63 protein-coding genes, 3 tRNA genes and 1 other RNA gene (2 of these 67 cut by a window edge) are annotated in these 53,565 nt (G+C 62.3%); 30 read left to right on the top strand and 37 right to left on the bottom strand.

The window, feature by feature from the left end; genetic code table 11:
• Nucleotides 1-857, top strand: partial view of an NAD(P)-dependent oxidoreductase gene (locus B9A11_RS01030; protein WP_058246189.1) — the 3' portion only. It extends 472 nt beyond the left edge of the window; only the last 857 of its 1,329 coding nucleotides appear in the window; the start codon falls outside the window, past its left edge; it ends in the stop codon at nucleotides 855-857.
• Between the two features lie 72 nt (nucleotides 858-929).
• Entirely contained in the window at nucleotides 930-2,234 is a 1,305-nt protein-coding gene (preA, locus tag B9A11_RS01035; protein ID WP_058246188.1) for an NAD-dependent dihydropyrimidine dehydrogenase subunit PreA, read from the top strand.
• 152 nt (nucleotides 2,235-2,386) lie between these two features.
• Here preA and B9A11_RS01040 read toward each other — a convergent pair whose 3' ends face one another.
• Nucleotides 2,387-2,998, bottom strand: a complete 612-nt coding sequence (locus B9A11_RS01040) for a TetR family transcriptional regulator C-terminal domain-containing protein (protein ID WP_058246432.1) — start codon at nucleotides 2,996-2,998, stop codon at nucleotides 2,387-2,389.
• Between the two features lie 205 nt (nucleotides 2,999-3,203).
• Here B9A11_RS01040 and B9A11_RS01045 point away from each other — a divergent pair, with 205 nt between their 5' ends.
• From B9A11_RS01045 to B9A11_RS01080, 8 genes are all read left to right on the top strand, one after another.
• Nucleotides 3,204-4,454, top strand: coding sequence for a Zn-dependent hydrolase (locus B9A11_RS01045; RefSeq protein WP_058246187.1), 1,251 nt, complete (start codon nucleotides 3,204-3,206; stop codon nucleotides 4,452-4,454).
• Nucleotides 4,455-4,568: 114 nt separating this feature from the next.
• Nucleotides 4,569-6,023, top strand: a complete 1,455-nt coding sequence (hydA, locus tag B9A11_RS01050) for a dihydropyrimidinase (RefSeq protein WP_058246186.1) — start codon at nucleotides 4,569-4,571, stop codon at nucleotides 6,021-6,023.
• Nucleotides 6,024-6,086: 63 nt separating this feature from the next.
• The gene (locus B9A11_RS01055; protein ID WP_058246185.1) at nucleotides 6,087-6,425 is read left to right on the top strand and encodes a hypothetical protein; all 339 of its coding nucleotides are present in this window, start codon (nucleotides 6,087-6,089) and stop codon (nucleotides 6,423-6,425) included.
• Nucleotides 6,422-7,216 carry an ABC transporter ATP-binding protein gene (locus B9A11_RS01060; protein WP_058246184.1) on the top strand — a complete coding sequence of 265 codons (795 nt, stop codon included), beginning with the start codon at nucleotides 6,422-6,424 and terminating at the stop codon, nucleotides 7,214-7,216. Before B9A11_RS01055 ends, B9A11_RS01060 begins: the two co-directional genes overlap by 4 nt.
• A complete protein-coding gene (locus tag B9A11_RS01065) occupies nucleotides 7,213-7,644 on the top strand; it encodes a GNAT family N-acetyltransferase (RefSeq protein WP_058246183.1) in 432 nt (143 codons plus the stop codon). The genes B9A11_RS01060 and B9A11_RS01065 overlap by 4 nt, the downstream gene beginning before the upstream one ends.
• The gene (locus tag B9A11_RS01070) at nucleotides 7,641-8,588 is read left to right on the top strand and encodes an ABC transporter permease (RefSeq protein ID WP_058246182.1); all 948 of its coding nucleotides are present in this window, start codon (nucleotides 7,641-7,643) and stop codon (nucleotides 8,586-8,588) included. The genes B9A11_RS01065 and B9A11_RS01070 overlap by 4 nt, the downstream gene beginning before the upstream one ends.
• Nucleotides 8,589-8,691: 103 nt before the next feature.
• Nucleotides 8,692-9,537, top strand: coding sequence for an ABC transporter permease (locus tag B9A11_RS01075; protein ID WP_058246181.1), 846 nt, complete (start codon nucleotides 8,692-8,694; stop codon nucleotides 9,535-9,537).
• A gap of 51 nt (nucleotides 9,538-9,588) precedes the next feature.
• Nucleotides 9,589-10,578: an ABC transporter substrate-binding protein gene (locus B9A11_RS01080; RefSeq protein ID WP_058246180.1), complete on the top strand. Its 990-nt coding sequence runs from the start codon at nucleotides 9,589-9,591 to the stop codon at nucleotides 10,576-10,578.
• A gap of 56 nt (nucleotides 10,579-10,634) precedes the next feature.
• Here B9A11_RS01080 and B9A11_RS01085 read toward each other — a convergent pair whose 3' ends face one another.
• The 4 genes from B9A11_RS01085 to B9A11_RS01100 form a co-directional block, all read right to left on the bottom strand.
• Nucleotides 10,635-11,678, bottom strand: coding sequence for an L-idonate 5-dehydrogenase (locus tag B9A11_RS01085; RefSeq protein WP_058246179.1), 1,044 nt, complete (start codon nucleotides 11,676-11,678; stop codon nucleotides 10,635-10,637).
• Nucleotides 11,679-11,747: 69 nt separating this feature from the next.
• Nucleotides 11,748-12,722 carry an Lnb N-terminal periplasmic domain-containing protein gene (locus tag B9A11_RS01090; protein WP_058246178.1) on the bottom strand — a complete coding sequence of 325 codons (975 nt, stop codon included), beginning with the start codon at nucleotides 12,720-12,722 and terminating at the stop codon, nucleotides 11,748-11,750.
• Nucleotides 12,723-12,775: 53 nt separating this feature from the next.
• A complete protein-coding gene (locus tag B9A11_RS01095; protein ID WP_058246177.1) occupies nucleotides 12,776-13,054 on the bottom strand; it encodes a YiaA/YiaB family inner membrane protein in 279 nt (92 codons plus the stop codon).
• Nucleotides 13,055-13,160: 106 nt separating this feature from the next.
• A complete protein-coding gene (locus B9A11_RS01100; RefSeq protein ID WP_058246176.1) occupies nucleotides 13,161-13,838 on the bottom strand; it encodes a PspA/IM30 family protein in 678 nt (225 codons plus the stop codon).
• 107 nt (nucleotides 13,839-13,945) lie between these two features.
• On the opposite strand from B9A11_RS01100, the gene B9A11_RS01105 reads away from it, so the two are divergent.
• The 3 genes from B9A11_RS01105 to B9A11_RS01115 all read left to right on the top strand — a co-directional run bounded on the left by B9A11_RS01105 (nucleotide 13,946) and on the right by B9A11_RS01115 (nucleotide 15,858).
• Entirely contained in the window at nucleotides 13,946-14,554 is a 609-nt protein-coding gene (locus B9A11_RS01105) for a TetR/AcrR family transcriptional regulator (RefSeq protein ID WP_058246431.1), read from the top strand.
• 140 nt (nucleotides 14,555-14,694) lie between these two features.
• Nucleotides 14,695-15,405 carry a hypothetical protein gene (locus B9A11_RS01110; protein ID WP_058246175.1) on the top strand — a complete coding sequence of 237 codons (711 nt, stop codon included), beginning with the start codon at nucleotides 14,695-14,697 and terminating at the stop codon, nucleotides 15,403-15,405.
• A 114-nt stretch (nucleotides 15,406-15,519) separates the two neighbouring features.
• The gene (locus B9A11_RS01115; protein WP_058246174.1) at nucleotides 15,520-15,858 is read left to right on the top strand and encodes a hypothetical protein; all 339 of its coding nucleotides are present in this window, start codon (nucleotides 15,520-15,522) and stop codon (nucleotides 15,856-15,858) included.
• 48 nt (nucleotides 15,859-15,906) lie between these two features.
• Here the strand turns inward: B9A11_RS01115 and B9A11_RS01120 are convergent.
• A tRNA-His gene (locus B9A11_RS01120) sits at nucleotides 15,907-15,983 on the bottom strand.
• 148 nt (nucleotides 15,984-16,131) lie between these two features.
• On the opposite strand from B9A11_RS01120, the gene B9A11_RS01125 reads away from it, so the two are divergent.
• The gene (locus tag B9A11_RS01125; RefSeq protein WP_058246430.1) at nucleotides 16,132-16,320 is read left to right on the top strand and encodes a DUF6324 family protein; all 189 of its coding nucleotides are present in this window, start codon (nucleotides 16,132-16,134) and stop codon (nucleotides 16,318-16,320) included.
• Nucleotides 16,321-16,329: 9 nt separating this feature from the next.
• Here B9A11_RS01125 and B9A11_RS01130 read toward each other — a convergent pair whose 3' ends face one another.
• Nucleotides 16,330-16,758 (bottom strand): MmcB family DNA repair protein, encoded by a 429-nt coding sequence (locus tag B9A11_RS01130; protein ID WP_083499759.1) that lies wholly within the window; start codon nucleotides 16,756-16,758, stop codon nucleotides 16,330-16,332.
• Between the two features lie 130 nt (nucleotides 16,759-16,888).
• Between B9A11_RS01130 and B9A11_RS01135 the strand changes: the two genes are divergently transcribed.
• From B9A11_RS01135 to ssrS, 3 genes are all read left to right on the top strand, one after another.
• The gene (locus B9A11_RS01135) at nucleotides 16,889-18,178 is read left to right on the top strand and encodes a hypothetical protein (protein WP_058246173.1); all 1,290 of its coding nucleotides are present in this window, start codon (nucleotides 16,889-16,891) and stop codon (nucleotides 18,176-18,178) included.
• A 70-nt stretch (nucleotides 18,179-18,248) separates the two neighbouring features.
• Nucleotides 18,249-18,992, top strand: a complete 744-nt coding sequence (locus tag B9A11_RS01140) for a COG3904 family protein (protein WP_058246172.1) — start codon at nucleotides 18,249-18,251, stop codon at nucleotides 18,990-18,992.
• A 42-nt stretch (nucleotides 18,993-19,034) separates the two neighbouring features.
• Nucleotides 19,035-19,190: non-coding RNA, 6S RNA (gene ssrS, locus B9A11_RS22660), on the top strand.
• A 451-nt stretch (nucleotides 19,191-19,641) separates the two neighbouring features.
• Here ssrS and B9A11_RS01145 read toward each other — a convergent pair.
• The 6 genes from B9A11_RS01145 to rlmB all read right to left on the bottom strand — a co-directional run bounded on the left by B9A11_RS01145 (nucleotide 19,642) and on the right by rlmB (nucleotide 23,399).
• The gene (locus tag B9A11_RS01145) at nucleotides 19,642-19,962 is read right to left on the bottom strand and encodes a hypothetical protein (protein WP_058246171.1); all 321 of its coding nucleotides are present in this window, start codon (nucleotides 19,960-19,962) and stop codon (nucleotides 19,642-19,644) included.
• A 144-nt stretch (nucleotides 19,963-20,106) separates the two neighbouring features.
• Nucleotides 20,107-20,580, bottom strand: a complete 474-nt coding sequence (nusB, locus tag B9A11_RS01150; RefSeq protein ID WP_058246170.1) for a transcription antitermination factor NusB — start codon at nucleotides 20,578-20,580, stop codon at nucleotides 20,107-20,109.
• A complete protein-coding gene (locus B9A11_RS01155; RefSeq protein ID WP_058246169.1) occupies nucleotides 20,577-21,128 on the bottom strand; it encodes a 6,7-dimethyl-8-ribityllumazine synthase in 552 nt (183 codons plus the stop codon). Before B9A11_RS01155 ends, nusB begins: the two co-directional genes overlap by 4 nt.
• Complete coding sequence (ribB, locus tag B9A11_RS01160) at nucleotides 21,128-22,252, bottom strand: 3,4-dihydroxy-2-butanone-4-phosphate synthase (protein ID WP_058246168.1); 1,125 nt, start codon at nucleotides 22,250-22,252, stop codon at nucleotides 21,128-21,130. Before ribB ends, B9A11_RS01155 begins: the two co-directional genes overlap by 1 nt.
• Before the next feature lie 64 nt (nucleotides 22,253-22,316).
• Nucleotides 22,317-22,586: a hypothetical protein gene (locus B9A11_RS01165; RefSeq protein WP_058246167.1), complete on the bottom strand. Its 270-nt coding sequence runs from the start codon at nucleotides 22,584-22,586 to the stop codon at nucleotides 22,317-22,319.
• A gap of 36 nt (nucleotides 22,587-22,622) precedes the next feature.
• A complete protein-coding gene (gene rlmB / locus B9A11_RS01170) occupies nucleotides 22,623-23,399 on the bottom strand; it encodes a 23S rRNA (guanosine(2251)-2'-O)-methyltransferase RlmB (RefSeq protein WP_058246166.1) in 777 nt (258 codons plus the stop codon).
• Nucleotides 23,400-23,527: 128 nt separating this feature from the next.
• Between rlmB and B9A11_RS21315 the strand changes: the two genes are divergently transcribed.
• Nucleotides 23,528-23,611, top strand: a tRNA-Tyr gene (locus B9A11_RS21315).
• Between the two features lie 91 nt (nucleotides 23,612-23,702).
• Here B9A11_RS21315 and B9A11_RS01175 read toward each other — a convergent pair.
• Genes B9A11_RS01175 through B9A11_RS01185 form a run of 3 tightly spaced genes read right to left on the bottom strand, consistent with a single transcriptional unit; the run spans nucleotide 23,703 to nucleotide 25,694 of the window.
• Nucleotides 23,703-24,494 (bottom strand): metal ABC transporter permease, encoded by a 792-nt coding sequence (locus tag B9A11_RS01175; RefSeq protein WP_058246165.1) that lies wholly within the window; start codon nucleotides 24,492-24,494, stop codon nucleotides 23,703-23,705.
• On the bottom strand, nucleotides 24,484-25,221 hold the full coding sequence (locus tag B9A11_RS01180) for an ATP-binding cassette domain-containing protein (RefSeq protein ID WP_058246164.1): 738 nt from the start codon (nucleotides 25,219-25,221) through the stop codon (nucleotides 24,484-24,486). Before B9A11_RS01180 ends, B9A11_RS01175 begins: the two co-directional genes overlap by 11 nt.
• On the bottom strand, nucleotides 25,218-25,694 hold the full coding sequence (locus tag B9A11_RS01185) for a transcriptional repressor (protein WP_058246163.1): 477 nt from the start codon (nucleotides 25,692-25,694) through the stop codon (nucleotides 25,218-25,220). Before B9A11_RS01185 ends, B9A11_RS01180 begins: the two co-directional genes overlap by 4 nt.
• Nucleotides 25,695-25,788: 94 nt before the next feature.
• Between B9A11_RS01185 and B9A11_RS01190 the strand changes: the two genes are divergently transcribed.
• Nucleotides 25,789-26,736, top strand: coding sequence for a zinc ABC transporter substrate-binding protein (locus B9A11_RS01190; RefSeq protein WP_058246162.1), 948 nt, complete (start codon nucleotides 25,789-25,791; stop codon nucleotides 26,734-26,736).
• Nucleotides 26,737-26,740: 4 nt separating this feature from the next.
• Here B9A11_RS01190 and B9A11_RS01195 read toward each other — a convergent pair whose 3' ends face one another.
• The 13 genes from B9A11_RS01195 to B9A11_RS01255 all read right to left on the bottom strand — a co-directional run bounded on the left by B9A11_RS01195 (nucleotide 26,741) and on the right by B9A11_RS01255 (nucleotide 35,775).
• On the bottom strand, nucleotides 26,741-27,520 hold the full coding sequence (locus tag B9A11_RS01195; RefSeq protein ID WP_058246161.1) for a LamB/YcsF family protein: 780 nt from the start codon (nucleotides 27,518-27,520) through the stop codon (nucleotides 26,741-26,743).
• Nucleotides 27,517-28,515 carry a 5-oxoprolinase subunit C family protein gene (locus B9A11_RS01200; protein WP_058246160.1) on the bottom strand — a complete coding sequence of 333 codons (999 nt, stop codon included), beginning with the start codon at nucleotides 28,513-28,515 and terminating at the stop codon, nucleotides 27,517-27,519. Before B9A11_RS01200 ends, B9A11_RS01195 begins: the two co-directional genes overlap by 4 nt.
• Complete coding sequence (locus tag B9A11_RS01205; protein ID WP_058246159.1) at nucleotides 28,512-29,243, bottom strand: 5-oxoprolinase subunit B family protein; 732 nt, start codon at nucleotides 29,241-29,243, stop codon at nucleotides 28,512-28,514. The genes B9A11_RS01200 and B9A11_RS01205 overlap by 4 nt, the downstream gene beginning before the upstream one ends.
• Nucleotides 29,244-29,344: 101 nt before the next feature.
• A complete protein-coding gene (locus B9A11_RS01210) occupies nucleotides 29,345-30,592 on the bottom strand; it encodes an aminotransferase class V-fold PLP-dependent enzyme (RefSeq protein ID WP_058246158.1) in 1,248 nt (415 codons plus the stop codon).
• The gene (locus B9A11_RS01215; RefSeq protein ID WP_058246157.1) at nucleotides 30,593-30,790 is read right to left on the bottom strand and encodes a DNA gyrase inhibitor YacG; all 198 of its coding nucleotides are present in this window, start codon (nucleotides 30,788-30,790) and stop codon (nucleotides 30,593-30,595) included.
• Nucleotides 30,787-31,818 carry a ribonuclease E/G gene (locus B9A11_RS01220; protein ID WP_058246156.1) on the bottom strand — a complete coding sequence of 344 codons (1,032 nt, stop codon included), beginning with the start codon at nucleotides 31,816-31,818 and terminating at the stop codon, nucleotides 30,787-30,789. The genes B9A11_RS01215 and B9A11_RS01220 overlap by 4 nt, the downstream gene beginning before the upstream one ends.
• Nucleotides 31,815-32,405: a Maf family protein gene (locus B9A11_RS01225; protein ID WP_058246155.1), complete on the bottom strand. Its 591-nt coding sequence runs from the start codon at nucleotides 32,403-32,405 to the stop codon at nucleotides 31,815-31,817. Before B9A11_RS01225 ends, B9A11_RS01220 begins: the two co-directional genes overlap by 4 nt.
• A 177-nt stretch (nucleotides 32,406-32,582) precedes the next feature.
• Nucleotides 32,583-32,801, bottom strand: a complete 219-nt coding sequence (gene infA, locus B9A11_RS01230) for a translation initiation factor IF-1 (RefSeq protein WP_005978431.1) — start codon at nucleotides 32,799-32,801, stop codon at nucleotides 32,583-32,585.
• Between the two features lie 94 nt (nucleotides 32,802-32,895).
• The gene (locus B9A11_RS01235; protein ID WP_058246154.1) at nucleotides 32,896-33,780 is read right to left on the bottom strand and encodes a carbon-nitrogen hydrolase family protein; all 885 of its coding nucleotides are present in this window, start codon (nucleotides 33,778-33,780) and stop codon (nucleotides 32,896-32,898) included.
• Nucleotides 33,781-33,794: 14 nt separating this feature from the next.
• A complete protein-coding gene (locus B9A11_RS01240; protein WP_058246153.1) occupies nucleotides 33,795-34,379 on the bottom strand; it encodes a GNAT family N-acetyltransferase in 585 nt (194 codons plus the stop codon).
• Complete coding sequence (locus B9A11_RS01245; RefSeq protein ID WP_058246152.1) at nucleotides 34,379-34,780, bottom strand: ketosteroid isomerase-related protein; 402 nt, start codon at nucleotides 34,778-34,780, stop codon at nucleotides 34,379-34,381. Before B9A11_RS01245 ends, B9A11_RS01240 begins: the two co-directional genes overlap by 1 nt.
• Nucleotides 34,781-34,846: 66 nt before the next feature.
• Entirely contained in the window at nucleotides 34,847-35,293 is a 447-nt protein-coding gene (locus B9A11_RS01250) for an arsenate-mycothiol transferase ArsC (protein WP_058246151.1), read from the bottom strand.
• 2 nt (nucleotides 35,294-35,295) lie between these two features.
• Nucleotides 35,296-35,775, bottom strand: a complete 480-nt coding sequence (locus B9A11_RS01255; RefSeq protein WP_058246150.1) for a UPF0262 family protein — start codon at nucleotides 35,773-35,775, stop codon at nucleotides 35,296-35,298.
• 245 nt (nucleotides 35,776-36,020) lie between these two features.
• On the opposite strand from B9A11_RS01255, the gene B9A11_RS01260 reads away from it, so the two are divergent.
• Nucleotides 36,021-36,602 carry a TetR/AcrR family transcriptional regulator gene (locus tag B9A11_RS01260; RefSeq protein ID WP_083499741.1) on the top strand — a complete coding sequence of 194 codons (582 nt, stop codon included), beginning with the start codon at nucleotides 36,021-36,023 and terminating at the stop codon, nucleotides 36,600-36,602.
• On the opposite strand, the gene hisD is transcribed toward B9A11_RS01260, so the two are convergent.
• From hisD to B9A11_RS21550, 5 genes are all read right to left on the bottom strand, one after another.
• Nucleotides 36,592-37,893: a histidinol dehydrogenase gene (hisD, locus tag B9A11_RS01265; RefSeq protein WP_058246149.1), complete on the bottom strand. Its 1,302-nt coding sequence runs from the start codon at nucleotides 37,891-37,893 to the stop codon at nucleotides 36,592-36,594. The genes B9A11_RS01260 and hisD overlap by 11 nt on opposite strands.
• Before the next feature lie 84 nt (nucleotides 37,894-37,977).
• Nucleotides 37,978-38,502, bottom strand: a complete 525-nt coding sequence (locus tag B9A11_RS01270; RefSeq protein WP_058246148.1) for a hypothetical protein — start codon at nucleotides 38,500-38,502, stop codon at nucleotides 37,978-37,980.
• Nucleotides 38,503-38,580: 78 nt separating this feature from the next.
• The gene (locus tag B9A11_RS01275) at nucleotides 38,581-39,057 is read right to left on the bottom strand and encodes a DUF2948 family protein (RefSeq protein ID WP_058246147.1); all 477 of its coding nucleotides are present in this window, start codon (nucleotides 39,055-39,057) and stop codon (nucleotides 38,581-38,583) included.
• Nucleotides 39,054-40,325 carry a UDP-N-acetylglucosamine 1-carboxyvinyltransferase gene (gene murA, locus B9A11_RS01280; RefSeq protein ID WP_058246146.1) on the bottom strand — a complete coding sequence of 424 codons (1,272 nt, stop codon included), beginning with the start codon at nucleotides 40,323-40,325 and terminating at the stop codon, nucleotides 39,054-39,056. The genes B9A11_RS01275 and murA overlap by 4 nt, the downstream gene beginning before the upstream one ends.
• 5 nt (nucleotides 40,326-40,330) lie before the next feature.
• Nucleotides 40,331-40,486, bottom strand: a complete 156-nt coding sequence (locus tag B9A11_RS21550; protein ID WP_186009173.1) for a hypothetical protein — start codon at nucleotides 40,484-40,486, stop codon at nucleotides 40,331-40,333.
• A 169-nt stretch (nucleotides 40,487-40,655) separates the two neighbouring features.
• Between B9A11_RS21550 and B9A11_RS01285 the strand changes: the two genes are divergently transcribed.
• The 6 genes from B9A11_RS01285 (at nucleotide 40,656) to ptsP (ending at nucleotide 47,117) form a co-directional block, all read left to right on the top strand.
• Nucleotides 40,656-40,730: transfer RNA gene (locus B9A11_RS01285), tRNA-Thr, on the top strand.
• Nucleotides 40,731-41,210: 480 nt separating this feature from the next.
• Entirely contained in the window at nucleotides 41,211-42,425 is a 1,215-nt protein-coding gene (locus B9A11_RS01290) for a 3-deoxy-D-manno-octulosonic acid transferase (RefSeq protein WP_058246145.1), read from the top strand.
• Nucleotides 42,426-42,484: 59 nt separating this feature from the next.
• Nucleotides 42,485-42,901, top strand: a complete 417-nt coding sequence (locus tag B9A11_RS01295) for a DUF1178 family protein (protein WP_058246144.1) — start codon at nucleotides 42,485-42,487, stop codon at nucleotides 42,899-42,901.
• On the top strand, nucleotides 42,902-43,345 hold the full coding sequence (locus tag B9A11_RS01300) for a YybH family protein (protein ID WP_058246143.1): 444 nt from the start codon (nucleotides 42,902-42,904) through the stop codon (nucleotides 43,343-43,345). It abuts the gene before it with no gap.
• Between the two features lie 82 nt (nucleotides 43,346-43,427).
• Nucleotides 43,428-44,666: an aspartate kinase gene (locus B9A11_RS01305; RefSeq protein WP_058246142.1), complete on the top strand. Its 1,239-nt coding sequence runs from the start codon at nucleotides 43,428-43,430 to the stop codon at nucleotides 44,664-44,666.
• Between the two features lie 192 nt (nucleotides 44,667-44,858).
• Nucleotides 44,859-47,117, top strand: a complete 2,259-nt coding sequence (gene ptsP, locus B9A11_RS01310) for a phosphoenolpyruvate--protein phosphotransferase (protein ID WP_058246141.1) — start codon at nucleotides 44,859-44,861, stop codon at nucleotides 47,115-47,117.
• A 305-nt stretch (nucleotides 47,118-47,422) separates the two neighbouring features.
• Here ptsP and B9A11_RS01315 read toward each other — a convergent pair whose 3' ends face one another.
• Nucleotides 47,423-48,190, bottom strand: a complete 768-nt coding sequence (locus tag B9A11_RS01315) for an EcsC family protein (protein WP_058246140.1) — start codon at nucleotides 48,188-48,190, stop codon at nucleotides 47,423-47,425.
• 42 nt (nucleotides 48,191-48,232) lie between these two features.
• Entirely contained in the window at nucleotides 48,233-48,718 is a 486-nt protein-coding gene (locus tag B9A11_RS01320) for a GNAT family N-acetyltransferase (RefSeq protein WP_058246427.1), read from the bottom strand.
• A 72-nt stretch (nucleotides 48,719-48,790) separates the two neighbouring features.
• On the opposite strand from B9A11_RS01320, the gene B9A11_RS01325 reads away from it, so the two are divergent.
• Together B9A11_RS01325 and B9A11_RS01330 are read left to right on the top strand one after the other, a co-directional pair.
• Complete coding sequence (locus B9A11_RS01325; protein ID WP_058246139.1) at nucleotides 48,791-49,396, top strand: flavin reductase family protein; 606 nt, start codon at nucleotides 48,791-48,793, stop codon at nucleotides 49,394-49,396.
• A gap of 186 nt (nucleotides 49,397-49,582) precedes the next feature.
• Entirely contained in the window at nucleotides 49,583-50,200 is a 618-nt protein-coding gene (locus tag B9A11_RS01330; protein ID WP_234988702.1) for a CatB-related O-acetyltransferase, read from the top strand.
• A 45-nt stretch (nucleotides 50,201-50,245) separates the two neighbouring features.
• Here the strand turns inward: B9A11_RS01330 and B9A11_RS01335 are convergent, their stop codons facing one another.
• Nucleotides 50,246-51,874 carry a SulP family inorganic anion transporter gene (locus tag B9A11_RS01335; RefSeq protein ID WP_058246138.1) on the bottom strand — a complete coding sequence of 543 codons (1,629 nt, stop codon included), beginning with the start codon at nucleotides 51,872-51,874 and terminating at the stop codon, nucleotides 50,246-50,248.
• 238 nt (nucleotides 51,875-52,112) lie between these two features.
• On the opposite strand from B9A11_RS01335, the gene B9A11_RS01340 reads away from it, so the two are divergent.
• Nucleotides 52,113-52,991, top strand: coding sequence for an S-methyl-5'-thioadenosine phosphorylase (locus B9A11_RS01340; protein WP_058246137.1), 879 nt, complete (start codon nucleotides 52,113-52,115; stop codon nucleotides 52,989-52,991).
• Between the two features lie 22 nt (nucleotides 52,992-53,013).
• Nucleotides 53,014-53,565: the 5' portion of a DUF2927 domain-containing protein gene (locus B9A11_RS01345; RefSeq protein ID WP_159452461.1), read on the top strand. The gene runs 93 nt beyond the window's last position; the window shows 552 of its 645 coding nt (coding positions 1-552); it begins with the start codon at nucleotides 53,014-53,016; its stop codon lies off the right edge, out of view.

Below are 53,565 nucleotides of genomic sequence, written 5' to 3' on the forward strand. Positions count from 1 at the left end.
ACCGCCTCGCGCTCAAGGGCCACGCGGTCGATGTCTTTGATGCCAAGGAGAAACCCGGCGGCCTCAACGAATACGGCATCGCGTCCTACAAATCGACCGATGACTTCGCCGCCCGCGAGATCGACTGGCTGCTGCAAATCGGCGGCATCACGCTTCATACCGGCCAGACCCTTGGCCAAACCCTAGAGCTTAACCAACTGGCCCAAGACTATGATGCGGTATTCCTCGGGATCGGCCTCGGCGCGGTGAACGCGCTGACCTGCGACGGCAATGACCGCGCAGGCGTCATGGACGCGGTCGATTTCATCGCTGACCTGCGCCAGACCCGCGACCTGACGACCCTCCCCGTCGGGCGCAACGTGGTGGTGATCGGCGGCGGCATGACCGCCGTCGACGCTGCCGTGCAGGCCAAGCTGCTGGGCGCGCAAAACGTCACCCTCGCCTACCGCCGGGGGCGCGAGCAGATGGGGGCCTCGCGCTTCGAACAGGACCTCGCCGCCTCCAAAGGGGTCACGATCCTCACCAACGTCATGCCCGTCGCCATCCACGGCAACGGCAGCGCCGCGCAGATCGAACTGGAGTACACCACCGCCGAAAGCGGCACCCTCACCGGCACCGGCGAGACGATCCGCCTGCCCGCCGATCAGGTCTTTCGCGCCATCGGCCAGACCTTCGCCGGGATCGACGGCCCCGAACTTGACCGCGGCAAGATCAAAACCACCGGCGCAGGCCGCACCACCATGCCCGGCGTCTGGGCGGGCGGCGACTGCACCGCGGGCGAAGACCTGACGGTGGTCGCCGTCTCCGAAGGCCGCGACGCCGCCGAAGACATTCACGCCGCGCTCACGCAGGCATGACCCCCATGTCTTCTTCTCTTTCCAAATATCCAATTCCCCGGCCCGCCACAGGCGCCCCGCAGGAGACCACACATGGCTGATCTCACAACAAATTTCCTCGGCATCTCTTCGCCAAACCCGTTCTGGCTGGCGTCCGCGCCGCCCACCGACAAGGAATACAACGTCCGCCGCGCCTTCGAGGCAGGCTGGGGCGGCGTGGTCTGGAAAACCCTCGGTGCCGAAGGGCCACCGGTCGTCAACGTCAACGGCCCCCGCTACGGCGCGATCTACGGCGCGGACCGCCGCCTTTTGGGCCTCAACAACATCGAACTCATCACCGACCGGCCGCTGGAAACCAACCTCGAAGAGATGGCCCGCGTCAAAGCCGACTACCCCGACCGCGCGCTGATCGCCTCGATCATGGTGCCCTGCGACGAGGCGTCGTGGAAAGCCATCCTGCCGCGCGTCGCCGAAACCGGGGCCGACGGGATTGAGCTGAACTTTGGCTGCCCGCATGGCATGGCCGAACGCGGCATGGGCAGCGCCGTCGGCCAAGTCCCTGAATACATTGAGATGGTCACCCGCTGGTGCAAGCAATACTACGACAAGCCGGTGATCGTGAAGCTGACCCCCAACATCACCGACATCCGGATGCCCGCCGAGGCCGCCAAGAACGGCGGCGCGGATGCGGTCAGCCTGATTAATACCATCAATTCAATCACTTCGGTGGACTTGGACATGATGGCCCCGCAGCCGACCATCGACGGCAAGGGCACCCACGGCGGCTATTGCGGCCCGGCGGTCAAGCCCATCGCCATGAACATGGTCGCCGAAATCGCCCGCAACCCCGCCACCCACGGCCTGCCGATCAGCGGCATCGGCGGGATCACCACTTGGCGCGATGCCGCCGAGTTCATGGCGCTTGGCGCGGGCAACGTGCAGGTCTGCACCGCCGCCATGACCTATGGCTTTAAAATCGTTGAGGAAATGAAGCGCGGCCTGTCCCAGTGGATGGACGACAAAGGCTATACCAAGACCTCGGATTTCATCGGCATGGCGGTGCCGAACGTCACCGATTGGCAGTATCTGAACCTCAATTACATCACCAAGGCGCGGATTTCGCAGGACGATTGCATCAAATGCGGGCGCTGCTTTGCCGCCTGCGAGGACACCAGCCACCAGGCGATCACCATGTCCGAAGACCGCGTCTTTGAGGTGCAGGACGACGAATGTGTGGCCTGCAACCTATGTGTCGACGTCTGCCCGGTGGACAATTGCATCACCATGGAGCGCGTCGCCCCCGGCGAGGTCGACCAGCGCACCGGTCAGGTTGTCCCGGCAGAGTACGGCAACTGGACGACCCACCCCAACAATCCCATGGCCAAAGCGGCCGAATAATCCCCCTGAGGTCCAAACTGGGGCGCGCTTCTGGCGCGCCCTTTTTCATGCGGATACGCAAACCTGTGACATTTATACAATTGTCAGACAATTAAATGTCAGACAATTAAAGCCTCGCGTGAACGCAGTTCAGAACGCTGTTCACGCCAAAATCAAGCGGGCGTCAGCAGCCGTTTGAACAGCACCTCCAGATGCGCCGCCGCCCCCGGATAGGGGTCGTCATGGCCCAGCACCGCGCGCACCTGCACATCGAAATCCGAATAATGCTGCGTCAGCGACCAAATCGAAAAGATCAGGTGCACCGCGTCCACTTCGGCGATTTTCCCGGCGGCGATCCAATCGCGAATACAGCCTGATTTTTCATCAACGAGGCTCTTTAGGTCGGTCTCGAGGATACCTTGGATGTTCGGCGCGCCGCGCAGGATCTCATTGGCGAACAGGCGGCTTTCGCGCGGATAATCGCGGGCCATTTCCAGCTTGCGCCGGACGTAGGCCATGATCTCTTCGAGCGGCTCACCGCTCGGGTCCATCGCCGCCAGCGGATCAAGCCAGGTTTCCAGCAAACCGGACAGAAGCTCTTGGAAAACCGCCTCTTTTGACGGGTAGTAATACAGCAGGTTGGGCTTGGACAGGCCTGCCTCGGCGGCAATCCGGTCCAGCGTGGCGCCGCGGAATCCTTCGGCAGAAAACACGTCCAAGGCCGCCTCCAGGATCGTTTGCCGCTTGGCCTTTTGGATGCGCGTCAGGGGGCGCTTTTCCGGTATCTTTTTATCTTCCGCCAGTTTTCGAGCCATACGTCCGGTCTTTCCGCCTAAATAATCAGCACCTGTTCATTTGCATAGCGCGCTTCTTGACTGATGCCGGACCTCTGGTAACGTACCTTTGACCATATGGTCAAAAGACGCATGAGCGACACCGCTTAACGACAAATGAGCCTTGATTCTAAGGCCAAGCGACAGGGGATACAACATGGCAGCGCCCAGCGCGAACCTGAGTGTGAATGGCGACCGGCTGTGGGACAGCCTGATGGAGATGGCCAAGATCGGCCCCGGCGTGGCGGGCGGCAACAACCGCCAGACCCTGACCGACGCCGACGCCGAAGGGCGCGCGCTGTTCCAAAAATGGTGTGAGGACGCGGGCTGCACCATGGGGCTGGACACCATGGGCAATATGTTTGCGATGCGCGAAGGCAGCGATCCGGACGCCCTGCCCGTCTATATGGGCAGCCATCTGGACACCCAGCCCACGGGCGGGAAATACGACGGCGTGCTGGGGGTTTTGGGCGCGCTGGAGGTGATCCGCACGCTTAACGACCTGAATATCAAGACAAAACACCCCATCGTCGTGACCAATTGGACCAACGAGGAAGGCACGCGCTTTGCCCCGGCGATGCTGTCATCGGGCGTTTTTGCGGGGGTACACACCCAAGATTGGGCCTATGCGCGCGAGGATGCCGAGGGCAAGAGCTTTGGCGCGGAACTGGAGCGCATCGGCTGGAAGGGCGACGAAGAGGTCGGCGCACGCAAGATGCACGCCATGTTCGAATTGCACATCGAGCAAGGCCCGATCCTGGAGGCCGAGGGCAAGGATATTGGCGTGGTCACCCATGGGCAGGGCTTGTCCTGGACCCAAGTGACGGTGACCGGCAAGGACGCGCACACCGGATCGACCCCGATGCCCATGCGCAAGAATGCAGGCCTTGGGATGGCGCGCATTCTGGAAAAAGTCGATGAGATCGCGTGGTCGCACAAACCGCACGCGGTGGGCGCGGCGGGGCATATCGACGTCTACCCGAACTCGCGCAATGTGATCCCCGGAAAGGTGGTGTTTACGGTCGACTTCCGCTCGCCCGAACTGGCGGTGATCGAAGATATGGAGGCGCGGCTGAAGGTCGAGGCGCAGGCGATCTGCGATGAGATGGGCCTTGAGGTGGCTTTTGAAAAGGTTGGCGGCTTTGACCCCGTGGCCTTTGACGAGGGCTGCGTGGGCGCGGTGCGCGCGGCGGCAGAGCGTCTGGGCTATTCGCATTTGGACATCATTTCCGGCGCGGGGCATGATGCCTGCTGGATCAACCAGGTGGCGCCGACGGCGATGATCATGTGCCCGTGTGTGGACGGGCTGAGCCACAACGAGGCCGAGGAGATTTCCAAGGAGTGGGCCAAGGCGGGCGCGGATGTGCTGTGTCACGCGGTGGTCGAGACGGCGGGGATTGTGGAGTGATTTGAGGGTTTTGGGGGCGCTGCCCCCCTGCCCGTTGGGCATTCCCCCCGGGATATTTGAAAAGAGAAGAAGCATAGGGCCGCGATCATCTGGTTGGGCCGCAGGGAGTACGCCATGAGCACTGTCATCAAGAACGGCACCATCGTCACGCACGACCGCACCTATAAGGCGGATGTATTGGTCGAGGGCGGGGTGATCACCGAGATCGCGCCGGACCTGACCGGGGACGAGGTTTTGGACGCCACCGGCTGTTACGTCATGCCGGGCGGGATTGATCCGCACACGCACCTTGAGATGCCCTTTATGGGGACCTACTCCAGCGATGATTTTGACAGTGGGACGCAGGCGGCGCTGGCGGGGGGGACCACGATGGTGGTGGACTTTGCCTTGCCCTCGCCGGGTCAGGGTCTGCTGGATGCGCTGAAGATGTGGGACAACAAGTCGACGCGGGCCCATTGCGATTATTCGTTCCACATGGCGGTGACTTGGTGGGGCGAGCAGGTCTTTAACGAGATGGAGACCGTGGTGCGCGAGCGCGGGATCAACACGTTCAAGCATTTCATGGCCTACAAGGGCGCTCTTATGGTCAATGACGACGAGATGTACGCGAGCTTTGGCCGCTTGGCTGAGCTGGGCGGGATCGCCATGGTCCATGCCGAGAACGGCGATGTGGTGGCCGAGCTGTCTGCCAAGCTGCTCGCCGAGGGCAACACCGGCCCCGAGGCGCATGCCTACAGCCGTCCGACGCAGGTCGAGGGTGAGGCGACGAACCGCGCCATCATGATCGCCGACATGGCGGGGGTGCCGTTGTACGTGGTGCATACGTCCTGCGAGGAGAGCCACGAGGCCATTCGCCGGGCGCGCCAGCAGGGCAAGCGGGTCTGGGGCGAGCCGTTGATCCAGCATTTGACCTTGGACGAGAGCGAGTATTTCAACCCCGATTGGGACCACGCCGCGCGGCGGGTGATGTCGCCGCCGTTTAGGAACAAGCAGCATCAGGACAGTCTTTGGGCAGGCTTGCAGTCGGGGTCGCTCAGCGTGGTGGCCACGGATCACTGCGCCTTTACCACCGAGCAAAAGCGCTATGGCGTGGGCGACTTTACCAAGATCCCCAACGGCACCGGCGGGCTGGAGGACCGGATGCCGATGCTGTGGACCTATGGGGTCGGCACGGGCCGTCTGACGCCCGAAGAGTTCGTGGCCGTGACCTCGACCAATATTGCCAAGATCCTCAACTGCTATCCGAAAAAGGGCGCGGTTCTGCCGGGCGCGGATGCCGATCTGGTGGTGTGGGACCCCGAGAAGACCAAGACGATCACCGCGGACAAACAGGTTTCTGCCATTGATTACAACGTCTTCGAGGGCAAAGAGGTCAAGGGCCTGCCACGTTTCACCCTGACGCGCGGCCATGTAGCGGTGCATGACGGCGAGCTGCGCTCTCGCGAGGGCCACGGCGAATTCGTCAAGCGCGCGCCCAATACAGCGACGAACAAGGCGCTGTCCACGTGGAAGGAGCTGACCGCGCCGCGCCCGGTGGAACGGTCGGGTATTCCGGCAACGGGGGTTTAAGGGCTTGAACCACGGCGCGGCCTGTCAGAGGCTGCGCCCATCCCAAGTTCCAAGAGGTTTCCCATGCGTTTGTCCTGTCTCGCGCTGATCGCGCTTGTCCTTCCCGCTGCCGCTTTGGCGGATGGTCCCTATGGCAATGCGCCGGGCTGTGCGGATGGGCCAGCGCAGGACGGTGCGGTGCTGTTCCACCCCGGCGAGCGCATCGAGTTCGCCGAAACAAGTTGCCCGATCACCGGCGTCTTGCAGGTCGGCGCGGGGGCCATGGTCTTGACGCTGGCGTGCTCTGGCGAGGGCGAGACCTGGGAAGCCTATTACATGATCGAAACGACGGCGGAGGGCGGCTTTGCCGTCTACCCGGAAGACCGCCCCGAGGACCGAACCGAGCTATCACAGTGCAAATGACGCCCCAAACCACGACCGACGCGCCTGTCATTCAGGCCAAACACCTTGACCTGACCTTTCAGACGAACGACGGGCCGGTGCACGCGCTCAAAGACGTGAGCCTTGATATCCCCAAGGGCAGTTTCGTCAGCTTTATCGGCCCGTCCGGCTGCGGCAAGACCACCTTTTTGCGCTGCATCGCGGGCCTTGAAACGCCCACGGGCGGCACGCTAACCGTCAACGGCATGACCCCGGACGAGGCGCGGCGCGCCCGCGCCTATGGCTATGTCTTTCAGGCGGCAGGGCTGTACCCGTGGCGCACCATTGGCCGCAACGTCGCCCTGCCCTTGGAAATCATGGGCTATTCCAAGACCGAACAGGCCGAGCGTGTGGCCAAGGTGCTGGACCTCGTGGAGCTGTCCGGCTTTGACAAGAAATTCCCGTGGCAGCTGTCGGGGGGGATGCAGCAGCGGGCCTCGATCGCACGGGCGCTGGCCTTTGACGCCGACATCCTGCTTATGGACGAACCCTTTGGCGCGCTTGACGAAATTGTCCGCGACCGCCTGAACGAAGAGGTGCTGCGGCTCTGGGCGCGCACCGAAAAAACCATCGGCTTTGTCACCCATTCGATCCCCGAGGCGGTGTACTTGTCGACCCATATCGTGGTCATGTCGCCGCGCCCGGGCCGCATCACCGACGTGATCCACAGCCCGCTCCCCAAGGAGCGCCCCTTGGACATTCGCGACACACCCGAGTTCATCGAAATCGCCCACCGCGTCCGCGAAGGGCTGCGCGCCGGGTACCTCGAATGACCGCGCCAGAGCCCATCCGCCGCGCCACCCGCGCCGACATCCCGGCCATGACCCGGATCGTCTGCGATTGGGAGGTCGAGGTGCCCTTCGTGGCCACTCCGGCCCAGCCTGAGGTCATCGAACCGATCATCCAAGACACCTTTGACGCGCGCCAGATGTACGTCGTGGGCGAACCGGTGGACGGCTACATGTCGCTCGACCCGGTCGAGAACAAGATCGGCGCGATCTACCTGACCCGCCGAGGCACCGGCATGGGCAAACGCCTGATCGATCTGGCCAAAGAGGGGCGCGATACGCTCTGGCTGACGGTCTTCACCGAAAACACGCGGGCGCAGGCCTTTTACCGGCGCGAAGGTTTCGTGGTCACCGGCACCATCCCGGCGACCGACGCCATGGCCGAGACCCTGAAAATGGAGTGGACCCGATGAAAAAGGTGCTCCCCGTCCTGACCTTGGTTCTTGGGCTGATCGCCCTATGGTACGTGGCCGCGATCCCCATGAACATCAAAGAGGTCCTGACCCAGGCCGAACGCGACGGCGCAACGATCACCCCCGCCAGCGCCCAAGAGCGGCGCGATCTGTCGAACCTGTCGCTGGTTCTGCAAAACCCCGGCCAGATCGGCCAAAGCTGGTCGACCAAGCGCCCGATCCTGCCCGCCCCGCACCGCGTGGTGGCCGAACTGTACGACAGCACCATCCATGAGGAACTCACCGGCCGCCGCGGCATCGTCCGCTCTGGCACCCTGTCCAACCGCTCGCTGATCTACCACGGCCTCGTCACGCTCAGCGCCACGGCGCTCGGCTTTGCCATCGGCGCGACGCTCGGCATCGCGCTGGCCATCGGCATCGTGCACAGCCGCGTCATGGACATGTCAGTCATGCCCTGGGCCATCATCAGCCAAACCATCCCCATCGTCGCCCTCGCCCCGATGATCATCGTGGTGCTCTACTCCATCGGCGTCCAGGGCCTGCTGCCCAAGGCCATCATCAGCGCTTACCTCTCCTTCTTCCCCGTGGTCGTCGGCATGGTCAAAGGGCTGCGCAGCCCCGATCACATGCAAATGGACCTGATGCGCACCTACAATGCCGGGCAAACCACTGTCCTCAGCAAACTGCGCCTGCCCTCCTCGGTCCCCTACCTCTTTGCCAGCCTCAAGATCGCCATCGCCGCCAGCCTCGTCGGCGCCATCGTCGGCGAACTCCCGGTGCAAAAAGGCGGCCTCGGCGCGCGGATGCTGGCCGGCAGCTACTACGGTCAGATGGAGCAAATCTGGGCCGCGCTCTTCATGGCCGCCGCCCTCGCCGCAACGCTGGTCTGGGCCATCTCGGCCGCCGAACGCGCAACCCTCAAGAAAATGGGCATGGCACAATGACCCACCCCAAGGCCCAAACGCCCCCCGTCTTCTTCTCTTTCCAAATATCCCCGCCGGAGGCTCCCGCCCGCACGGCCCCAACCCAACGCAGCGAGGGCGCACAATGACCCAAGTCCTCTCCGCCCTGCTGATCTGGGCCGCAGGCTTTGCGCTCAACGTGAAACTGGCGAACGGCCCGGCCCATGACACCGCCGCCACCCGCACGGCGATCCCGGTGATCTTCGGCATCACCATCCTGCTGATGTGGGAGCTCCTGGTGCGCGGCCTCGGCGTGCCCACCGTCATCCTGCCGCCGCCGTCGCTGATCGCCGAGACCTTCGCCGCCAATCTCGGCACCCTCTGGCAAGACTTCACCCAAACCATCCTCAAAGGCGCGCTGTCCGGCTATCTCATTGGCATTCTGGCCGCTTTTGGCACCGCCCTCTTGGTGGACCGCTACGACTTTCTCAAGCGCGGCCTGCTGCCCATCGGCAACTTCATGGCCGCCCTGCCCATCGTCGGCACCGCCCCGATCCTCGTGATGTGGTTCGGCTTTGGCTGGCAGAGCAAAGCCGCCGTCGTGGTCCTGATGGTCTATTTCCCCATGCTGGTGAACACCGTCGCGGGGCTGCAAGACACCACCGCCATGCAGCGCGACCTGATGCACACCTACGCCGCCACGTGGTGGCAAAGCATGGTCAAACTGCGCCTGCCCGCCGCCCTGCCGTTCATCTTCAACGGGCTGAAAATCAGCACCACCCTCGCGCTCATCGGTGCCATCGTTGCCGAGTTTTTCGGCAGCCCGACCCAGGGTCTGGGCTTTCGCATCTCGACCAGCATCGGCGCGCTTGACCTTGGCATGGTCTGGGCTGCCATCCTCGTCTCAGCCCTCGCAGGCACGGCCTTTTACGGCCTGATGACCGCGCTGGAACGGCGCATGACCTTTTGGCACGCGTCCCACAGAAAATGACCCCGAATGGGGCAAGACATTAACCACAAAACACCAACAAGGAGTGACTTCATGAAAACGACCCTCTTTACCGCCGCTGCCGCCAGCCTCGCGCTGATGTCCCCGGCCTATGCCGCCGATGACGTCACCCTTCAGCTCAAGTGGGTGACGCAGGCGCAATTCGCCGGCTATTACGTGGCGCTGGAAAACGGCTTTTACGAAGAAGAAGATCTGAACGTCACCATCCTGCCCGGCGGCCCCGACGTGGCCCCGACCCAAGTCATCGCGGGCGGCGGCGCGGATGTGGTCATCGACTGGATGCCCGCCGCCTTGGCTGCGCGCGAAAACGGCCTGCCGCTGGTGAACATCGCCCAGCCGTTCAAGTCCTCTGGCATGATGCTGACCTGCTGGGGCGACGTCGGCATCGACAAACCCGAAAGCCTCGCTGACCGCACCTTGGGCGTCTGGTTCTTTGGCAACGAATACCCCTTCCTGTCGTGGATGTCCTCGCTGGGGATCGAAACCCATGGCAAGGCCGAAGGCTCGGTTGAGGTTTTGAAACAAGGGTTTAACGTTGATCCGCTGCTGCAGCGTCAGGCCGATTGCATCTCGACCATGACCTATAACGAATACTGGCAGGTGCTGGACAGCGGCGTGTCCGCCGACGAGCTTGTGACCTTCAAATACGAAGACCAAGGCGTCGCCACGCTCGAAGACGGGCTCTATGTGCTCGAGGAAAACCTGTCCGACGAGGCCTTCAAGGACAAGATGACCCGCTTTGTCAGAGCCTCGATGAAGGGCTGGAAATGGGCCGAGAAAAACCCCGAAGAGGCGGCGATGATCGTGCTGGATTATGATGAAACCGGCGCGCAAACCGAAGAGCACCAGATCCGCATGATGGGCGAAGTGGCCAAGCTGACCGCCGGGTCCAACGGCGCGCTGGACGTGGCGGATTATGAACGCACGGTGGCGACCCTGTTGGCGGGCGGCTCTGACCCGGTGATCACCAAGGCCCCCGAGGGCGCCTACACCATGGAAATCACCGACGCGGCGCTGAAGTAAGCCCCTGTCTTTAAACGGAAAACGGCCCCGCTTTGATCTGCGGGGCCGTTTTTCGTTCAGCCTTCGAAGGTCAGGTGCACCTTGACCGCCTGCGTGCGATCCCCGGCCAGATCAAAGGCCGCGACCGCATCGGCCAAGGGCATGGTCTGCGTGATGATCGGGCGCACGTCGATGCGCCGTTCGGCAATGGCCTCTACCGCGTCAAAGAACTCTGCTTGGAAACGCTGGGTGCCCTGATAGGTGATCTCTTTGCCCACCAACATATTGATCGGCAGAGCCAAATCCCCGGTGACGCCAACCTGCACGATCTTGCCCTGCGGGCGCACCGCCGCAATCGCCGTGCGGATCGCAGGCCCTGCCGCCGAGCACTCGAACACCGTGTCAAAGTGGCCTTTGTCCGCCGTGTAGCGCTCCATCTCGGCGCTGTGCAGGCCCACGTTGATGACCCGCGTTGCGCCCATTTTCTCTGCTGCGCCAAGGGCATAGTCCTGAAGATCGGTCACCACGATTTCCGATGCGCCGCCATCGCGGGCCACCGCAGCACAAAGCGCGCCAATCGGCCCCGCGCCGGTCACCAGCACACGTTTGCCTTGCAGATCGCCCGCCATGGTGCGCGCGTGCAGACAAACCGACAGCGGCTCGGAGCAGGCCAGTTCGCCTAAATCCACCTCGGGCGCGACCTTGACGCATTGCTTGGCGGGGATCACCAGACGGTCGCGGAACAGGCCTTGTTCGTGCGGCATCCGCATGGCCGATCCGCGAAAACGCATGTTCAAACAATGGGTTGGCAATCCTTCGGCGCAATAGGAACATTCTCCGCAAGGCATCGACGGGTTCAGCGCAACCCGGTCGCCAACCGCCAGATCGGTGACGCCAGCGCCCACGGCGCGGATCACGCCAGAGGCTTCGTGCCCGAGGATCATCGGCTGCTGCACCCGGATCGGGCCAAAGCCGCCGTCGTGGTAGTAGTGCAGGTCCGACCCGCAAATCCCGCCCGCCGCGACGGCGACCAAAACCTCGCCCGCCCCCGGCTCTGCCACGGTTTCGGTTTCAACGCGGATGTCTTTCTTGCCGTAGACGCGGCATACACGGGTGTCCAAGGGGCGCTCCTGTCGGAAATGGTATACCAGATATCGCTAACAGATGCGCCGCTTGGGTCAAGCCTTGTTTCAGGGGCGTATGGCGGCGGAAAAGCCGGGGCCGTCACCGTGGGCCATGGCGCGCTCGCTGATCTTGGCGGCGGCGCGGCGCTGGGTCATATCGCCCTGCCCGCCCAAAACGCCGAGGTCATCCAGGTATTCCGGCAGGTTCCCCGACAAAACCAAACGCCAATCGAGCGGCAGATCGGGCTTGAGGCTTTGCGCCAGTCCGTAGACCACCGTCGTGCAGTTGGCGCCAAGCGTGTTGTAGAATTGCGGGCGGTTTTCCAGTTTTTGGGCCAGCTCGACATAGGACATGAACATCGTTCTACGTTGCTCAGGCGTCAGGTTGACCGGGAACAGGCTGACATCTTCGCCGCGATGATTGGTGCGCAGACGGACAATGTCGTCTTCGGTGGCGGCGATCAGGACCAGTTCGAACTGGCGAAAGAACCCCCCGATTTCATTAAAGATTTCATCGGCTTCGCGGCGGATTTCCACGGAAAAGGCAACCTGCTGCCCGCCTGCGAACCCAAAGCTGACCAGCAGATGCGCGATGTCGGGGCTGTCCCAGACCGAAGTCAGCATGTCGACGGTTTCCAACTGATCAAGGTCGTAGGTTGCGCTGATCCATTGCGCATCCGCGTCGCTGGCAGAGGTCCATTTGAAATCGCGAACGTTGTTCAAAGTGATCGCATCGCCATCGACACGCGCCTGCACCCCGCGCGAAACATCCACGGCCCAGTCGCGGTGCTCCTGCGGGCGGATCGTCTGGTACCAACTCGCGACAGCCAGCACGGCGATGGCCAGAACCGCCCAGCCTTTGCGCCGAGAGCGCAGCCGTATGACACCCGCCGCCACAACCGCAAGAGCGAGGCTGCCAAGCGCGAGTGCCAGACCAATGCCGGACAGGTGCAACCTAAAGGCGGTGACGCTCCAGGCTGCGAAGGCGATCAGCAGGACGGCAAACAACAGGTGAAAAGCATAGCGGAACAAGCGGGTCATCGGGGCGGTCCTTGTGCAGGAAACGGCGGGCGGGTGTCCCCCGCCCGGTCGGTTCAATACTCGTCGCGCGAGGCTTCGGCGAGAAGGCGCTCTGTCTTGGCGTCTTCGATCTTGTTGTAGATGCGGTCGGATTCTTCTTTGTCGCGCAACACCTTGGTGATCGAAGCGGTGGTGTAGACCAGCATCAGGGCCGACATGGCGTAGTAGCCTTTTGCGGAAAAGCTGGCGTCGAGCGACCAGATCCCGCCGGCCATCATGACGGCGGCGGTGCCGAACATGAAATAGGTGAAAAGGTTCCAGGCGTTCGAGACTTTGGGGGCGTAAGTGGTCATGAGAATTCTCCGAATTTAAGGTTTTGTTTACCCGCGATGGGCGCAGGGTGGATCACGTTTAAGGCGAATAAAGGGCGCCTGCGTGGAAAACTGACGCCCTTTTGCGTCAATCGACTTGGGCGCGCAGGCGGGCCAGAACGTCGGCGGCCTGAGCGCGCACAGGGGCCCCACATCCCGCCGCTGCCAGTCGGGCAGACACCGTCTCGGCGCTGCTGCTGATGTTCAGTTCGGTCAGGGCGATTTCGACTTCGTCGGCGTGCTCATGGCGCGTGTTGAGGCGATCCAGCATGGATTCCGCTTCGCGCAAGGATGCCATAACACCGTCGCAGGTCGACCCGCGCAGGCGGTGGGTGCGGTCAGCCGCATCGGCGATTTGCTTGCCCCGCTGAAGCGCACGAAGGCGTTGTTCCGAAAGGGAAACCTGTTCGCGCAGCTTGGTAATTTCCGTGTCGTAATGCGCGATAGATTTCTCGACGGCGGCGCGCTCGGCTTCGAGGTCGGCAATGGCCGACGCCGCTTCGATCGCCAGATCCTCGCGCCCCTGAGCGAGGGCGGACATGGCGCGCGTCTCGAGGTCAGCAATCTGTCCGGCAATCCGCTGAGCGTTTTTCCGTTCGCGGGCACAGTAGGCCATCACAACCGCCACAGAGCGCTTGGATTTTTCCAATCCGTCCGCCGCGTCGCGCAATTGTTGGCGCAGGATCGGCAGGGCATTGGCATCGGTGATCATCTCTGCCGCGTCATAGGAACGGCTGCGGATCAGGGTCGTCATCATCTTGAACATCTGTCTCTCCATCGTTATGAACATTGTTCATGAACTACAGGTAGCAAACGCGTGAACGTCGTTCAAGCTTTTTCTGAACATCGTTCACGGAAACAATGGGGCACGAAATGGGAAACACTCGCGAAGAAAAGCGCGCCGATCTGCTCAAACGACTGATTGACGCCGCCGAGGCCGAGATTATCGAACACGGGCTTGCCGGGCTCAAAGCGCGGGCGGTGACCACACGGGCGGGCTGTGCTTTGGGCGCGCTTTATAATGCGGTGCAGGATCTGGACATGCTGGTGCTGCATGTGAACTCGCGCACGCTGAACAACCTGGGGACCGAGCTGCGCATCGCCCTGCCCCCAAAGGCGGCCCCGGTCGATACCATGCAGGCGCTGGCCTCGGCCTATGCGGATTTCGCCACGCGCAACCGCAACCTATGGATCGCGCTGTTTGAACATCGCCTGCCCCCGGGCGTGGACGCCCCTGACTGGCATAAAAAAGACCACGCGGTCTTGATCGAGGTGCTCTTGCCCACGCTGGGAAAACTGCGGCCCGATCTGGACAAAGACGCCTTGATCTTGCGCGCCCGCACCACCTTTGCCGCCGTTCACGGCGTGGTGCTCTTGTCGCTGCAAGGGCGTTTCGTGGGCGTTCCAGCGGACGTTTTGAAATCAGAAATCGCGGCGCTGGTGACGGCGATGACCCGCGGCCTGCAAGCCACGCCCGAGTGAACTGCGCACGGATTTAACCGCCGTGCCACATCTGTGCGACGGGAATTTTCCGTAATTCCCCACCGAGCGGCGAGAAATCTCTTTGCCAGAATCATGTTCAAGTAGAAGCTGCGGGAACTGGATTTTTCACCCCGGAGCATTTGAAGATAAAAATTAACACCCTGGCCGCCATTGGCGACTGCCTTTTATCAAGCAGCCTTCATGCTGATATCCTCATCAGCGAGGACAAACAGGATATCCCGATCGGACAAATCGGGATGTACAGCGACTTTGAGACGCCGACACCGGAAAACATGCTGTATGAGGCCGTGATGTTGCCGAACAAAAATCTTGTCGTTCGTAAACCGGGCGGGGACGTTGTCTGGGGCATGTACCAAACGATTGCCGACCCTGTTATAAACGGCCACATTGCCAGCTACGCTTTCCAAGACGGCCAACTGGTCCTCAAGAACCATGATGACGAACCGATATGGAAGACGCCAGACCAGCCCAACAGAACCGAGGCGACCCTCGACATCACCTATTGGGGCGGGCTTCAGATTACAAAACCCAACCCCGATGCGGCCACCGATCCAACGGCCCCCAAACGCATTGTTTTATGGGACAGCCAGGGCATCCTTGAATACGAACCGGACCCCAAGAAAATTCAGGCTTTCATAACGCCGAACCACAGACCGCCAGCGCGGTGGACTGACGAATGGTTTTACCAAAAATTGCAGGACAACAAAGAGAGTTGCCTGGAAGTGACCGACGTGCAGGACGACCGGGATTGGCACAACAACAAAGACTCCCGCAACTTCCCCATAAAGGCAGAACTCTTGGACAAACTGCCCGAAGACGTTTTGACATAATGTGACAATTACGACGAGTACATCATCCGGATCAAAACCAAAGGCTTTGTAATACCGCAAAAGGATGTCCAGGATTACCTTCAGAACCACGACCAGACTGACCTCCGCGACCAGATGGATTACTACGAAGACACGCTTGATGAATATGCCAAGTGTCTCGAGGCCGGAGATCTGCGCGAGAGCGGCTTTGGGTGCTGGTTGGATCACGGTGATCCGCTTGCCGAGGTGGCACAGAAAATCCATGACAGCGTGCAATTGCTGGACCCGCCCGAATGCGAACCGATTTCCGGTTTCCCGATATGCGTCTACGCCATGCGGGACCGCAGCAACAAGCACTTCATCCCGATCCGTGGAACAAAGAATGTCACCATCACCGGTCTGTACGATGTGAACCTTTACCTGTCGAACACGATTCTCACGGCGACGAATATAACCGGCAAGGTTAGGCTATAACCCTGCTCTGCGAAGACAGCAGCAATAGCATCATCAAGTCGGGGGGAGTGGTACCACCTCCCCGGCTCGAACGGGGGACCTCCTGATCCACAATCAGGCGCTCTAACCAACTGAGCTAAGGCGGCACTGGCGCGGATGTACAAAGTGCGCCGGGTGATTGCAACCCTCAAATCGCAGCTTTTTTCGCACAAATGCACGTGGCGGGTTGGCTCGCTTGCAAAATCGGCCGCGCGGCGCTATGCGCCTAGAACCTTTACACAGGCGGTGAGCACCATGGGCATTAACGACGAACGCGACATCGAAGCCAACCTTCAGATCGGTCCGACCGACCAAGGCATGGTCCGCCTGTTCATCGCGGCGGGTGATTTGGAAATCCCGATGGATTTTCTGCCCGATGAGGCCGAAGAGATCGCCGAAGAGATCATCGCTGCGGCGCGAACCGCCGCAAAGACCAAGCGCTAAGCGTTTATTTCAGAACGACAAACGGGCATCCGGGTCGCGCAAAGCTTGCAGCCTGCGCGCCGCGTGGATCGCGAATTTCCGGGTCAGCTTTGTCCGCCGGGCGGCGGGCAGTTTATCCTCTGGCGACATGCGGATAATCTCGGCGTCATAGGCGTCCGCAATGATCAGCCCCGTGCCTTCGGGCAACAGCTCGGTTGGGAAATCTTGGTCAACGGCCCAGAAATACCTGTCGCAAAAGGGTAAATACCCCTCCCACTTGCTGTCGCTTTGAAAGTCGGCGCGGCTGGATTTGCATTCGACACACCACAGTTCGCCCTTGGGGCCAAGCGCGAGCACGTCCATCCGCAACCCCCTGTCGGGCACGAATTCCTCAATGGTTACAAAGCCATGGGTGATCAGATGCCGACACACACCCCGCGCCAAAAGCTGCCCCGGCATCATCTGTTCGTTGCGCAATTCCATGCTCACAAAGATGAACAATCCGTGAACAAATGCAAGCCCTGCGGCGCAAAGGCTAACAATCATTAATTTAACGCCTAAGTTGTTCCCGCGAACAGTAGGAGCGTCCATGTCCGAATCCCACCTTTCCCGCGCCGAAGCGCGGGGCGTGCGGTATGCCCGCGAACTCGAATCCCACCTCACTTGGCTTGAAACCTTCTCTGGCACGGCGCTGGGGGTTTTGGCTGTTGCCTCAGGCATTTACACCTACTTAGGCGTCTCATCCCTGCTGGACGAAAACGGCGCCATGTCGGTGTTCGCAGCGATCGCCTATTCGACAGCTGTGTCGGTCGGCATCTTCGTGTTCTGGTCCTACCTGATGCGGCTGTTCCCCGCCGTCCGCTCGGCCCGCGCCAGAGCAGGGTTAATGGCCGCCATGGGGGCCGGCAGCCTTGCGATTGTCGCCATGTCAAGCTGGCTGAACGCGGCAGCACTGGCCGGGTCCGCCGCAGTCGAACAGCACCTCGCGCAGACCGTGCAGGAATACCAGCAAGCCCTTGAACGCTCTCACGAAATCGCCCTGTCGGCGCAGGCGTTGGAACGCGATGTGTCGCGCACCCGCCAGTCGTTCGAGGATCTGTCAGAGCAAGAGGCCGCAGGCTCGCTTTCGGGCCTTGCGGGGCGCGGCGCCGTGTTCCGCGTGCTGCGCCAAAAAGCGTCTGAACTCAGCGCTTTGGAAACCCAGATCGCGGCGCAAACCCCTTTGGTCGACAACGCCTTTATCGAAGGCAACACGATCCTGTCGCGGATGCGCGCCCTGACCGTCGAACCCGGCAGCGTCGAAGCGCGCTCCGTCGAATTTTCCGAAGCCGCCGTGCGCCTGCAAGGGCTGATCACCCAGCTGCGCCAGCTGTCCGTCGCGCCCTTGGTGGAACGGGCCGCGCAGGATCTGGCCGAATCGGTGGTCCTGCCCGAGCTGGACGGATCGACCGAAGCGGGCCGCAGCGACCAGGCCGCGACGATCACCTCGGTCCTTGAAGTCCTCGGCCAGCGCGCCGCCACACTCGAGCGCGCCGCGCAAAACGTCCAAGCCATGACCCCGCCCATCGACGTGACCTACACCCCGATTTCGTCGGCGGACGCAGTGATTCTCTACGCACGCAACTTTGTGCCCAGCTGGGCCGGGGCGATCGCCATCGACCTGTTGCCCGCCGTTCTGGTCTTTATCCTTGCGATCACCCAAGGCGCGATTCGCAATGGTCGCGAAGGCGCAGGCGTCGAAGACACCCTGACCCTGGCCGAGCTGCGCGCCGCCGTGACCGCCCTGCGCGAGGTCGAAAGCACCATGGCGATGAAGCCCGCCGAAGACGCGCCTGTAGACGCACCTGCGTCAGAGCCCACATCGGAGGACCGCGCATGATCGCCGGGGACGGTGGGCGGGGCGACTTTCGCAGAAAGAGCGCCGTCCCGCAGGCCCAAGGAGGTCCGCAATGAACGCAAAATCCATCGCCCGCACCCTCTCGGCGGTGCTGATCTTTCAACTCGGGATCGGCGGGCTGCTCATCCTTGGCGACATGAAGGGCAGCCCGCTGTCCCTGCCCTCCTTTGCGCCGGACGCGCCGCGCCTTACCCAGCCCGTGCGCCCCGGCGACCAGCGCCGCACCTACACCCCGGACCGCGATCGCCCCTCGGTCCAGCCCGCGCGAAACCCCGGCACGTTGCCCGACCGCCTGACCCTGACGCTGGAAGAAGGCACATGGCGGCTTGAAGGCACCATCGCGCCCGAAGACGCCCCGCGCCTGATCGCCCAGATCGACGAGGCCGAGCCTCCGATCGGTCGGCTGGTGCTGCAATCGCCCGGCGGGTCGGTGCAAGACGCGCTGGAGCTCGGTCGTCACTTGCGCGCCAGCGGCATCGACACCGAAATCCTGGCCGGAGAAATCTGTTATTCTGCCTGCCCTTACCTGTTTTCGGGCGGCGAGACGCGCACAGCGGCTGAGGGGGCATCCATCGGCGTGCACCAGCATAGTTTTGGTGAAAACACCCTGTTGCCCGCCTTTATCGCCATCGAAGACATCCAGCGCGGACAGGCCGAAGTCATGTCTTACCTGCTTGAAATGGGCATCGACCCGGCGGTGATGCAGCACGCGATGACCACCCCGGCGGACGAGATTTATATCCTTCTGCCCGAGCAGCTGACCGAGTATAAAATAGTCTCTGCCGCGGATGGCTAAGCCCTTGTCAGTGCCCTGTCGGCACCCTACCTAAGGCCTCGGCGGGTTCTGCCCTTCACGTGAACGGGCACATTCCGGTGGCCTTAAGCAAATCCGAGGGAGCTGGCTCTGGCGTTGCCGTGGCTTCGTTACCTGGCGCCCACCTGTATATACAGGTCCTCGGGAATGCACTGCTCACACGGTTGAGGTGGTTCCCGTCGCACAAACCTCCGGGTTTGTGCGACGCGTGGCAAGGTCGTGTTTCCAAAGGAAACGTGACAGCCACACAGAGAGGGCCTTGTCCCAGCATCAAACACAAACCTCCGGGTTTGTGCGACGCGTGGCAAGGTCATGTTTCCAAAGGAAACGTGACAGCCACACAGAGAGGGCCTTGTCCCAGCATCAAACACAAACCTCCGGGTTTGTGCGACGGGCGGCAAGGTCATGTTTCAAAGAAACGTGACAGCCGCACAGTAAGGGCCTTGTCCTAACATCAAACACAAACCTCCGGGTTTGTGCGACGAGCGGCAAGGTCATGTTTCGCAGAAACGTGACAGCCGCACAGAGAGGGCCTTGTCCCAACCAACTCATTCCAAATGCTAAAGAAAAAGGCCGCCCCACCGGACGGCCCCACATGTTGAACCTTGTTCAATCCAAATATGAACCGTGTTCAGCGGCGTTCGAACATCCGCACGTTCGACGGACGCTCTGCCGCAACCTTGACCGGCACGGGCGTCATCGCCACACGCTTCCCGCCCGCAGGCCTATCGTCGTCGCCCATACGCATGATGGCGATCCCGAATTGCACCCCGGCAAAGACGATCCCGTTAAAGACCCAAAGCATCACGGCTGCCACGACCCCCGCGTCAGAACCGCTTACCAAATGCCACAGGTTGGCAACGTTGAACCAAAGCAGCGCGCCGACAAACAGCGCCGACAGGCCGAAACCTGCGATAACCTGAGTGATGTACATTCGGATGAGCTTGGGCATTGGGCGTCTCCTTGCATTCCATATCAATGATATATCGCAATGGCCGGGTTTCAAGCCCATCTGACGCCGCAGGCAAAGCCTTGCCCAAAGAAAATGCCCCCGCAACTGCGAGGGCATGTCAGGAAAACCACTTTTGAACCGCGTTCAGAACGCCTCGGGGCGCGCCTCGCGGGCCATGTGATCCAGAACGGCGTTCACGAACCGCGCCTCTTTGCCCTCGGGGAAGAAGGCGGTGCAGACGTCCATGTATTCGACGATGATAACCTTGGGCGGCGTGTCGGTTTCCACAAACTCAGCGCCAGCGGCGCGGAACAGTGCCCGCAGAACGGAATCGATCCGGTCAATCTTCCACTTGGCGACGATGGCGCGGTCGGTCATCTGGTCGATCTTGGCCTGATAGCTGACCGCGGTTTCCAAGATCTGCGAGAACAGCTTGATATCGCCCTCGACCATTTCATCGCCATCCGGCGTCTCGGCCCCAAAGCGATAGTCCAGAAACTCGTTCCGCACGCGGTCAAGGCCCGCATCGGATTGTTCCATCTGAAACAGCGCTTGCACCGCGTAAAGGCGGCTGGCGCTTTTCATCTTGCGCTTTTGGTTGCCGGAAAGCTGGGTCATGTGACGGTCGGTCCCTTGCCTGCGGATGCGATCTGATACTCGTCCCGCGCCGGAGTGAATCCCACCCCGCTGCGCGGACCGCCCCACTTACGAGCAAGCGCGATCAGATGCAAGGCCGCAGCAGCCGCCCCGCCCCCCTTGTTTTGCCCGGCCGCTTCGGCGCGCACTTCGGCCTGTTTGTAATTTTCGACCGTAAGGATTCCGTTACCGATGCACAGACCTTGCAGCCCCAGCAGCGTCAGCGCGCGCGAGCTGTCGTTGCAGACCGTGTCGTAATGGGTCGTCTCACCGCGGATCACGCAGCCAAGCGCGACATACCCGTCGAAATTCGACATGCGCTCCGCGATGCCAATGGCCGTGGGCACTTCCAACGCGCCGGGCACTTGGATCGTCTCGTGGAAACCGCCGCAAGCCTCGATCTCGGCCTCGGCACCTTTGACCAGCTGGTCGGCGATGTCCTTGTAGTAGGGCGCAACGACGATCAGGATCTTGGGCGCGCGGTCGAACGTCGGGCGCTCCAACGTGTGATGGGTTTCGCCAATGGCCATTAACCTTGCTCCGAGATTTTCTGAGTTCCAACGATTTCCAGACCGTAGCCGTCCAGCGCGATCACCTTGGGCTGGGCCGAATTGGTCAGCAGAATCAGCTTGGACAGGCCCAGCGACGACAGGATCTGCGCGCCAAGCCCGTATTGCCGCAGCGTGCCAGAGGCTTGGGCCCCGGCGTCCAGCTTCATCGAGGTGTCGCGCAGCAGCACGACAACGCCGCGCCCGGCCTCGGCCACCGTTTTCATCGCGGTGCTGAATTCAAAGGCGCGCCCAGCGGGGCCAGCGCCAACCATATCCAGCATCGGGTCCAACGCGTGCATCCGCACCAGCACCGGATCGTCGCCGGAAATATCGCCTTTGATCAAGACGATATGCTCGTCCCCATGGGCGGTGTCGGTGTAAATCCGCATGTCCCATTCGCCGCCAAACTCGGATTGAATGGTTTCCTGAGACCGCACCGCCACAAGGTTATCGTGGCGACGGCGATAGGCGATCAGGTCGGAAATCGTGCCGATTTTCAGCCCGTGTTTCTGGCCAAAGGCGACCAGTTCGGGCAGGCGCGCCATGCTGCCGTCGTCATTCATGATCTCGCAGATCACCCCCGCCGGGTTCAGCCCCGCAAGGCGCGAGACGTCGACGGCAGCTTCGGTATGACCGGCGCGGACCAAGACCCCGCCATCGCGCGCGCGCAGCGGAAAGATATGCCCCGGCGTCGCAATGTCCGCCGCGCCTTTGCCCGCGTCAATCGCGACCTGGATCGTGCGTGCCCGGTCAGCGGCGGAAATCCCGGTGGTCACGCCCTCGCGCGCCTCAATCGACGTGGTAAACGCGGTCTCATGCCGGGACGAGTTGTTCGTCGACATCAACTCGAGCCCCAGCTCTTCGACGCGCGCCTGGGTCATCGACAGGCAGATCAGCCCGCGCCCGTACAAAGCCATGAAATTCACCACGTCCGGCGTCGCCCATTGCGCGGGAATCACCAGATCGCCTTCGTTTTCGCGGTCTTCGTGGTCAACGAGGATGAACATACGCCCGTTGCGCGCATCTTCGATGATGTCCTCAATAGAAGAGATCGCATCGCGCAGGTTCTCTTCGACGGGTCCGGGGGTTTCGAAATCAGGCATGGGACCTCCAACAACGTTACCAAATGGTTACGCCTTGTCAGGACCAAAGGCCAGAGCCGAGCCGTCAGTCAAAGATATCTTCGATGAGGTCAAATGCCTCACCCAGAAAGCGTTGCCCGAGGCTTTTCTTTTTCTTCTGCTTTTTCTGGGGTTTGGGCAGCTTTTGTTTGTGCGGTTTCAAGGGCTTGGGCTTTGATTCGGCCTTGAGGCTTTTCATGTCGTGCAAGGGAGCACCACAGGACGCGCAGGCCAGTTCGTGCTGCGTGTCGCCGGTCAAAACCAGCGCCGCACGGGTGCCGCAATAGGTACAAGTGGCGATCTTGGTGTTTTTCATGGGCCTTAGATGGGGGCGCGTGCCCCCGATCTCAAGTCAGCCGCGCGCCGCATACAGCGCCACCGCCGCCGCATTCGACACGTTGAGAGAGCCGAATTCGCCCGCAAAGGGGATTTTCACCAGCTGATCGACGGTTTCCTTGGTCTTTTGGCGCAGGCCCGGTCCTTCGGCCCCAAGAACCAGGGCGATGGGGCGGTCGCGTTTCCCGTCGAGCGCCTCGTCGATGGTCTGCTCGGCTTCGCCATCAAGGCCAAGGACCAAATACCCCAGCTTTTGCAAAGAGATAATGGTATCAGCAAGGTTCTTTTCACGCAGGTAGGGCTGGCGCTCCAGCGCGCCGCTGGCGGTTTTCGCCAAAGCGCCGGTTTCGGGGGCCGAGTTGTGGCGCGTGCCGATCACCGCCTGCGCGCCGAACACCTCGGCAGAGCGCAGAATCGCCCCGACATTGTGCGGATCGGTCACGCGGTCCAACAAAACAAGGCGCAGATGCCCTTCGGCGGCGATCGCCACGTCTTCGAGACGGCCCCAATCAAGCGGTTTGACCTCGAGCGCCGCACCCTGGTGCACCGACTGCGGGTCAATCGGCACCTTGAATTTGCGCGGATCGTGGATTTCAGGCTCCATCCCGCTGGCGGCGATGGCGTCTTCAAGCTTGGCCGCGGCGTTGCGCGTCAGAACCAACCGCAGTTTCACCCGTTTCGGGTTCATCAGCGCATCGCGCACCGCGTGCAGACCGAACAGCCAGACGGTCTCTGCCGCCGCTGCGCGTTTGGCCTGTTCCTTTTCGATGACCCACTTCGGTTTCTCCGCCATTTTTCCGTCTCCGTCAGCCGTTATCCCCCCTTCGCAGCTAAAAGACGCGATTGCCAGATTTTTCTTGTTGACGGCAGTTTAGAGCGACTGTATTCCCCGCCCCACGCCGACGATGATCGGTGCCCGGTGGGCGACAGGCCGCAAGGTGTGGCAGGGGACTGTAACTCCCTCGAGGCGACTCACGCCTGGTTCGATTCCAGGGTCGCCCACCATTTCTACCCTCTCAGACATTCTGAAATGTGTAGCCCCTTCAGGGGGCTATAGGGCGTTGTTCATGTTATGTCTGAAGTTGGGTCGGGGCGCTTAGGCCCCGCGCCCACCCTTTGCGATCAGCGACAGCGCGAACAGGATTGCAGCCGCGCAGACGATGCTGGGGCCAGCGGGCGTATCCCATTCCCATGCGCCCCACAGCCCGCCCAGCGACGCAAGACAGCCAAGGCCCATGGCCCCCAAAACCATCTGCTCGGGCGTGCGGGCAAAGGGCCGCGCCGCCGCTGCCGGGATGATCAGCAAAGCCCCGATCAGCAAAGCGCCTACCACCTTGATCGCCACGGCCACCACGATAGCCAGCGCCAGCATCAGGATGCGCCCTTCGCGGTCGGGATTGCCGCCCGACGCCCACGCCAGATCTTCGGATACGGTCGCCATCAAGAGCGCCCGCCAACGCCATGCAATCAGGGCAAAAACCGCCGCCGCGCCGCCCCAGATCACCGCCAGATCGGCTTTGCCCACGGCCAGAATGTCACCAAACAGGTAGGCTTGCAGGTCCAGCCTTGGCCCTTGGGCAAAGGCCACGGCGACCAACCCAATCGCCAAAGCGCTGTGCGAGGCGACCCCAAGGATCATATCGGCCCCGAATCCCCGGCCGGTCAGCTTGGCCACCATAAAGGCGACCACGACCGCTACGGCCAAGGTGCCCGCGAAAATCGGCAGTTCAAAGGCAAGGGCAAGCGCCACGCCCAGAATCGCCGCATGGGCCGTGGCATCGCCGAAATAGGCCATGCGCCGCCACACCACGAACACGCCCAAGGGCGCAGCGGCCAGCGCCACACCCACCGCGCCCAAGACCGCGCGGGCCAAGAAATCATCCAGCATCGCAAGGCCCTTCGTGGTGGTGGTGATGCGTGTGTTCGTGCCGGTAAAGCGCCAGCGCGCCCTTGGTCCCCGTGCCGAACAGAGCGCGATATTCTTCAGCCTGCGCAACGACTTCGGGGTGGCCTTCGCAGCACACGTGACCGTTGAGACAGATCACCCGATCAGAGGCGCTCATGACCACGTGCAGCTCGTGACTGACCATCAGAACACCGCAGCCCAGCGTATCGCGGACCTCTTCGATCTTGCGGTAGAAGGCCGCCTGCCCCGGTTGATCCAAGCCTGTCGTCGGCTCGTCCAGCAGCAAAAGCTGCGGCGCATTCAACAACGCGCGCGCAAGCAAAACACGCTGCAACTGCCCGCCGGACAGGCTGGCGATTTGTTGGTTGGCAAAGCCTGCGGCCCCGGCCTCTTCCAGCGCGGCAGCGCGGGTTTCGGCAGGCACGGGGCTTGGCAGGCTCAGAAAACGGTCCACGGTCATGGGCAACGACGGGTCCAGCCGCAGCCCTTGCGGAACATAGCCCAGACGCAGCCCCTTTTTGCGCGTGATCTTGCCGCTGGACGGCTTTACCGCGCCGATCAACGACCGCAGAAAGGTCGACTTCCCCGATCCGTTCGGGCCAACAACCGTCACGATTTCACGCGGTTGCATGGCAAAGTTCACGTTGTCCAGCACAGGCCGATCCCCGACCCGCACGGTCAGCCCCTTGACCTCGACCAGCGTCGTCATGCGGCGGGCCCGCAGGCGGGACACAGCCCTTCGGCCTCGATGGCGACACGTTCGACGCCGAAACCCAACTGCGCCGCCGCCTCGCGCAGCGCCTGTGCTGCCTGCCGACCGGGCGCTTCGACCACCGCAGAGCATTCGCGACAAATCAGGAAACACGGCGCGTGCCGCTCTCCCGGATGAGAGCAGGCGATAAAGGCGTTCAAACGCTCGATTCGATGCGCAAACCCATGAGAAACAAGGAAATCCAGCGCCCGGTAGGCCACCGGCGGCTGCGACCCCAGCTTTTCCGCGCGCAAATGTTCCAGCACGTCGTAGGCGCCCAAGGCCCGGTGCTGTTCGAGCAGGATTTCCAGCACCCGCCGCCGCACAGGGGTCAATTGCAGCCCTTTTTCCGCGCACTCCTCTTCGGCTTTGGCCAACGCCGAAGCCATGCAATGCGCGTGATCATGTGTTTCGAAACCGACCGGGTCCATGGCACCTTCCCTGAATTTGGCCTTGTGTATGTTACATTGTAACGATAAACAAGCCGCTACGTTATATCATAACACCACAAGGCGTGAATGTCCGATGCTCAAAACCCTCTTTCTTACAGCCGCGTTGATCAGTGGCACCGCCGCGCAGGCCGACGCGCCCAAGGTTGTCACCGACATTCCCCCCGTGCACAGTCTGGTGTCGATGCTGCTCAAGGGCGTGGGTGAGGCTGACCTTTTGCTAACACCCGGAGAATCGGCGCATGATTTTGCCTTGCGCCCGTCGCAAGCGCGCGCCTTGGCCGACGCCGATATGGTCGTCCTGATCGGAGAACATCTAACCCCGCAACTTGCGCGGCAAGTGGGCACCCTCGCCCCCGGCGCGCTCCATGTCGAGTTGGCCGAGGTGGACGGCACCCATTATCTGGCGTTCCGCGAGGCGGCGGTCTTTGCAATCGAAGACGCGCATGATGACCACGCGGATGACGGGCATAATGATCACGGGCACGGCCACGACCACGACCACGGCGGAGAGATTGACCCTCATCTCTGGCTCGCACCTGAAAACGCGGGCGTCTGGCTGGCGGCGCTGACCGAGGCGCTCGCCGCCCAAGACCCCGCAAACGCCGAGACCTATCGCAGCAACCACCGTGAAGCGCTGAGCACAATCGAGGCCGCCACCGCGCAGGCCGAAAGCGCCTTGAACACCGTTCACGATGTCCCGCTGGCGATCTTTCACGACGCCTTTCAGTACTACGAAGACGCCTTTCACCTGACCGTCCTTGGCGCGATTTCAAACGGCGATGACGCGGCCCCCGGCCCCGCCCGATTGGCCGAACTGCGCGCCGCATTCGAGGCCACGCCGCCCGCCTGCGTACTGACCGAAGCGACCACGTCGGGTCTTTTGGGAGCGGTCACCGACGGCGATATTCCGGTGGCGACACTGGATCCGCTTGGCGCGTCGCTCGAGCTGGGGGCATCGCTTTACCCCAGCTTGCTCATTGATATCGCAGATAAAATTTCCGACTGCGCAGCACCGGACTAAACCGTTACAGCGCGCCGCGCCGCCCTTGGAACGGCTGAATGGTCACACCGGCCTCGGCCAGTCCGGCGCGCACGGCCTGCGCCATCGTCACAGCTGTCTCTCCGTCGCCGTGCAAGCAAATCGTGTCCACGGCGGCGGGGATCGGATCGCCCTTGGCGGGCAGGATGGCGCCAGCTTGAACCATGTTCACGACACGCTGAGCGGCCTCTTGGGGATCGTGGATCACCGCCCCCGCCAAGCTGCGATCCACCAAGGTCGCATCCTCGTTATAGGCCCGATCGGCAAAGATCTCGCCCGCCCAAAGACAGTCCAACCGCTCGACCGCGCGTTGCTGCTGCGTTGCGGCCAGAACCATGATGATGATCTCTGGCGCGGCCTCCAGCGCGGCGCCGAAACAGGCCTGCGCAAGACCGAAATCTTCGGACGTCATATTGGCCAAAGCGCCGTGCAACTTGAGGTGGCGCACCTGCGCCCCGGCGGCGCGGGCGATCCCCTGCGCCGCGCCCAGCTGATACTGGATCATGTGCCGCAAGGTCTTGTCCGGCAGGTGCATCCGCCGCCGCCCGAACCCTTGCAGATCGTGAAAACCGGGATGCGCGCCGATGCCCACGCCCTTTTGCGCCGCCAGCCCCATGGTCTGCGCCATCACATCCGGATCGCCCGCATGAAACCCGCAGGCGATATTCGCCGAAGAGATCACCTCTAGCAGCGCCGCGTCCTGCCCCATGACCCAGGGGCCAAAGCTTTCGCCCATATCGGCGTTCAAATCGACGGTTTTCGTCATGGCATGTCTCCTGCGGTCACGCCGCTGATCAGAGTGTAGGACAACAGGTCGGGGATATCGGCGGGGTTGCGCACCCGCGGCACGGCGCTGCGCGGCAGGCGGTCAAGATGCGCGCGATAGGCGGTCTCGGCGGTCAGCGCCTCGACCCGCGTCACAAAAAGAAAGCGCAGCGGTGCGCCCGGCCCGGCCTGCGCCACGCGCGGCAAATCACAGGGCAAAACGGTGCCGATTCGCGGGTAGCCGCCGGTCGTCTGACATTCGGCCAACAACACATAGGGCGCGCCATCGCCGGGGATCTGGATGTCGCCGGGGGTGATCACTTCGGACAGGATCGTCTGCCCGTGGTCCAGCCCAAAGCCACGCGTTTGCGGCAGCACGCGCAGCCCCATCCGGTTGCCCCGCGCATCGCGGGTAAAGGTCTCGGCCTCGAAACGCGCACGCTCGGCTTGGGGAAACAGGTCGGTTTGCAGGCTGGGCAGCACCCGCAAGATGCCCCCTTCAAGGCGGTTTTCCACCGGCAGCGTCAGGCCAGAGGGGCCGTCTTTGGCGGAGATCGGCAGGTGATCGCCGTTTGTGATCACACGGCCCAGACCCGCGGCGAGATGCGCGCTGGTGGCGCCCAGATGCTGCGGCAGATCGAAGGTGCCGCCAACGGTGAGATAGCCGTAAACGCCGGTGCTCGCGCCGCCGATGTCCACGGTCGCGCCAGCAGGCAGGCTGTGCGAGGCGTTCCACGCCAACGGCGCGCCATCAGCGGTCGCTCGCATCGGCGCGCCGCTGAGCGCAATGCGCAGCGGGATCGTGGTTTGAAAACGCCCGCCGAAGCCCGCCATTTCCAGTGCATTTCCAATCGGTTGACCCAGCAGCGCCGCGCCTTCGGCAAGGGCCAGACGGTCGGCCGCCCCGCCTTGGGACAGCCCTTGGGCGAGGTAGCCAGGGCGGCCCAGATCCTGCACCGTGACGCCGGGGCCCGCGCTGTGGACGATCAAGGTCATAGCGGCCTCATGCGGATGCCGCCCATGGGGTCAGCTTGCAGCGCCTCAAAGGCGTCGCGCGGCACGGCGGGAAAGACGACCTCATCGCCGGGGCGCAGCAAGAACGGCTCTGCCGCGTCGGGCTGAAACAGCTGCGCGGCGGTCTGGCCAATGTGCCGCCAACCCGTTGGCGTGGATACGGAAAACAGCACGAACTGGCGGATGGCCACGACCAGCGCGCCCACCGGCACCTTGGGCGTCAGGCCGGTTTGGCGCGGAATGTCCCACGGCTCTGGCAAGGTGCCAAGATAGGGCTGACCGGGGGCGAACCCGATGGTGGTCACACGGGTGCGCGCGGAGGAAAGCGACGTGATCGCCTCGGCCTCGCTCATGCCCGCCAGCCGCGCGGCCTCGGCCAGTTGCGGCGCCAAATCGGTGCCGTAAACCGTTGGAATTTCGATCAAACGTCGGCCCGAGGGCAGTTCGGCGGCGTACCAGTCCTGCCCCGCAAGAAGCGCTTTGATCTGCGCCTCGAGTCGCTCCAGCGGCAGGTGCAGCGGATCAAAGCGAACGTAGGTCGAGACCAGCGAGGTCGAGGTTTCCTCGATCTGGGGAATGTTGGCCCGTTCCAGCGCCGCGCGAAAGGCCAGCGCCGCGCGGTTCGCGGGTTCGGACAGGTGGTCGGCGAAACGGACAAGCAGCCCGTCAAGGCCGACGCTGGCAAGACTGGGGAAAGGCTGGGACGACATGCGGGGGACTGTGCCGGGGGAGGCGCGCGAAGACAAGGCTTGGCCGCACCCCGGCGGATCTTGGGAAAGTCGGATCTTGGGAAAGATGAAAGGTTTGGGGCTTACTCTGCAAGGATGGACTGAACCGCCGACAGGAAACTGCGCACCTCGGCGGGGCTATTGTAATGCGCCAGCGAGACGCGCACGCAGTCGGGTTGGCCTAACGGGGTCAGGATGTTGCCCGAATAGTGGTCGGCCTTGCGGATGTGGGTGCGGATGCCCGCGTCATTCAGCGCGGCGACGATCTGCGCCGTCGGGACGCTGTCCGAGTAGAAGGAGACCAGCCCTTCGCGCGCGGGATTGTCTGCGCCGCCGATGATGTGAACGCCCGGCAAATCCGTAAGGCCCGGCAGGTTGTCGATGCCGCGCAGCATCGCTTGTGTCAGGGCGTGTTCATGCGCGTGGATCGCCTTTGCGGCGGCGGTCAGACGCGCGCGCGGGTCGGTGTCTGTGGTGAGCGTGCCGCCGAGCCAGTCGAAATAGGCGACCACATCCGAGAAGGTCGCATAGGCGCCGGTGTCGCGGGTGCCCAGTTCCCACTGGCCCGCAGGCGCGCCGGTCAGGGCGTCGTGGCGCAGCGCGGTCAGCCGGTCAGAGGCCCAGGCGATGCCATACCCGTGCCGCGAGAACACCTTGTAAGGCGAGATGACATAGCCATCGATCCCCGCCGCGCTGACGTCAATCCCGCCATGGCAAGCGTGCTGGATGCCGTCGACGATGATCAGCGCATTCGGCGCTTTGGCACGGATCGCGGCGGCAATGGCGGGCAGATCCATCGCCATGCCCGTCACCGGAGATGTGTGCAGGATCGTCGCCACGGCGGTGTCCGGCGTCACGTGCTCGGCGTAGGCCTGCGGCGTCACTTGCCCCGTGGCGTCGTCATGCGGGACTTGGATGTACTGGCGGCCAGAGACTTCGGCCCAGCGGGTGCAAGCACTGCGCGACGCCGGGTGCTCGACGGTCGAGCCGAGAACGATCCCCGGCCCCGCCCCCAGACAGGCGTCCTGAATCAGGCGGAACAGCAGCTCTGTGCCGCTTTCGCCAAACAAAACCGCGCCTTCGGACGCGTTGAAAAACCGCATCGCATCGGCGCGGGATTTTGTGATCACATCCACCAAAGCGTGCGAAGCGGCGTTGTCGCGCCCTTGGTTGTCAGGGATCGCCGCAAAGCGCGTGGTCGTCTCGACCACCGATTTCAGCGTCAGCGCGCCGCCCGCGTTTTCGAAAAAGATGCGAGCGCCGGTAAAGGGGCAGCTGTCCACATGGGCAAAGCGGGCGCGGATCTGGTCCAGCAGGGCGGCGTCAAACATTCAGTGAGGCTTTCGTTCGGGGTCTTGGCTTAGCGCGTCTTCGACAGCGTCAGCGGCCTTTTCAAGGTCTTCGGGATCGTTGGACGGAATGGCGTAATCGCCGCCCAGCCACTTGGCCAGATCCACATCCGCGCAGCGTTGCGAGCAAAAGGGGCGGAATTTCGGATCGGTGTCCTTGGCGCAAATCGGACAGCTCATAGCAGCGCCTTCAGCGCGATCCGGTCGCGTTTACGTTGCAATTCCAGCAGGCCCAGCGTGGTCCAACCGGCGACAATCGTCTCTGTCGTCTCGCGTTTCAGCGCCGCTTTGAGCATGGATTCCAGCTGGCGGCGGTCTTTTTTCGGGCAAGGCGCGGGGTCGATCACGATCTGGCCGCCAAGCCCACGCAGCCGCAGCTGCCGCGGCAAATCGCGCATCGCCGCCATGTTCGCCTTGAGCCCCGCCGCGGGCGAGGTGTCATTGCCCGTGTTGATGTCGATGGCCACCAGCGCCGAGGTCGGCTCGATGATCATCGTGTAGCCGCCGGGCAGGATCACCCGGTCAAAACTGAGCGCCTCTAGCGCGTCGGCCACGCCGTGCGTTTCGAAACTGCCGGGTTCCGGGGCGATCTGGGCGGGGTCCGTCCACTCGCGCCACGCCAGCGCGTGGGGGCCATCGCCCTCAACCAGCAGCTCGGCCGGACCGTCCGCATCGGCCAAGACATCGCGGGCCAGCGTCGACATCGCCAGAATGTCATCCATCAGGGCGTCGGCCTCATCCGGGTCGCAGGACGAGCGCAGGATCAGCCCGGCGTTTTCCGGCAAGGGCACTTCGGCCAGCGCCTCATGGGCAATCTCAAGGATCGCCTCGCGCATGTCGTCATCCTTGATCTGCCGCGAGACGTTGATGCCGGGCTTTTCCGGCGTCACGATCGCGTAGCGGCTTTTGAACAAAATGCGCTGCGTGACCGGGATCGCCTTGCCCGGCTCGGCATAGCCAGTGACCTGCACGAGCAGCGACTGACCGGGCTTTAACCCTTTGACCTGCCGCAGAAAAGCGGTGCCGTCGGGGGTCGTCAGGAACATCCCCCCCTGCCCTTTGACAGGCCGATCCGCCGTGGCGCGGTAGATGGTCCCGGGGCGCGGCAGATCCGCGTCGATCAAGATATCCTCAAGCTGACCGTCCACCATCAAGGCCGCAGCTTCGCGCCCGTTCCAGTGGTCCAAAGCGATGACATTCCCCTTCATGAGCGGTCCTTATATAGCGGGTAGCCTGCGGCGATTAACAGGTTGGCGGTCTCTGCCAAGGGCAAACCGACCACGGCGGTAAACGATCCGTTGATCCACGGGATAAAGGCGCTGGCGGGGCCTTGGATCGCGTAACCGCCTGCTTTGCCTTGCCAATCTCCGCTGTGGAGGTAAGCGTTGAGTTCCTCGTTGGACAGGGTCTTCATCTGGACCTGCGTGACCACGTCGCGCTGCCAAAGCTGCTCGCCCTTGCGCACGGCGACAGCGGTGATGACGCGGTGGCGCCGCCCCGACAGCATGGTCAGGAACTGCGCCGCCTCTTTTTCATCGGCAGGTTTGCCAAGGATGCGGCGGCCCAAAGCCACGGTCGTATCGGCAGACAGCACGATTTCGTCCGGGTCAGCCGGGATCGCGCGCGCCTTTTCCGCCGCCAGACGCACACAATAGGGGCGCGGCAGCTCTCTGGGGTGCGGGTCCTCATTGATGTCGGGCGGGCGGATGTCGGCGGCCACCACGCCAAGCTGCGCAAGCAATTCGCGGCGGCGCGGGCTGCCAGAGCCAAGGATCAGGCGGGGGATGTCGGTCATGGGGCGTCCTGTCACAAGGGTTACCGCCCCTTAACGCTTTGGCGGCGCGCTGAAAAGGGTGTCGCGTGCGCGGGCCGTGCGGGGATGGCCGCTCTTTGCCTAAAATCTGCGCGATAAAAAGCAAAGCGCCAGGCAATCGCCCGGCGCTTAACAACGTGATGTGGATCGCGTGTCGCTTTACTTAAAGCGGTAGTTGATCCGCCCTTTGGTCAGATCATAAGGCGTCATTTCCACTTGAACCTTGTCGCCAGCCAGAACACGGATGCGGTTTTTGCGCATCTTGCCTGCCGTGTGTGCGATGATCTCATGGCCGTTTTCAAGCTCGACCCGAAACGTCGCATTCGGCAGGAGTTCCTTCACGACACCGGGAAATTCGAGCGTATCTTCCTTGGCCATGGTCTCTCCTTAGTTGGTCGCCCCGCTCAGAGTCGGGGCAGCCAAGCATATGGGCCTGTTCTACCTAATTTTCAAGAGCATTGTGTTAAGATGCCTAGCGCAAGCGTGTGGCGGAGACCTTTTGTGCACGTGCGGGCTGTTCGTCCCAATGTTGGCGGTTCAGGACGACACCGTCGCGGCGGACGTGTTCGACGGCGGCTGGGTCGATTTCGGCGTAGGTCCAGCCGGGTTTGTTCAGGCCGCCTTCTGCCATCACGCCGGTTGGCGGAAAGCCCGTGTCAGGCGGGCCAAAGACGCCCCCTTGCCCGACGCTTTCGTCGATGACCTCGCTCCAATCTGCGGTGCCAACAACCGAAGACATGACCGTAACACATTGATTTTCAAGGGAGCGTGCCATCGCCCCGATGCGCACACGCCAATAGCCGGCCAAGGCTTCGGTGACCGACGGCACCAGGATCACCTCGGCATCGCTTAGCGCGCGGCCCAGCAAAGGGTATTCGGAATCGTAGCAAATCAGCACGCCGATCCGCCCAAGGCTGGTATCGAACAGGCGCAACGGCCCGCCGGACTGCACCCCCCAATCCTCGCGTTCAAAGCGAGTCATGATCTGCTTGTCCTGCACGCCAACCGCGCCCGTCGGGGTAAACAAGCTGGCGCGATTCACCGGCAAATCGGGAAAATTGTCATCAAAAACCGGCGCAGAGGCCGAAAGGATGTGAACGTTGTACTTGCTTGCCAAGTCGCTATGCAGCGAATCTGCGTCGGGCATCCGGCTTGACACGGCGTCAATACAGGCCTTGAGATCAAGGGAAATATCCCGCCCGGACAAGGTACTTAGCTCCATCGCCGCGTATTCGGGAAAGACCAAAAGCTCTGCCCCCTGCCCGGCGGCGGAAGACACCCAATCCTCGATCTTTCGCGCGTAATCCTGCCAGCTGCTCAGGTATTCAGACGGATATGCTGCGGTGGCGACTTTCATTTATTCAACCTTTTTCACGCATCCAGGCGTTTCATCCAAAATTGCAGCGGCTTTTGCGTTGGCGCCTCTTGCCCCACATCCAACCAAGTAAAGTGGGCGACCGCGCCCTCTAGTGGCGCGTAGCCTCTCTTGCGCCAAAACGGGTCAAGCGGTTGATAAGATGCGGGTCTCATCGGGTGATCGGCAGGCCGTTGAACCCCGCAAAACGCCGAAAACTGACGGCCCAGCGCGCGGGCATGGGATTCTCTGAGGTCGAAAAACCGGTGACCCACGCCGTGGCCGCGATACTCCGGCAGCAAAACCGACTCGGCACAGTAGAAAATCTGCGACAGATCGCGATCCGCTCCGAAAGCCGCGGCGAAGTCGTCGGCGTGATCCTCCATCGGGGTGCCGGTCGCGGCCCCGACCAGTCGATCCCCGTCAAACGCCCCGACCAGAACCGCGCCTTCGCTGTCACGATAGGTCTGCAAGTAGTTGCGCTCGTACGAAAAATCGCCGTCATACAAATACGGCCAAGCGCGAAAGACCTCGATTCGCAGGCGCGCAACATCGTCCAATGTCGCCTCTAGCGCCGCGCCGGTCAGAACCTCGACCCGCATCACGAGACCTGTTTGATCCAGTCGCTCAGGTTGTAATAGGTCACCACGCGGCAGATCAGCCCGTCTTTAAGCGAGAAAAAAGAGCCCGCGGGCAGCTTATATGTCTGCCCATGCGCCTCGGGCAAGCCTTCGTCGGTGGCCTTGTAGGTCCCATTTACGATGAACTCTGCGGCGCCGCGCGTGTCATCATGGTTACCAAAAATGACCATGTCAGACAGGAATTCACTGTAACAATGGTCCATATGTGCGCAAAATTCCGCGAATTTCGTCTTGCCGACACGGATTTGACCTTCGTTAACGTGATGTTCGATATCCGTGGACAGGCGCGCCAACATGCCTTCGGTGTCGCCAACGTTGAAGGCATCGAAATAGCGCTGAATGATTTCTGGGGCTTGGGGCATGGTTGGTCTCGGTTCGTAAATCATGTTTCGCATAGGGAAATCCGAGAACGCCGTCCGGCGCAAGTCCTAGCTTTCACCCCATTTTTCCCGCAGCTTGTTCATCAGTTGGTCACGGGTCTGACGATAGGCGTTCAGCTTTTGCTCGCGCGTCTCGCCAATGCCGGTCGGGTCCATGATCGGCCAATATTCGACGGTCAGATGGTAGTAGCGCGTCAGCTCCAGAGCGCGGCGCTGCGACGCAGGGGACAATGTCACGATGACGTCGAAGCCGGAAAGCGTCTCGCCACTTTCCTCCATTTCCTCAAAGGATCGTGAACGATGCCGAGACAGTTCGACCCCGATTTCCTCACAGACTGCGATGGCGAAACCATCAATTTCAAGATCATTAACGACGCCAACGGACTGAACGTAAGTGTCTGTTCCGCATAGGTTTTTCATGATCCCTTCCGCCATAGGCGAACGTACTGCGTTGTGGTCGCAGCAGAACAAAACCGATTGCGGCAGGTTTCCCAAGCTTAGCCCCCGAAGTGCAGCACACAGACCAGAGTAAAGAGCCTGCGCGCCGTGGCGTCGTCAACCTCTACTTTACCTTCCAGCCGTTCCTGAAGGATTCGCGCGCCTTCGTTGTGAATGCCGCGTCGGGCCATGTCGATCGTCTCGATCTGGCTCGGAGGAAGCGTTTTCACCGCATCGAAATAGCTTTTGCAAATCTGGAAATAGTCTTTCACGACCTGACGAAACGGGCTGAGGCTTAGGTGAAACTCTGCCGCTTTTTCGTGCTTTACCGTCATCACATCAAAGACCAAGCGCTTGTCTTTGATCGACAATCCCACATTGTAGGGCCCTGCGGGAACCGGGCGGTCATCGCGCGGCGGCAATGTAAAGCTGTTTTCCTCCATCAAATCGAACATCGCGACACGGCGCTCTTGTTCGATTTCCGGCGTCGGAGGCGGCAGGTTGGCATCATCCAACTCGATATGCGCGATACGTGTCATGGCGTTTCTTTCGCAGGTGCAGCATTTTTGTAAGCGGGGACGCTCGATTTGGCAATATTGGCCTTTGGTCGTGGGTCGTCACGTCACCTTGTCAAAGCGTCAAGCCCCAGTGTTGTCCTGTAGACACCATGCCAAGTCCCGCTCAACCGGTCAGAGTTCCTTAACTTCGATGGTTTACACAGTGTCAAAACCGCCCTTGGCATCACGACAAGCATTCCGACCAAAAACATGCACGGATTGACACCATGTCCAGCGACGAACAAACGACCAAAACCAAGATTCTGATCGCAGCGCGGGATCTGCTGGAAGGCGGCCCTTCGCGGAAAATTCGCATGTCTGACATCGCCAAGGCTGCGGGTATCAGCCGCCAAGCACTGTATTTACACTATGCAAACAGGGCCGAATTGCTTGTCGCCGTGACAAGCTGGGTCGACTCGCAAAGTTTGACGCTTGCCACCGCGCCAGACGGCGCAAAAACCGGGCGTGCACGACTCATGCAGCTGATCATAGCCTGCGGGAACGCCATTCCACAGACTTACGGCGTTGGGAAAGCCCTCTTGGACATGATCGACAGCGACGCCGAAGCGTGTGCCGCCTGGGAAGCTCGCAGCGCAACCCTCCGCGCGCAGAGTGAACAGGCCATTGAGGCGCTCGCGCGCGACGGAGATCTGCACGAAACACTGACGATCAAACGGGCAACCGATCTGCTTGGCGCCCTGTTAAGCCTGCGCACATGGGAGCATCTACGCTTGGATTGCGGCTGGACGCAGGCCGAATATATCACACATATTCAGGACCTTGCCCGTCGCAGTTTGCTTAGCGGTTAAGCTTTTCCAAGCGGGCCGTCACGCTTAGCCCGTGTGCTTCGAGGCTTTCGGATTTGGCCAAGGTTTCCGCCGCCGGACCGATAGCGCGCAAGGCATCCGGCGTCATTTTCGCCAATGTCGTCCGTTTGACGAAATCCATGACCGACAGGCCAGACGAGAACCGCGCTGAGCGCGCCGTGGGCAACACGTGGTTCGGTCCGCCGACGTAATCGCCGATCGCTTCGGGCGTCCATTGGCCAAGGAAAATGGCCCCCGCGTGCGTGCATTTTTCCGACAAAGCGTCCGGATCGGCCACACACAGCTCCAAATGTTCTGGCGCAATGCGGTTCGACAGCGCCGCTGCTTCGTCCAGATCGCGCACTGTGATCACAGCACCAAAATCTCGCCAGCTGGCCCCCGCAATCGCACGACGTTCCAATGTTTCCAAGCGTTTATCCACCGCACCGGCCACTGCGCGCCCAAAGGCTGCATCGGTGGTGATGAGCAAGGATTGCGCGCTTTCATCGTGTTCGGCTTGGCTCATCAGGTCCAAAGCCAGCCAATCCGGGTCATTGTCGGCATCGGCGATCACCAAGATCTCGGACGGGCCGGCGATCATATCGATCCCGACCTTACCGAACACCCGCCGCTTGGCCGCCGCGACAAAGGCGTTGCCCGGCCCGGTGATCTTATCCACAGGCGCGATCGTCTGTGTGCCATAGGCCAAAGCGGCCACGGCCTGCGCGCCGCCGATCCGGTAAACCTCGTCCACACCTGCGATTTTCGCGGCCAACAGAATCAACGGATTGACCGCACCGTCGGGCGTCGGCACCGTGATGGCCAACCGCTCGACCCCTGCCACTTTGGCCGGAATCGCGTTCATCAAAACCGAAGAGGGATAGCTCGCTAGCCCGCCAGGCACATAGAGCCCCGCCGCCGATACCGGCGTCCAGCGCCACCCCAAGGTCGCGCCATCGGCGTCGGTCCACAGCTGATCCTCCGGCATTTGGCGCACGTGATAGGCGCGGATACGCTCCGCAGCCTGCTCCAGCGCCGCGCGTTCGGCATCGGGCACCTGCGCGCAAAAGGCGTCGATTTCCGCGTCGGTAAAGCGCATCCCCTCGGGGTTCAGATCCAAGCGGTCGAATTTAGAGGTCAGCTCCAACACCGCTTCGTCGCCACGTGCGCGCACATCAGCGATGATTTTCGCAACGATATCATCCACATCCGGGCTGTCTTCGCGCTTGGCCGACAGCAGCTCAGCAAAGGCAGTTTCAAAGTCAGATTGGGTCGTATCGAGAAAGACGGGCATGGGCGCTCTCCTGTGGTTGACGCCTTCTAGCGCGGAGGTCGCCCTGCCTCAAGCGGTTGCGCCGAACCAAATGCCGCCCTCTTGTCAGGACGCGTTCAAGAACGCCTCGGGCACCTCGAACGGCGCACGGATCGCATCAATCGCGTGCACGGCCATGGTTTTGCACCCCCGACAGACCGCATCGTCGCCGTCATGAAGGTGAGAAGACCCAACCTGACAGCCGCACACAGCACAGCATACGCTATTCCGGCGCGGATCAGAACAAGGGCTCGGCTGGAGCCCCTCTTGCCGCGCCTCAAGTGGGGTATGGGTCACCGTCAAAGTCCCATCCGGTCCGGGGGTGATCGTCATTTGATCAAATCGCGGCATCCCTGGCGCATCACAGCGCACCGGAAGGGAAATCGGGCGCTGCCATGTGCGAACAGCAAAGAAAAGCGCATTAAGATAGCCGTGCAACGCATTGCCGTGCATGGCATTCCAGATCAAAGCGCCCTTGACCTTATCCGAGGTCACGTCAGCGCCGCCATTGCGTCGCGCAAAGTCATCCCACACTCCGCCAACGGCGATGATCCGATCTTCTGAATCAAGTTTATAGTAGGTTGATGACATAAGGCCCCCTGGTGCGTTAATGAGGGCTTAAGCTTGGAAGGTTAAAAATGGATTAAAATGCTGCGGTTGCAGCAAATCCTATACCCCGTGGTCGGGCGCTTGCTTGGATGGCGCAATGTAGGGGCGAGTGACGTCTCGCAAGGACACCTCAAGCGCTTCAACCTTGGCCCTCAGCGCGCCATCGCCCGCAAACGTCAGGGTGACAAAGCCATCCGGTGCCTCGTTTGGCGTGAAATCCACCGACAGCAACGCAAGAACCGTGTCCGAATCCCGAGAGACGCCTTGGCTCGACACGCCAAGCACGTTGTCGATGACCAACACCGATTGGACACGCTCTGCGGGGCGACCGCGCTTGGCGGCGGCGGGCAGATCTTCGTGCCGCAACCGATTGATCAACAAGGCCAATCGGCGCTTTTCCGACTGCCAGCTGATCTCGGTCGCGGGCAGGACAGCATCCTGCGCCAAGGCCGAGATCACCTGCAAATCATCCCCGTCCAGAGCGCCCAGGTACAGGGGGCGCTCTGCACCGTCTTCAAAACGCGCGTCTTCGGTCATTGCCCTTGAATCCGTTCAATTTTTGCGCCCACAGCCGAGAGTTTATCCTCGACGTTCTCATAGCCGCGATCCAAATGGTAAACCCGGCTGACGACGGTTTCGCCCTCGGCGGCGAGCCCTGCAAGAATCAGCGAAACAGAGGCGCGCAGATCCGTCGCCATGACCGGCGCGCCCTTGAGCCGCTCGACCCCATGCACCGTCGCGGTGCCGCCGTGCACGTCGATACGTGCGCCCATACGGGTCAGCTCTGGCGCGTGCATGAACCTGTTTTCAAAGATTTTTTCCTCAAGCACCGAAGAGCCGTCGGCGGTGCAGAGCAACGCCATCATCTGCGCCTGAAGATCGGTCGGAAAGCCGGGGAACGGCTCGGTCGTGACATTTACGGCTTTGACGCGGTCGGTGCGGCGCGCGACCGTCAGGCCTTTTTCGGTCTCTTCAACCGAAATCCCCGCCGCATCCAGCTTTTCGCAGAAGGATTCGACAAGGCTGATCGTGCCGCCAAGGCAGGTCACCTCGCCGCCACACACCGCCGGGGCCAACATGTAGGTGCCCAGCTCGATGCGGTCGGTCACGACACGGTGGGTCGCGCCGCCCAGACGCTCAACCCCTTGAATCGTAATGGTCGAGCTGCCTTCACCTTCGATTTGGGCGCCCATTTTGCGCAGGCATTGCGCCAGATCGACGATCTCGGGCTCGCGCGCGGCGTTGCGGATTTCCGTGGTCCCCTTGGCCAGCGTCGCGGCCAAAAGCGCGTTCTCTGTCGCCCCGACCGAGGCAAAGGGAAACTCGATAATGCCGCCGCGCAGCCCGCCCGCGGGCGCCTTTGCGTGCACATAGCCGTCGCGCAGGTCCATCTCTGCGCCCAGGGCTTCCATCGCCTTGAGGTGCAGATCCACCGGGCGCGCGCCGATGGCGCAGCCGCCGGGCAAAGACACCTCGGCATGGCCAAAACGCGCCAGCAGCGGCCCCAACACAAGGATCGAGGCGCGCATTTTGCGCACGATGTCATAGTCGGCGCGCTGCGTGGTCAGGCCGTGCGACGACATGGCCAGCACCTTGCCGTCTTGCAGCGCGGTCACCTCGGCCCCCAGCGATTGCAGCAGCACCGTCATGGTCCGAATGTCCGATAGGCGCGGCGCATTGGTCAGCGTCAGCGGCTCTTCGCTGAGCAAAGTTGCAGGCATCAACGTCAGGCAGGCGTTTTTCGCGCCCGCGATCGGGATGTCACCGCTCAAAGGGCCGTTGCCCGTCACCAAAATCGAATCCATGCCTGTCAGTCCTTGTCACTTTTCTGCTCGGAATCATCTTTTTCTGCCGCCCGCGCGCGGGTCTGCGCCTTGCGCCGTCCAAGATTGGCCTTGAGCGCCGCCTTGAGACGGTCCTCGCGGGTCTGGGCTGCTTTGCCCTTGGGAGAAGTCTTATGATCCATAGCGCGCGTTTACCCCAGCCACATGTACGGGTCCAGTCTGTGCAGGAGGTATAAGCCGATCCGCTTTCCCCCTTCGCAAGAAAAATGCACGATTTTTTGCCTTGAAGCGATTTTTTTCAAAAAACCCACTTGCGCCCGATTTGCCCTAGGGCTAAACGCCCCCCACGGCGCTGCTGTAGCTCAGTGGTAGAGCACTCCCTTGGTAAGGGAGAGGTCGACAGTTCAATCCTGTCCAGCAGCACCATAAACTCCCTCAAAAGTTTTACGAATTTTGAGCTAACGGCTCGGGTTGCGGTGTTGCTTGAAGATTGGCTCGCAAGCTGCTGGCATCTTTGGCTTTTCCCTAAACGCGACAGCGTCGGTCGCGAAAGCTTGGCAGGTGCAGGGCCGCACTGTCAGGTCGAGCCCTCGAAAACTCGTGATAAATTTGTGGAAACATCGGCTTCATACAACTTTTTGCAGAATTAGACGCACTTGTGTGAAGAATAGGTCGTAAAACCGATACCGCTTTTCCACACGCGCAACTCATACGCGCCAAAGCGCCCGAAACAATCCACAGTAGCCTTGCCCGCCAAGCCCTTGGAAAAGTGGTGAGCCTCGACTTATCCACAAAAGACGCCCTCTCGCCCCGCTCACACCGAAATGCGCCGCTCATCTGTGCGCAGCAGTGCTTGCCAAACCGCCGTGTCCCGGCCTACTTCGACGCAACACATCGGAGCGCCCCTTGATCCTTTACCGTCTTCTCATCAGCCTCTTCGCGATCATTGCGGTGCTTCAGGGCCGCAAGCATGGCCCTGAGACGGTTAAGGCACGGCTAGGGCGCAGCCCCGCGCAAAATGGCCCGCATATCTGGCTGCATGGCGCCTCGAACGGCGAGCTCGCCTCTTGCTGGCCGGTGGTCCAAGCGCTGTCGCAGGCGCGACCGGACCTGAAGTGGGTGATCACCAGCAATTCGGCCACCGGGGTGGATCTGGCGCGGCAATGGCCGCTGCCGCAGCACACAGCCCTGCCCGCCCCCGTCGATCTGGCCCGCGTCAGCGCGCGCGTGATGCGGGACTGGAACGTGCAGGCGCATATCACCCTGGAAACAGAGATTTGGCCCCATCGCATCCTGTCCTGCCCCGGCCCGGTGGTGATGCTGGGCGCGCGGATGAGCGCGAGCACCGCAAAAGGCTGGTCCCGCGTTCCCGGCCTGATCCGTCGCACCTTGGGTCGGGTCAGCTTTGCGTCGGCGCAGGATTTGCAATCATTAGAACGTCTTATCGACCTTGGACTGCCCAAATCAGCAGCTGGCCCCACGGTTGACCTAAAGTCATTCCACACGCCGCCCGACCTGCCCGCCGCGCCAGAGTTGGGCCTCGCATTTGACCGCGCGCAGACGTGGCTGGCCGCCTCGACCCATGACGGCGAGGACGACATCCTGCTTGAGGCGCATAAAATCGCGCTGAACAGCCAGCCTGACCTGCGGCTCATCCTGGCCCCGCGCCACCCGCGCCGCGCCGCCGACATCTTGCGGCTGTGTACGCAGCACGGACTAAGTGTTGCGCAGCGCAGCGCCGGCGCGCCGCCGACCGAACAGGTCTATCTGGCCGACACGATGGGCGAGATGCCGCGCTGGTATGCGCTGGCCGGGCGGGTGTTCATCGGAGGCACCTTGACCGACCGCGGCGGGCACACGCCCTATGAGCCTGCGACCTTTGGGTGCGCCCTGATCCACGGGCCTGACACGCGCAATTTCAGGGCGTCCTTCGACCAGTTGCGCCAGACCGACGCGGCGATTCAGGCCGCGACACCAGCGCAAATCGCCCAAGCCCTCGCAGAGCTAACTCCCACAGACACCCAGGAAAAACAGGGCCGCGCGGCCCAAGAGGCCCTGCGCCAAGACACCGATCTGGCGCCACTTGTGGACAAGCTTCTTCAAATTCTACCAGCGGGTTAGCAAAGCTTGAACCTTGCCGAAATACGCTTACATTCGTCGCGGTGTAACAGGCGTTAAGAATGATTCAATACAGTCTCAAATGTGCCGAAGGGCATCAGTTCGACAGCTGGTTTCAATCCGCCTCTGCCTTTGACAAGTTGCAGGCGGCGGGCCACGTGGCTTGCGCGATTTGCGGATCGGCCAAGGTGGACAAGGCTTTGATGGCTCCGCGCGTCAATCAGGCCGACAAACCCGCCCCTCTCAGTCAGGAAAAATCCCCGGCAGAGCAAGCGATTGCCGCCATGAAGAAACACATCGAGACGACGTCGGACTACGTGGGCGGCAATTTCGCCACCGAAGCGCGCGCCATGCACCTTGGCGAAGCGCCAGAGCGTCCGATCTGGGGCGAGGCCAAGGCCGAAGAGGCAAAAGCGCTGGTCGAAGAGGGCATCCCCGTCGCCCCCCTGCCCTTTACGCCGTCGCGCAAGTCCAACTGAATGATCGACGCCCCGGACGCGTTTCTGCCCGCCTTTCTAAGGGCATGGCACGCGCGCGATGGCAGCGCGATCGGCGCGCTCTTCACCCCCGATGGGGATTTCGTCAACGTGACCGGCCTGTGGTGGCACGGGCCGGACAAGATCGCCGCGCCGCACCAATACGCGCTGGACAGCTTTTTCGCCGAAACGACGCTGCGCCCCGGCCGGACAGAGATCAAAGACCTTGGCGACACCGCGATTGTCCGCGCCCGCCTGCACCTGACCGGGCAAACGGCCCCCGATGGCACCCCCGCGCAGCCGCGGCAGACCATCATGACCTTTGTGCTGATCCGCACGGACGCAGGCTGGCTGGCCACCAGCGCCCAGAACACCGACGTCGTGCCGGGGCAGGAAACCCATCTGGCCCGCGAAAACGGCCTGCACGCGGTCGATTACCGGCGCTAACGCTTAGCAAAGCGGCAAACACTCTTGCGCCCCGCCCCCCCTTGCCCTAAAGGCCGAGCCGATCTGGAAGGAAAGGCGCACCATGCCCATTCTTGTGATGAAGTTCGGCGGAACCTCCGTCGCCACGCTTGACCGCATCCGCCGCGCCGCCAAACGCGTCGGTGTCGAAGTCGCAAAAGGCTATGACGTGATCGTCATCGTCTCGGCCATGTCGGGCGAGACCAACAAGCTTGTCGGCTATGTCGAGGAAACCTCGCCGCTGTTTGACGCCCGTGAATATGACGCCGTGGTGTCGTCGGGCGAAAACGTCACCGCAGGCCTCATGGCCCTGACGTTGCAGGAAATGGACGTGCCCGCCCGCAGCTGGCAGGGTTGGCAAGTGCCGGTCAAGACCACCGACGCCCACGCCTCTGCCCGGATCGAAGAGATCCCGCCGGAAAACATCATGGCCAAGTTCGGCGAAGGCATGCGCGTCGCCGTGGTCGCCGGGTTCCAGGGCATCAGCCCCGAAGGCCGCATCACCACGCTGGGCCGGGGCGGCTCTGACACCACGGCTGTGGCCTTTGCCGCCGCCTTTGGCGCCGAGCGCTGCGACATCTACACCGATGTGGACGGCGTCTATACCACTGACCCGCGCATCTGCGACAAGGCCCGCAAGCTGGACCGCATTTCTTTCGAAGAAATGCTGGAACTGGCCAGCCTTGGCGCCAAGGTTCTGCAAACCCGCTCGGTCGAGCTGGCCATGCGCTACAAGGTCAAACTGCGCGTTCTGAGCAGCTTTGAGGAACAATCCGACGAGGCGGGTACGCTCGTCTGTGACGAGGAGGATATCATGGAAAGCAATGTCGTGGCCGGTGTGGCCCATTCCCGTGACGAAGCCAAAATGACGCTGGTGTCGGTCGCCGATCGCCCCGGTATCGCCGCCGCGATCTTTACCCCGCTGTCCGAAGCGGGCGTGAACGTCGACATGATCGTGCAGAACATCTCGGAAGAGGGCCGCACGGATATGACCTTCTCTTGCCCGACCAACCAGGTCGCCCGCGCCGAAAAAGCGCTGGAAGAGGCAAAGGCCGAAGGCAACATCAACTTTACCGAAGTGCGCGCCGACACCGACGTGTGCAAGGTGTCCGTGGTGGGCATCGGGATGCGCTCTGCCACTGGCGTTGCGGCCAAGATGTTCCAGGTTCTGGCCAACGAAGGCATCAACATCCAGGTCATCACCACCTCGGAAATCAAGGTCTCGGTGCTGGTCGAACGCAAGTACATGGAACTGGCCGTGCAGGCGCTGCACGCCGCCTTTGGGCTGGACAAAGCCGCCTAAGCGGACACGCCAGACAGCATGACAGGGCGGCCCTTCGCGGGTCGCCCTTTTTCTTTTCCGCCCCAAGATGCGCCGATCTTGTGCATCGCGCCCCATGTGGGCCACTATATCGCGGCGGGGTTGTGGAATTTCCCTCCCCTTCTGATCGATGCTCGCCTATACACGGGCGTGATTTGACGTATGGGGACTTGGATGACCAACGGTCTGGAAAGCGAGAGCCGCAAGCTGCTGGGCCGCCTGCGCGACCTGATGGCCGAAGAGGCCGAAGGGCAGGAACGGCTCGACAAGATCACCCATCTGACCGCTGACAGCATGGGCACCGAGGTGTGCTCGATTTACCTGTTCCGCGACAACGACACGCTTGAATTGTGCGCGACGCAGGGTCTGAACGCCGAAGCGGTGCACGAAACCCGCATGAAACTGGGCGAAGGTCTGGTGGGGCGCGTCGCGCGCACCGGCAACACGGTGAACTCTGCCGATGCCCCGTCAGAGCCCGGTTTCCGCTATATGCCCGAAACCGGCGAAGAGATTTATTCCAGCTTCCTGGGCATCCCGATCCAGCGTCTGGGCGAAAAGCTGGGCGTGCTGGTGGTGCAATCCAAAACCGCGCGCGAATTCTCCGAGGACGAGGTTTACGCGCTCGAAGTGGTTGCCATGGTGCTGGCCGAGATGGCCGAACTGGGGGCTTTCGTCGGCGAGGGCGCGGCGCTCAAGGCGCGGCACACGCAGGCGGTCCTGTTCCGCGGCGGCACCGGCCAAGAGGGCAGCGCCATGGGCCACGTCTGGCTGCACGAGCCGCGCGTGGTGGTCACCAACATGGTTGGCGACGACCCCGACACCGAACGCGCGCGCCTGCGCGACGCGGTGGACGAGCTGCGCGTGTCCGTCGACCAGATGCTGGCGGGGGCCAAGATCACCGACAACGATCAGGTCCAAGTGCTTGAAGCCTATCGGATGTTTGCCAACTCCAAGGGTTGGATGCGCCGGATGGAAGAGGACATCGGCCGCGGCCTGTCCGCCGAAGCCGCCGTGGAAAAGGAACAGTCGCAGGCGCGCTCGCGGATGATGCAGGTCACCGACGGGTATCTGCGCGAACGTCTGCACGACCTTGACGATCTGTCCAACCGCCTGCTGAGGATCCTGACCGGTCAGGGGCGCGAGACGGGCTCGGAGATGCCGGCCGATCCCATTCTGATCGCGCGCAACATCGGGCCCGGCGAGCTGCTGGAATACGGCAATTCGCTCAAGGGGGTGGTGCTCGAAGAAGGCTCTGTCGGCTCGCACGCCGCCATCGTGGCCCGCGCGCTGGCGATTCCGCTGGTGATCCACGCCGACCGCATCACCAACGAGGCGCTGAACGGCGATCAGATCCTTGTGGATGGCGATCAGGGCGTGGTGCACCTGCGCCCCGATGAGACGGTCGTCGCGGCCTTTTCCGACAAGATGGCGATGCAGGCCAAGGCGCAGGAACGCTACGCCTCGATCCGCGATGTGGAATGCGTCACCGCCGACGGACAGCGCATCAATTTGATGATGAACGCAGGGCTGATGGCCGATCTGCCCTCGCTCGAAAGCTCGGGGGCCGAGGGCGTCGGCCTCTTCCGCACCGAACTGCAATTCCTCGTGCGAAATCAAATGCCCAAGCGGACAGAGCTGGCCTCGCTCTATGCCCGTGTGCTGGATGCGGCGGGCGACAAGCGGGTGATTTTCCGCACGCTCGACATCGGCTCGGACAAGGTTCTGCCCTACATGAAGCCGCAAGAAGAGCCCAACCCGGCGCTGGGATGGCGCGCGATCCGCGTCGCGCTGGACCGTCCGGGCGTCATGCGGATGCAGCTTCAGGCGCTGATCCGCGCCGCCAAGGGCCGCCCGCTGACGGTGATGTTCCCCTTTATCGCGCAATACGAGGAATTCGCCGCCGCCCGCGCCGAGATGGACAAGGCCATCGCCCGCGAAAAGCGTCTGGGCAATCCGATCCCGTCCAAGCTGGAGGTCGGCACCATGCTGGAAACCCCCAGCCTGGCCTATGCCTCGATCCGATTTTTCGAAGAGGTGGAGTTTTTGTCCATTGGCGGCAACGACTTAAAGCAGTTCTTCTTTGCGGCGGACCGCGAAAACGAACGGGTGCGGCGACGCTATGACACGCTGAACGTGTCGTTCCTGAGCTTTCTTGAATGGATTGTCATGCGCTGCGAGGCGACCAACACGCCGCTGTCCTTCTGCGGCGAGGACGCAGGCCGCCCGATCGAGGCGATCTGCCTTGCGGCCATGGGCATCCGGACGCTGTCCATGCGCCCCGCATCCATCGGCCCGGTGAAATCACTGCTGATGCGCTACTCGCTGCAAGAGATCAAACAGGTCATCGACCAGGCCCGCGCCTCTGGCGAGCAATCGGTGCGCCATGCGGTGATGGAATATCTGCGCGAAAACGGCACGTCCCTGTCGGTCTGAGCTGTCGGCTTGATTGCCCCTGTGGCGGGCGCAAGGGCCGCGAGACAAGGGGCACAATACAAAACACCCGGCCTCGAAATTTTTCCGAGGACCGGGTGTAAAGTCTTTGACGTCCATGCCACCTCAGCCATTCTAGCCAAGGACATTGCCGACACATTCTGTGCGACAGTCGACCGCTTCTCACCCGTGCTGCATATCGTTGTCTTTTAGACGTGCATGCGAACCGTTACGGGCTGGTCTTGCGTCGTCCGGGCCGCTTTCTGCACCGGACTGAAACTTTGTATGACCTTAACCCTAACGGCAGGTTAACGAATCAAGGCGGATTTCGTGGAAATCGACAATTCTTCGCGCAGCATGTCGATCAACAGGGCGCGCGGATGGCCAGAGCTGCGTTCCAGCCGCAAAAGGCCAAAATGCACATGCGCCATCTGCTGGTAATAGCTGGTGTAAGCATAGTTCGTGGCGGCCCCGGCGGCGGCACCGATCACCGGCACCGCTTGCGTCGCCAGCTTTTGCCCCAACACGTAGGACAGCCGCGGCGCGATCTTGGCGATGACCCCGTGGACGGTCGACCCCACCAGCGAAACCCGCGCCGCCAAAAAGGCCATGTCGGCCCCGTCATCTTCGGCCAGCGGGCCCGCAGCCGCAAAAACCGTCAGGCATTCCTTGGCGATGTCCGGCTCTGACGGGTCAAACCCGTGGTCCGCCGCGACCCCCGCAATGGCGCGAAACAGCACCGTGGTGGTGACCGGCAATTCTGCCAGCGCCGAGGGCAAGCCTCCCGCCCCGCCCGCCGCCCCCATGGCGGTGGTCAACGCGGTGTTCAGCCAGGATTTCTGATCCGGCACCACCCCGCGCGATTTCAGCGCCGCGCGCAGGGCGACGTCCAGCGCTTTGATCGTGGTGGCTTCCAGCCGATCCTTGGCGCTGTCGGGCAGCTTTTCCAAGAGGTTCTCGGCCTGCCCGCCAATCAAGTTCAAAACGCTCATGCCGACGGTGCTCGCCGCGCGGTGACGGCGCGCCAGCTCTTTGAGCTCGGCCTCTAGGTCGATGGGGATGGTCAGGTCTGTCATGGGCGCTCCTCTGCTTTACAGGTGGGGCGCTTTGGCCTGCGTTCAAGCCGCGCGGGTGACCTCGCCTTGGACGCCATCCCACGCGCCGGGGACCAGTTCCAACCCCAGCACGCGGTCAGGGTTCGTCGGCGGCGGCATGATCACCCCTTCAAGGCGCGCAAACCCGAAACGGCGGTAATACGGCGCATCGCCCACCAGCAGGACCCGCTCAAAGCCCTGCTCTGCGGCGTTCGCAATGGTGTCACGGATCAGAGCGGCCCCCAGTCCTTCGCCTTGGGCAATCGGGTGCACCGCCACGGGCCCCAGCAGCAAGGCAGGCGTGCCGCCGACCAAAACCGGCCAATAGCGAATCGCGCCCCCCAGCTGGCCCTGTTCGTCGCGCGCAACACGGCACAAAGCGGCCACCGGCGGCACGTCATCGCGCAGCCGATAAGACGACAAGGCCGTCCGGCCCGGCGCAAAAGCGGTGTCGAAGAGCGCTTCGACGTCCCACCAATCCTGCGCGGTCTCCTGTGCGAGCGTGAACAGCGTAACCCCCGTGCATTCTGCCGCTGAACCGCCTATCACGGGGCAAACCCTTGCGCAAACAGGAGAACCGGGATGTTCTACCGCCCGTCCGAAGGCCACGGCCTGCCCCACAACCCCTTTAACGCCATCGTGACGCCTCGGCCCATTGGCTGGATCTCGACCCGCGGTGCGGACGGGCAGGACAACCTCGCGCCGTATTCGTTCTTTAACGCCTGCGCCTATGTCCCGCCGCAGGTGATGTTCTGCTCGACCTCGGCCAAGGAAGACCGCGGAGACACCAAGGACAGCGTGGCGCACATCCGCGAAACCGGGGTGTTCTGCGTGAACATCGTGGAATACGCCATGCGTGATGCGATGAACGTGACCTCTGGGCAGTACCGCAAAGAGGTGGATGAGTTCGTCGAGGCCGGGCTGGAAAAGGCCGAATGCGACACGATCGCCTGCGCGCGGGTGGCGGCGGCCCCGGCAAACCTCGAATGCCGGATGACGCAGATCGTCAAGCTCGAAGGCGCGGCGAATTTCGCGGTGTTCGGCGAAGTGACCGGCATTCACATGCGCGACGACTGCATGAAGGACGGGATGTTCGACGTGCTGAGCTTTAACCCGCTGTCGCGTCTGGGTTACCGCGACTACGCCGTGGTGCGCGAGACCTTTAGCTTGAAACGTCCGGGCGAGTGAGGCGGGGGCAAATCTCTTCCTCAAGAGATTTGCAAATTCCTTGAAAGGAATTTGGCCTGCGCGGGGGGATATGGTAGACTGCGGTCGACCGATGGAGGGGATGATGGACCAGCACCTTTGAAACTCTGACATTTTACAGTTTTCAAAGGAGGTTTCATGCCCTTCTCGCTTCCCCCTGCCCAATAGGTGCATCCGATCACCCTGCCCGACGGCACGCCGCATCAAAGCACCGTGTTCTTGGCCAATGTGATTGACCATCCGAGATTCCAAGTCGGGGCCTATACCTACGCTTCGGATTTCAATCCGCCGCAGGATTGGGCCGCACATCTCGCGCCCTATCTGTTCCCGTTCAGCCAAGAGACGTTGCGCATCGGCCGATTCTGCCAGATCGCCCACGGGGTGCGGTTCATCACCAGTTCGGCGAACCACGCCATGGATGGGATCAGCACCTTTCCCTTTACGGTTTTTGACCCTGACACGCGCGCGGGCTTTCAGCCGGATCAGCGCGACACCCAGATCGGCCATGATGTCTGGATCGGCACCGGGGCGACCGTCTGTCCCGGCGCCATGATCGGCAATGGGGTGATCGTCGGTGCAGGCGCGGTCGTGCGTGGGACGGTGCCGGATTACGCCATTGTGGCGGGCAATCCGGCGCAGGTGGTCCGGATGCGCTTTTCCCCTGAACAGATCGCGGCGCTCAACGCTCTCGCGTGGTGGGATTGGTCCCCGGAACGCATAGCGCATGCCCGCCCCGCGCTCGAGGCCGGCGATATAGACGCGCTCGCCCAGCACGCGACGCAATAAGAAACGCCCCCGTCGCAGGGGGCGTTTTCACATCTTCACAAGGGCTTAGTGATCCCCAAGGATCCCCGTCCGCACGCCGTAATCCACGGCGATTTCGTAATCGGGGTCGTCGTCACTGTCGATCATCAGGTGCCCCGCCTTGGTCAACAGCTTGTGGCAATCGCGGCTCAGGTGGCGCAGCTGGATCGACTTGCCCGCCGTCTCATACTTGGCTGCCACGGCTTCGATCGCTTGCAGCGCCGATTGGTCCACCACCCGGCTGTCGGCAAAGTCGACGATCACCACCGACGGATCGTCGGAGGGGTTGAACAGCTCGATGAACCCATCGCTTGAGCCAAAGAACAGCGGCCCCTGGACCTGATAGACCTTGGCGCCTTCGGGCGTGGCGTAGGTCTTGGCGTGGATGCGGCGCGCGTTGTTCCACGCATAGGCCAAGGCGGAAACGATCACGCCCACAACCACCGCCACGGCGAGGTCTTCGAGCACCGTCACCACGGTCACCAGCACGATGACAAAGGCGTCGGTCATCGGGACTTTGGCGAGGATCTTCAAAGAGTTCCAGGCAAACGTCCCGATCACCACCATGAACATCACACCGACCAGCGCCGCCAGCGGGATCAGCTCGATCAGCGGCGCGGCAAACAGGATAAAGGTCAGCAAGAACAGCGCCGCTGCGATGCCCGCGATCCGGGTGCGCGCGCCGGATTTCACGTTGATCATCGACTGGCCGATCATCGCGCAGCCGCCCATGCCGCCGAAAAAGCCGGTCAGCACGTTGGACGCGCCCTGCGCGATGCACTCTTGCGATGCGCCGCCACGCTTGCCGGTCATTTCCCCAACAAGGTTCAGCGTCAGCAGGCTTTCGATCAGGCCAATGGCGGCCAGAATGACCGAATAGGGCAGGATGATCTCAAGCGTTTCCCAGTTCAACGGCACGGCGGGAATGTGGAACTCGGGCAGACCACCCTTGATCGAGGCCATATCCCCAACGCGCGGCACATCCAGCCCAAGGCCAATGACCAGCGCCGCCACGATGCCGATCCCGGCCAGCGGCGCAGGCACCACGCGGGTGATCTTGGGCATCCCCCAGATGATCAGCATCGTCAGCGCCGTCAGCCCCAGCATCAGGTACAGCGGCATCCCAGACAGCCATTCGCCGCCGCCCATGCCGTGCCCGGTGTTCTCGATCGAGCCTGGCACCTTGAACTGCGACATCTGCGCAAGGAAAATCACGATCGCAAGGCCGTTCACAAAGCCCAGCATCACCGGATGCGGCACAAGGCGAATGAACTTGCCCCATTGCAAGACCCCGGCAATCACCTGCAAAATCCCCATCAAAACGACAGTTGCGAACAGGTACTCCACCCCGTGCTGCGCCACGAGCGCCACCATGACCACCGCCAAAGCCCCGGTCGCGCCGGAAATCATCCCCGGACGCCCGCCGATCAGCGCGGTCACCAAGCCCACAAGGAACGCCGCATAAAGGCCGACCAGCGGGTGCACCCCGGCGACAAAGGCAAAGGCCACCGCTTCGGGCACCAGCGCCAGGGCCACGGTCAGACCGGCCAGCAGCTCGATCCGCAGGCGGGCGGGCGTCAGCTTTTCGTCATTGGCAATTGAGAAGTCGGGCATGTCGACACGGCCCGCAAACCGGGCCATCAGAGCTTTTTTCATCGGGGCAGTCCTTTTCATTCGCGCGCCGTGGCCTTACTGCACCGCAGCGAAAAAGGCCAGAGCGGGGCCATATGCGGCCCGTTACCGCTGCCATAGAGCAAAACGGCGCGGATTTCACGGAATACTTTTGTGCGCAGCATGGCGGATTTGCCCGCCTTCGCACGGATTTGAGGCGCGCGGGGCTTTTCTTTGCCAACCCTGCGTTGCACCCTGCACCCAACCAAATTCGGAGAGTGACATGACACAGACCATGATCGGCGTGATCGGCGGATCGGGCATCTACGACATCGACGGGCTGGAAGGGGCGGACTGGACCGAGGTCCAAAGCCCGTGGGGCACGCCCTCTGACGCGATCCTGACGGGGACGCTGGGCGGGGTGAAAATGGCCTTTCTGCCGCGTCACGGGCGCGGGCATGTGCATTCGCCCACCACCGTGCCGTATCGCGCAAACATCGACGCGCTCAAGCGGCTGGGCGTGACCGATGTGATCAGCGTCAGCGCCTGCGGATCCTTCCGCGAAGAATACGCGCCCGGCGATTTTGTCGTTGTGGATCAGTTCATTGACCGCACCTTTGGGCGCGAGAAATCGTTTTTCGGCACCGGCTGCGTGGCACATGTGTCCGTCGCGCACCCCACCTGCCCGCGTCTGGGCGAGGCCTGTTTCATCGCCGCCAAGGACGCCGGAGTGACGATCCACAACGGCGGCACCTACCTCGCGATGGAAGGCCCGCAGTTCTCGACTTTGGCGGAATCGCGCATGTACCGCGAACAGTGGGGCGCGGACGTAATCGGCATGACCAACATGCCCGAGGCGAAACTCGCCCGCGAGGCAGAGCTGTGCTATGCCTCGATCGCCATGGTCACCGACTATGACAGCTGGCACCCGGACCACGGCGAAGTGGACGTGAACGACATCATCAAGACGCTCATGGGCAACTCGGAGAAGGGCCGCGAGATGGTCCGCCGCCTGCCCGCCCTGCTGGGGGCCGAACGCGCGCCCTGCCCGCATGGCTGCGACCGGGCCTTGGACTTTGCCATCATGACCGCCCCGGAAAAGCGCGACCCGGCCTTGCTGGCGCGGCTTGATGCGGTCGCGGGCCGTGTGCTGACCGCCTAAGATGCGCGCGGGGCTTGGTTTCTTGCTGCTTTGGCCGGTGGCCGTGGCGGCGCAGGATTTCATCGAGGTGGTCGGCGCGCTCAGCGACGAGGATTTCTATCGCCTCGTGGCCTGCGCCGCCCCGCCCGGTGCGCCCTGCGCCAAGCCCTTTCTGCATTGGCCCACCGAGCGCCCGATTTCCGTGGCCATCGTGCAGGTCGACGACGCCTATCTGGGCGGCAAGCAAAAGCGCGCTTTTGCCGCCGTTGAACGCGCCGTGCAGTATATCAATCGGGTGGACAGCGGCATCACCTTGCGCGTTGGCACGCCCGAGGACGCCGACATCAAGATCTACCTGATCGACACCGACGGCAGCGCGCCGATCAGCGGCACCGGGGTCAAGGGCGTGGACGGCGCAACCGTGGGCGGCGCCCGCGTGATCGTCTGGTCGCGCGCCGACACCCATGTGATCAGCCGCGCGCAGGTGATCTTTTCCACGCGCCTGAACATCCGCCAGTACGAGTCGGCGATGATCGAAGAGGTGACGCAGGCTTTGGGCCTTTTGACCGACATCCGCACGCCGGTCTACGAAGGC

This window comes from Tropicibacter naphthalenivorans, from assembly GCF_900176475.1.
Lineage (GTDB): Bacteria > Pseudomonadota > Alphaproteobacteria > Rhodobacterales > Rhodobacteraceae > Tropicibacter > Tropicibacter naphthalenivorans.

Bases quoted from the DNA above. Each gene is read 5' to 3' on its own strand.
- B9A11_RS01070 (WP_058246182.1), top strand. From the start codon at position 7,641: ATGAAAAAGGTGCTCCCCGTCCTGACCTTGGTTCTTGGGCTGATCGCC.
- B9A11_RS01090 (WP_058246178.1), bottom strand. From the start codon at position 12,722: ATGACCCGCTTGTTCCGCTATGCTTTTCACCTGTTGTTTGCCGTCCTG.
- ptsP (WP_058246141.1), top strand. From the start codon at position 44,859: ATGACCAACGGTCTGGAAAGCGAGAGCCGCAAGCTGCTGGGCCGCCTG.
- B9A11_RS01295 (WP_058246144.1), top strand. From the start codon at position 42,485: ATGATTCAATACAGTCTCAAATGTGCCGAAGGGCATCAGTTCGACAGC.
- B9A11_RS01100 (WP_058246176.1), bottom strand. From the start codon at position 13,838: ATGTTCAAGATGATGACGACCCTGATCCGCAGCCGTTCCTATGACGCG.
- B9A11_RS01335 (WP_058246138.1), bottom strand. From the start codon at position 51,874: ATGAAAAAAGCTCTGATGGCCCGGTTTGCGGGCCGTGTCGACATGCCC.
- B9A11_RS01255 (WP_058246150.1), bottom strand. From the start codon at position 35,775: ATGACACGTATCGCGCATATCGAGTTGGATGATGCCAACCTGCCGCCT.
- B9A11_RS01325 (WP_058246139.1), top strand. From the start codon at position 48,791: ATGTTCTACCGCCCGTCCGAAGGCCACGGCCTGCCCCACAACCCCTTT.
- ribB (WP_058246168.1), bottom strand. From the start codon at position 22,252: ATGCCTGATTTCGAAACCCCCGGACCCGTCGAAGAGAACCTGCGCGAT.
- B9A11_RS01140 (WP_058246172.1), top strand. From the start codon at position 18,249: ATGAACGCAAAATCCATCGCCCGCACCCTCTCGGCGGTGCTGATCTTT.
- B9A11_RS01060 (WP_058246184.1), top strand. From the start codon at position 6,422: ATGACGCCCCAAACCACGACCGACGCGCCTGTCATTCAGGCCAAACAC.
- preA (WP_058246188.1), top strand. From the start codon at position 930: ATGGCTGATCTCACAACAAATTTCCTCGGCATCTCTTCGCCAAACCCG.
- hydA (WP_058246186.1), top strand. From the start codon at position 4,569: ATGAGCACTGTCATCAAGAACGGCACCATCGTCACGCACGACCGCACC.
- B9A11_RS01165 (WP_058246167.1), bottom strand. From the start codon at position 22,586: ATGAAAAACACCAAGATCGCCACTTGTACCTATTGCGGCACCCGTGCG.
- B9A11_RS01190 (WP_058246162.1), top strand. From the start codon at position 25,789: ATGCTCAAAACCCTCTTTCTTACAGCCGCGTTGATCAGTGGCACCGCC.
- B9A11_RS01055 (WP_058246185.1), top strand. From the start codon at position 6,087: ATGCGTTTGTCCTGTCTCGCGCTGATCGCGCTTGTCCTTCCCGCTGCC.
- B9A11_RS01235 (WP_058246154.1), bottom strand. From the start codon at position 33,780: ATGAAAGTCGCCACCGCAGCATATCCGTCTGAATACCTGAGCAGCTGG.
- B9A11_RS01240 (WP_058246153.1), bottom strand. From the start codon at position 34,379: ATGCGGGTCGAGGTTCTGACCGGCGCGGCGCTAGAGGCGACATTGGAC.
- B9A11_RS01180 (WP_058246164.1), bottom strand. From the start codon at position 25,221: ATGACGACGCTGGTCGAGGTCAAGGGGCTGACCGTGCGGGTCGGGGAT.
- B9A11_RS01270 (WP_058246148.1), bottom strand. From the start codon at position 38,502: ATGTCATCAACCTACTATAAACTTGATTCAGAAGATCGGATCATCGCC.
- B9A11_RS01175 (WP_058246165.1), bottom strand. From the start codon at position 24,494: ATGCTGGATGATTTCTTGGCCCGCGCGGTCTTGGGCGCGGTGGGTGTG.
- B9A11_RS01225 (WP_058246155.1), bottom strand. From the start codon at position 32,405: ATGACCGACATCCCCCGCCTGATCCTTGGCTCTGGCAGCCCGCGCCGC.
- infA (WP_005978431.1), bottom strand. From the start codon at position 32,801: ATGGCCAAGGAAGATACGCTCGAATTTCCCGGTGTCGTGAAGGAACTC.
- B9A11_RS01045 (WP_058246187.1), top strand. From the start codon at position 3,204: ATGGCAGCGCCCAGCGCGAACCTGAGTGTGAATGGCGACCGGCTGTGG.
- B9A11_RS01135 (WP_058246173.1), top strand. From the start codon at position 16,889: ATGTCCGAATCCCACCTTTCCCGCGCCGAAGCGCGGGGCGTGCGGTAT.
- B9A11_RS01115 (WP_058246174.1), top strand. From the start codon at position 15,520: ATGGATTACTACGAAGACACGCTTGATGAATATGCCAAGTGTCTCGAG.
- B9A11_RS01185 (WP_058246163.1), bottom strand. From the start codon at position 25,694: ATGGACCCGGTCGGTTTCGAAACACATGATCACGCGCATTGCATGGCT.
- B9A11_RS01105 (WP_058246431.1), top strand. From the start codon at position 13,946: ATGGGAAACACTCGCGAAGAAAAGCGCGCCGATCTGCTCAAACGACTG.
- B9A11_RS01065 (WP_058246183.1), top strand. From the start codon at position 7,213: ATGACCGCGCCAGAGCCCATCCGCCGCGCCACCCGCGCCGACATCCCG.
- hisD (WP_058246149.1), bottom strand. From the start codon at position 37,893: ATGCCCGTCTTTCTCGATACGACCCAATCTGACTTTGAAACTGCCTTT.
- B9A11_RS01260 (WP_083499741.1), top strand. From the start codon at position 36,021: ATGTCCAGCGACGAACAAACGACCAAAACCAAGATTCTGATCGCAGCG.
- B9A11_RS01315 (WP_058246140.1), bottom strand. From the start codon at position 48,190: ATGACAGACCTGACCATCCCCATCGACCTAGAGGCCGAGCTCAAAGAG.
- rlmB (WP_058246166.1), bottom strand. From the start codon at position 23,399: ATGGCGGAGAAACCGAAGTGGGTCATCGAAAAGGAACAGGCCAAACGC.
- B9A11_RS01095 (WP_058246177.1), bottom strand. From the start codon at position 13,054: ATGACCACTTACGCCCCCAAAGTCTCGAACGCCTGGAACCTTTTCACC.
- B9A11_RS01155 (WP_058246169.1), bottom strand. From the start codon at position 21,128: ATGGCCATTGGCGAAACCCATCACACGTTGGAGCGCCCGACGTTCGAC.
- B9A11_RS01215 (WP_058246157.1), bottom strand. From the start codon at position 30,790: ATGAGCTGTCCGATTTGCGCCAAGGACACCGATCCGAAATTCCGCCCC.
- nusB (WP_058246170.1), bottom strand. From the start codon at position 20,580: ATGACCCAGCTTTCCGGCAACCAAAAGCGCAAGATGAAAAGCGCCAGC.
- B9A11_RS01220 (WP_058246156.1), bottom strand. From the start codon at position 31,818: ATGAAGGGGAATGTCATCGCTTTGGACCACTGGAACGGGCGCGAAGCT.
- B9A11_RS01075 (WP_058246181.1), top strand. From the start codon at position 8,692: ATGACCCAAGTCCTCTCCGCCCTGCTGATCTGGGCCGCAGGCTTTGCG.
- B9A11_RS21550 (WP_186009173.1), bottom strand. From the start codon at position 40,486: ATGGATCATAAGACTTCTCCCAAGGGCAAAGCAGCCCAGACCCGCGAG.
- B9A11_RS01300 (WP_058246143.1), top strand. From the start codon at position 42,902: ATGATCGACGCCCCGGACGCGTTTCTGCCCGCCTTTCTAAGGGCATGG.
- B9A11_RS01125 (WP_058246430.1), top strand. From the start codon at position 16,132: ATGGGCATTAACGACGAACGCGACATCGAAGCCAACCTTCAGATCGGT.
- B9A11_RS01200 (WP_058246160.1), bottom strand. From the start codon at position 28,515: ATGACCTTGATCGTCCACAGCGCGGGCCCCGGCGTCACGGTGCAGGAT.
- B9A11_RS01195 (WP_058246161.1), bottom strand. From the start codon at position 27,520: ATGACGAAAACCGTCGATTTGAACGCCGATATGGGCGAAAGCTTTGGC.
- B9A11_RS01205 (WP_058246159.1), bottom strand. From the start codon at position 29,243: ATGTCGTCCCAGCCTTTCCCCAGTCTTGCCAGCGTCGGCCTTGACGGG.
- B9A11_RS01275 (WP_058246147.1), bottom strand. From the start codon at position 39,057: ATGACCGAAGACGCGCGTTTTGAAGACGGTGCAGAGCGCCCCCTGTAC.
- B9A11_RS01210 (WP_058246158.1), bottom strand. From the start codon at position 30,592: ATGTTTGACGCCGCCCTGCTGGACCAGATCCGCGCCCGCTTTGCCCAT.
- B9A11_RS01145 (WP_058246171.1), bottom strand. From the start codon at position 19,962: ATGCCCAAGCTCATCCGAATGTACATCACTCAGGTTATCGCAGGTTTC.
- B9A11_RS01340 (WP_058246137.1), top strand. From the start codon at position 52,113: ATGACACAGACCATGATCGGCGTGATCGGCGGATCGGGCATCTACGAC.
- B9A11_RS01080 (WP_058246180.1), top strand. From the start codon at position 9,589: ATGAAAACGACCCTCTTTACCGCCGCTGCCGCCAGCCTCGCGCTGATG.
- B9A11_RS01130 (WP_083499759.1), bottom strand. From the start codon at position 16,758: ATGCCGGGGCAGCTTTTGGCGCGGGGTGTGTGTCGGCATCTGATCACC.
- murA (WP_058246146.1), bottom strand. From the start codon at position 40,325: ATGGATTCGATTTTGGTGACGGGCAACGGCCCTTTGAGCGGTGACATC.
- B9A11_RS01245 (WP_058246152.1), bottom strand. From the start codon at position 34,780: ATGCCCCAAGCCCCAGAAATCATTCAGCGCTATTTCGATGCCTTCAAC.
- B9A11_RS01305 (WP_058246142.1), top strand. From the start codon at position 43,428: ATGCCCATTCTTGTGATGAAGTTCGGCGGAACCTCCGTCGCCACGCTT.